Source organism: Tenacibaculum sp. MEBiC06402 (assembly GCF_049239625.1).
In the GTDB taxonomy this organism is placed as follows: domain Bacteria; phylum Bacteroidota; class Bacteroidia; order Flavobacteriales; family Flavobacteriaceae; genus Polaribacter.
This window is the reverse complement of the sequence record NZ_JBMKKT010000086.1, coordinates 1-57,671: the sequence shown is the minus strand read 5'-3', so window position 1 is coordinate 57,671 and position 57,671 is coordinate 1. Positions and strand designations below refer to the sequence as shown.

Genomic DNA, 57,671 nt, shown 5'->3' with positions numbered 1-57,671 from the left:
TTCGTGGATTTTAATAGTTTCATGATATACTTTAAACCTATAACGAGTTTTAAAAATTCCATAAAGAATTGCAAAAAACGGTAAGAAACCTGAAAGTAAACCAGATAAAGGAACTATAATTTGAGATTCTTTTTCTGTAAATAAATAATTTGTTAAGTATAGAAATGTAATAAAAATTACAAATACAATTTTAGGGATGAAAGAAGAAACGGTTAATCCAAATAGCGACGAAACTAACCAATATTTTCTCTCAGGATTTATATTATCTAGTCTAATTTTTAGCAGAATTATGGCAGTTATTAAACCTGAAGTAAAAATCCAGAAAAGAATATTTATGAGTGTTTCTAGTTTTTCAGAAACTATTAATTGTGTAATTTTCTGTAACCAATAGAAAGCAGCAATGTCAACTATTAAAATAGCGATACAAACGAGTAATATTTTAAAAAGTGAATAAGATTTCATCTTATACTTTTTTATGTAAGCGTCTTTTGTCTTTGTACGCCCAATAAATTCCTTTTACATCAGAAACCCAATTATCATATAAAAATATAAGTGTTATTTCTTCTAGAGTTTCTAGTAACCCGATGATTATCATAGTATAGAACAGACTATAGTCTGGATGGAAAAATAAGGCAGACAGAATAAAAACACTTTGTAAAATAGCTGATAATTTCGCTAGATAAGTGTGAAAAGCAGTTGCTTTACCATATTTATAATAAGCTATTATCATTTGAATGATATAGGGAATAAAGGTTATAGCAATTAGAGTTAAGTTTGTTTTGATAAAACTACTTTCAAAATAAAACAAACCGATTAAACCAACAATTAATGTTATTTGATCACCAAAAGAATCGAGTTGTGAACCTCTTGGACTTGTAATTTTTAATTTTCTGGCTATATATCCATCTATAGCGTCTGTTGAATAACTTATTAGTAATAACCAAGTGAATAATAAACGCACATCAAACCAGATTAAACCAAGTAAGAAAGGAGCGGCAAAAATGCGGTAAAAAGAAAACCAATCGGCAATGTTGAAGTTTTTGAATGTTAGCATTTTTATGATCTTAAAAATAAATTAATTCATTCTTTAGCAATTTACATTTTGAATTTATCAGACAAAATGATGAATATCATTAATGTTTATTGTATGATTTTTCCATCTTCCATTTGGATAATTCGATTAGTTTTTTCGGCAAATTCATGATCGTGAGTTACTACTAATAATGATAATCCTTCTTCCTCTTTTAGTTGTCTGAAAATATTAAACACATTCGAAGAGTTATGGCTATCTAAATTACCGGTAGGTTCATCACCTATAATTAAAGAAGGATTATTAATAAGTGCTCGCGCTATGGCTACTCTTTGTTTTTCTCCTCCAGAAATCCTAGAAGCTCGTTTTTTAGCTAAATGTTCAATATTTAACATTTTTAATTTACTCATAGCATCAAACTCAATTTCTTTTAATGTTTTTTCAGCTAGTTTTTTTGCAGGAAGCATAACATTTTCTAATACTGAAAACTCAGATAATAAATAGTGAAATTGAAATACAAAACCAATATGTTTGTTTCGTATAAATGATAAGTATTCGCTACTTTTTTGTGTGAGTAGTTCGTTGTTTAAAAATAACTCTCCTGAGTAATCGGTGTCTAGCGTAGAAAGTATATACAGTAAAGTAGATTTTCCACAACCAGATTTCCCCATTATTGAAGCAAATTCTCCTTTGTTTATCTTGAAATTGATATCCTTTAAAACATGAAAAGGTACAGGTTTTTGAAAGTGCTTGTTTATATTTTTTGCTTCTAAAACTATATCCATTTTATTGACCTCTTATGATTTTTACAGGATCTATTTTCTTAGCTTTTCTTGAAGGTAAATATCCAGCTAAAAAAGTAGAAATTAAAGCAAATGAAATTCCGATAATAAAGAACATTGGATCTAAATTAACAGGATACGTGTTTATGGTTGGTAAGGCCTCTGTTTCAAAAGGTATAGTACTTATAAACTTAGCCAGTAGATAACCACCAAGTAATCCTAATATTCCACCAACGACACCAATTATCATAGCTTGACTCATAAAAATTAGTTGAACATCTATACCAGAAAAGCCAGTTGCTTTTAATATTGCAATGTCATTCATCTTTTCATAAATAAGCATGTTTAAAATATTATAAATGCCAAACCCAGCAACAATTAAAAGCGTGATAGATACTGCGTACGTAATTAAGTTTCTGATGGAAGTACCTGTTTCAAACTGAGCGTTTGCTGTTTCTATATCTACCGCAGTTACTTGAAACTGATTTTCAATTTTTTTTGACAAAGAGACGGCTTTGCTAATGTCATGAAGTTTGATATTAATATCGGTAATATAATCTTCAGGTTTTCCAATAATTCTTTGAGCAGTTTTTAAATTAACAAAACTCTGTATATTATCTATTTCGGCAATTCCACTTTGATAAAATCCAACTATTTTCAGAGGAAATACATCACCATTTATCGTGCTAATTTGTATCCGATCTCCCACTTTTAATGACATTTTTTCTGCAATTCCCTTTCCAATTATAATTCCGTTATTGTTTTGTTGTAAACTTTGCAAAGTTCCTTTTACAACATAGTCTTCTAAGTTGAACAATTTAGCTTCTTCTAAAGGTTGAATTCCTTTTAAACTACCACCTAGTTCTATAGAACCAGCGATGTAAAATATAGTAGCTTTAACTTGAGGTATTGCACCTCGAATATTTTTTTTAGTTTTTAAATATTGAATAATAGGTAAGGCATTGTGGATTTTCTTTTGGCTTAATTTGGGTTTTATAGAATGTACAATGTTAAATGTATTTTGAGTCTCTTTGTACAAGTCTACAGGTTGCTTTTTTGAAGGCTTAATTTCGTTGTAAATATGTATATGTGGAGTTTGATTTATGATAAGATCATCTAACATAGTATTTAATCCAGTCATAAATGAAACCAAGGTAATATACGCTCCAATACCAAACATAACACCCATGGCGGCTGTAGAAGTTTGCTTAATTTTTGAAAGCAAATGGGTTTTAGCAATACTTAATATAACACTCCAGTTTAACATGTTTATTCTTTGTAGATGTATGTGTTTTCATCAATACCTGATATAACCTCAATAAATTCAATATTTTCAAGTCCAAGTTTTACGGTAACTAACCCGTTTTTTGTAAGTACTTGGTTACCTTCAGTCAGATAACTTTTTGGAATGGTTAGTACATTCTCTTTCTTTTTAATAATAATATTCGCTTCGCCCGATAAACCAGCATATAAAACTTCAGGAGCGTTTATAAATGTTGCTTCAACTTTAAAAGTTTGATTTCGTTCATCTTTTTGTGGGTAAATTTTTGAAACTTTAGCGCTAAATGTTTGTTCTTTATAAGCATCTAATTTTATAATTACATCCATATTCTCTCTAATACGAACAATATCAACTTCATCAACAAGCATTTCGATTAAAAAACGATTCGAACTTCCTATTAAAGCTAGTGGTTCTTGAATTGAAATTAGTTCACCAGGTTCTTTATAAATAGCGTACACTTTTCCTTTTATTTTGCTTTTTACAGTAAAGTCTTTAGTATTAATTTGAGAAACTCGATAGCTGTTTTCTGCCTGTTTGAGAGCCGTTTTTAATTGGTTTTCGGTTTGAGTGTATTTGTTTTTTAGTAGGTATAGGTTATTTTTTGACAATTCATATTTAAGCTTTCTAGCATCATATTCAGCATTTGAGCCAATTTTTTGTTGCCACAAGTTTTTTTGTCTGAAAAAATTAATTGAGTCATTCTTATAATTCAAATAAGCCGAAGCTATTTCGTCTTTTATGGTATTTAATATAGTGGCTTTTCCAAAATAATTTTCATGTGCTAATTGTAATGACAATTCACTGTTTTTTAAGTTGAGCTTTGGCGTATTATTTATTATTTGAATTATGTCTTGATTCCGAGCTACCTGAGTGCCTTCTTTAACTAAAACGTTCTCTATTATTCCAGAAACAGTACTATGAACATTATAAACGCTATCTGGTTGAATGGTTACCGACGAGTAAACGCATTCCACTAATTCCCTTTTTACCGGAAGCGTTTTATCTTGTTTGCTTTCGCAGGATAATAGAATATATATAACTAAGAAGAAAAGAGGATAAAGTTTCATGTTTTAGGTTAGTTTCATTTTTTTTAATGGAATAATTTTAACTGACACTCAAAATTAGAATCCACACTTCTTTGATGAAATGATATTTCTCATACCTTTTCATAACTGTTTTTTTGTTTAATTTATTGAAGTTGATATATATCATTTCGTTTTCCTTTTACTGAAATTACTTTTGGATATATCAATAACATTCAATTGGTGTTTTTTGGAAAAAACAATTTGATACATGTTTTTGAAATGGAACCTTCCGACCAAAACAAAGGGTTGTTGAATTTTACAGGTAATACTGTAGCAAGTAATTAAGAGTTTATCATTTGTTTTCTCTTTATTATCAGTAACTAAACTTTTTTAAAATGAAAAAAATCCTTCTACCAACCGATTTTTCCGAAAATTCGTGGAAAGCGATAGAATACGCATTGGCACTATTCGAAAATCAAAAATGTTTATTTCATTTCCTTCATGTTTATACACCTGTTATTTACGATGTTGGATATTTCGAAATTGGATCAGCGCAGATTGGTATGGTAGATTCCCTTAAGAAAACTGCAGAGAAGAGCATGAAAAACTTAATGGAGAAAGTAGCAACAAATTATAATAATGTAAATCATACATTTTCTTCGAGTGTGTCATTTAATACCATTACAAATGAAATTAACGAGTTATACAAAGCTAGTGTTATAGACTTTGTTGTAATGGGAACTAAAGGAGCATCAGGTTTAGAAAAAGTCCTATTTGGAACGAATGCGGTACAAGTAATAAAAAATGCTGAATGTCCGGTTTTAGCAGTTCCAAATGGTTATGTGTTTAATGATTTAAAAGAAGTTCTATTTCCTTCAGATTTTGAAGTGAATTTTCAAATAATAGATTTCCAATATTTTATTGATTTAGTAATTGGTTATAAAACCAAAATCAACTTACTCCATGTTTCAAATGATAATATGTTATCAAAGTTTCAGGAGTCAAATAAAGAAAAGTTAGAGCGTTTATTTGAAAAAACGGATGTAGAATTTACAATAAAAAAAAATCAAAGTATCACAGATGAAATTTCCAATTTTCAATCAATTAAAAAGATTGATATGTTACTTATGATAAACAATAAAAAGGATTTATTTGAAAAGCTATTTCTAAAATCAAAAGTTAAACAAATAGGTTTTCAAGTCAAGATTCCTTTCTTGGTAATTCCTTCATAAACAAGATTTTCAATAACTTAAATTAACAAAAGATGAAAAATATAGGTATTTGGCTAGATAAAAATCAAGCACACGTTGTAACTATAGAGAATAATGAAGAAACTTTTAAAACAATTCCTTCTAACATAGAGCATTTTCGTATTCATGGAGGCTCTGGAACTAAATTAAAAGGAGGTCCACAAGATGTGGTTCAGGATAGTAAATATTTAGAAAGAGAAAAGCATCAGTTTAGAAATTACTTTAACGAAATAATTCCTGAAATAAAAGAAGCAGATAGTATCGTGATTTTCGGTCCGGCAGAAGCTAAAATTAAGTTCAAAAAAGAGCTCGAAGAAAATCATAAAGCAGTTGATAAAAAGGTTGCCAAAGTAGAAACAGCTGATAGTATGACAGATAATCAGGTTGTTGCCTGGGTAAGAGATTTTTACAAATAGAGTGAATGTTTAGAATCTATGTAGCATGAAAAACCAAGCCGTAGGTATTACAAAATCATCTGGGAAAAGCATGCCATTTTCCATTCAAAAGCTTCAGAATTCATTAAGAAGAACTGGAGCAGATGAGCATACAATAACAAATATTGTACATAAGGTTCAAGAAGAACTTTATGAAGGAATATCTACGAAAGAAATATATAATAGAGCTTACGCATTGTTAAAAAAACACAAAGGTTATTTAGCAAGTAAATATAAACTGAAGAAAGCCATTTATGAACTTGGGCCAACTGGTTTTCCTTTTGAACTTTTTATTAGTAAAATTCTTCAATATTCTGGCTATAAAACTGAAGTAGGGCAAATTGTTCAGGGTAAATGCGTTTCTCATGAAATTGATGTTTTGGCTTATAAGGATACCCATGCAATTTTGATTGAGTGTAAGTTTCATGGAGAGCAAGGACTCAATAGCAATGTTAAAGTTCCGCTTTATATTCATTCTCGGTTTTTAGATGTCGAAAAAGGATGGAATTCTTCAAAAAACAAACACTTTCTTAAAGAAGGTTGGGTCGTAACCAATACACGTTTTACTGAAAATGCTATTCAATATGGAGAGTGTGCTGGGTTGTATTTGTTAAGTTGGGATTATCCTGAAAATGATGGATTGAAAGACCGCATTGACCGATTAGGTTTGTATCCAATTACAGTGTCAAGCTTACTTACAAAACGAGAGAAGCAGTTTTTGTTAAGTAGAAAAGTTGTTTTGTACAGAGAACTTTTGAAAGATTCTTTTTTTCTTGATCACCTTGGAATTTCTGAAGCAAGAAAAAATAGGATATTAAATGAAGTTAAAGAGGTATGTAATTTTTAAAAAAAGAAAATGCGAAATTCAGTAAATATCCATTTTTTAGGAGGTGTTGAAACGGTTACAGGATCAAAGTTTTTAATTGAAACGGAGGAAAAAAAGATATTAATTGATTGTGGTGTTTTCCAAGGAGTAAAGGAGTTGAGAGAAAGTAATTGGGAAAATCTTCCGATTGATGTATCCTCTATTGACATTGTGCTATTAACACATGGGCATTTAGATCATGTTGGTTATTTACCAAGATTGATAATGCAAGGTTTTAATGGAGAAATTATTGGAACTGCTCCAACGCTTGCTATTGCAGAAATCATATTAAATGATAGTGCAAAAATTCATGAAGAAAGTGCTGAACGAGCCAACAAAGAAAAATATACCAAACACGAACCTGCATTGCCTTTTTTTACCAAGAAAGAAGTAGATAAAACAATTAGTTTGTTTAAAGAAGAAGCTGAAGATACATGGATTTTAATCTCTGGTAATATTCGTTTCCGTTTTATGTATAATGGACATATAATTGGGGCGACATTTATTGAGTTAGATATTTTTAATAAGAGATTAGTTTTTTCTGGTGATATTGGAAGAATGAATGATTATTTGCTCAAGAATCCTAAAAAACCCGAATGGGCAGATTTTTTATTTATTGAAAGTACGTACGGAGATAAATTGCATCCCGAATTAGATTTCGAAGAAACTTTAGGTGAAATTATTAAAGAAGTAATTTGGGAAAAAGGGAACTTGATTATCCCAAGTTTTGCTGTTGAGCGTTTGCAAACAGTTATGTTTGTTTTATGGAAATTATACAAGAAAAACAAAATTCCAAACATTCCAATTTTTGTTGATAGTCCCATGGGAAATAATGTCTTGGAGGTATTTAGACGTTTTTCAAAATGGCATAAATTATCTGATGAAGAGTATCAGGCAATGTGTAATCATGTATATATTATTCAATCGTATAAAGAAACTTGGGAAACTATTGATGATAAGAGATCCAAAATAATAATTGCAGGTAGTGGAATGGTAACCGGAGGAAGAGTCTTGACATATCTTAGTCAATTAATAGATGAACCTTCTACAACGATTCTTTTGGTGGGTTATCAGGCTGAAGGAACTAGAGGTAGACAGCTTCAAAACGGAGCTCATGAAATTCGTTTTTTTGGGAAATATTATCCAGTTAACGCTAAAGTTAAAATTATCGAAAGTTTATCTGCACACGCAGATCAGAACGATTTACTCAATTGGATGGATAACATAAAAAATATTCCTGAAAAAGTATATTTAATTCACGGTGAAAGCACTGCACTAGATGCTTTTCGAGTGAAAATTAAAGACACATACAAATGGAATACAGTTATTCCAAAACGTAACCAAGTCGAAAGAATTATGGTTTAGTTACTAATTGGAGTTAAAAAACACCTTAGAAAGTTATTGTTGCTCCTCTAAGGTGTTTTGTTTTATATTTAATTTATTGGTTAATTAAATCAGCAGTTTCCTTTATGTTTTCTTTGAGTTGCTTCGCGATATCTTGATTACCATCTTGGTCATTTGGATTAATTTCAATCACACCATTTTGATTTCCATCCACAGCTTGCGATAAATCTATTTGGTTAAGTGAGTTAAGGAATTGTTGTATCTTAAATTCAACAGTTAAGTTCACAATTCCTTCAGTAACAGTAACACCAGTACTTCTTCCAACATCTAAATTTTCACTAGTATCATGCCAGAAAATGAATTTTTTATCATTTACAGTTCCCTCTATGTAAATAGATTTGTCATAAAGTTTGTCGGTAGTAGGTAATGTTTTGTCTTTATGAAATTTGAATCGTAATTCTTTGTAAGTTCCATCTGGAACTGCGACATCACCAATTGTTTGTTCAAGGGCAGTTCCATTAGCCATTAAATCAATATGATAAGGACCTCTAAACATAACTTCATCTGTGTCTAAGCTACTATTTGGATCATCATCATTTTTAAAAACAACATCTCTAATAGAAATTTTAAATTCTGTAAAAACAACCGTTGAGTTCTTACTATTAACTTGCGTAGTTTTGTTACTTACAGCGCTATTATTGGCAGCTACACTAAGATTAATTCTTCCATCAGTATTTTCATCGCTAGAGCAACTGAAAAATAAAGTTAGTGCACTTACAAGTAAAATAGCTTTTAGTCTTAAATAAAATTTAGTACTGTTCATGTTTAAAATTTTAGTATTCATAATAAAATTGTTTTGGGATTGTTAAAGAATATTTTAAGTATTAGTTACAGTCGCTTTTTAATTTAAAGCGATCGTCATTTTTTCTTAAATCTATTTTGTTCTCATTTGGTTTTACGTCTATTTCATGTAAAGTCCAAGAATCGTTAAAATCGCTGTAATTCGGAACATCAATTGTTACGGTAATATTATTTCCGCTTCCACTTGCAGTCCATGTTCCATTATATGTGTTGCTATTTTCTGTTATTAATATGGTACCATCATTTTGAAAAGAGAATAGAAAATCAACATATGTATCTTCAAGATCAACATCATTTCTAATAAGTTTTTCGATATTGAATTCAGTACACGTACTGAATACGTTTTCAAGTTCACTAGTAGTACATGAATTACAATCATCATCATTAAAATCATTATCATCATCTTCATCACAAGTTCCATCAGCATTTTCAATAGCATTTTCAAGTTCTTGAATTGTATTTATTTCAATAGTAGTTCCATCTGTTTGAATAAGAGCTAATGGAAAGTTTAAACTCACCGCTGTATAATCCTCTAAGTCCTCAATAAAGTCGTGGAGAGATTTGTCATCTTGTAAAGTAATTGTCTGGATTAAATCATTAGTTTCATTAAAAACTGACGCAGAAATTGGATATACAAAATCAATACACTCTATGTCATCATCTATCTCATTTTCACCCGAACAATTTTGAGTATACGTTTGTAATTCAGCTTCAGAATTCACAACAACACTTGTATAATCTGGCAAAGTAATGGTGATAGGAAAGGTGATTACAATAGTGTCATTATCATCCTCAAATAGATCAAAAATGTCTTCAATATCTTCAAAATCACTATCGTCATTAACAACTACAGTTGTTCCATTAGCACTTACCGTTAAAGGAAATTGAACACTTACGCAACTTGCATTATCTATAATGTTATCTGTTGATCCATCTTTTTTTGATGTTCTACTCATTAAATTTGCAGCTTTAGAAGCAGTAGTTAAATTATCTTCAATCGGAGGGTCAATAATGATATTATCTTCAGTTCTACACGATAGTAGAAAAGAGAAACACATTGTAAATAATAGAATATTAATAGGTTTCATAATTTTCGATTTAAAATTTTATATTTATGTTGTGTTTATATTTAGAACAATTGAGTTTTAAATTATCCCGAACTTTTTTTTAAAAAATATCTTTTGGTAAAAAAAATATACCATAACATTTGTGAGAAATTTTTGTTCGCAGACTTGTATAATAAGTATGCAAAAACCTTAAGTGATATCTTATATTATAAATACGGAGCAACTTTAAATCCTTCAGATAAAGTACAAGATGCTTTTGTTAAAATGTGGGAAAACTGCTCAAAAGTAACACCTGAGGCTGCGAAGTCTTATGTTTATACTATAGCAAACAATTTAATGTTGAATGCAGTTAAGCATGAGAAAGTGAAATTGAATTATGCCAAAGTAGAACCAAAAGAATACACCAATGAATCTCCTGAGTTTTTACTGCGAAAACAACAATTTTTAGAAAAATACGAAAGAGTCTTGTCAACTTTAAAACCCGAACAAAGAGAGGCTTTTATGTTAAACAAAGTTGAAGGGAAAACCCATAAGGAGATTGCAGAGATGTTAGGAGTTACCAAAAAAGTAGTAGAGCATCGTATTTATGCTGCATTTTCAGTTTTAAAAACAAGGCTAGAAGATTTTAAATTAAAATAATTTTCGGGATATAATGCAGTTGAGTTGTTTTAGTAATGTAAAGAGAATGGAATGAATAAAGAATCTATCATACAAAAATGGTTGAATAACGATTTGAATTCTGAAGAGCAAAAGTTTTTTGATTCTTTAGAAGATAAACCTTTGTTAGAAGAAATTTTAGCAGAGGCGAAACGATTTAAAAATCAAAACCCTTATGATGTTCTTCCGTTTGATGAAATTGAGAAAAATATTAATAGGGAAAAGAGTTCATTAAAAACAAAAATTTATTTTATTACAAAAATAGCTGCCGCTTTTCTAATTGGTTTTGTAGCCCTTCTTTACTTTATGAAAGACGATTATAAAAATTACGAAACTACTATAGCTCAAAAGGAAATAATAGCATTGCCAGATAAATCTCAAGTTACGCTAAATGGTTCTTCGAAACTTAGTTATAATCATACAAAATGGAACAAAGAGAGGTTATTAACATTAGAAGGTGAAGCTTTTTTTGATGTTGAAAAAGGAAAACGATTTGTAGTACAAACTTCTCAAGGAATAGTTAGTGTTCTTGGAACCGAATTTAATGTTGAGGTTAGAGATTCTATTTTTAATGTGGTTTGTTACGAAGGATTGGTAAGCGTTATTCATAACAACAAAGAAATTAAATTACCAGCAGGAAAGGCTTTTAGTTTTTCTGGTAAAAATGGAGTTTTACAATACCATATTGTTGAAGCACAACCTTATTGGTTACAAAATATGAGTGTTTTTGAAAAAGTAGATGTAGCAAAGGTTTTTGAAGCTATTGAAAAACAATTTCAGATAGAAATTATATATAATAAAACCGATGTCATTGTATTTACAGGGGCATTTGAAAATAATAATGTACAAAAAGCTTTAAATTCTGTAACTAAGCCACTTAATTTATCCTACGAAATACAAAATGATGGAGCAAAAGTTATTATAACCAATGCAAAAGAATAAAAAACATTTTTTTTTAAGCATTTTATTAATTACTCTCCTTTTAAATACTTCAATAAGTGGGCAAACAGGACAGGAAAAAGTTCCTCTTACTAAAGAGTTGAAAAGAATTAGTAATCAGTTTAAAGTCTTTTTTAATTATCAAAACGATCTTTTAAACGATGTTTTCGTCCGCCAGTCTTCAAACGATGATTTAAACCAAATAATCAAAAGTATTGTACAGCAAACAGGGTTAGTATTTACTAAGGAAAACGAAAGGATTTATACGATAACACTTCCAATTTTAGTTTGTGGATATGTAAAAGATAATCAAAACCTTCCCATTTCAGGTGCTACGGTGCAATCCAAAAGTGCTAATACAATTACAGATAATTCTGGGTATTTCGAAATTAAAACTTCATCTAAAAATGAAGAAATAGTAATTAGGTTTTTAGGATATGAAACTAAAAATCTTTTTGCTCTAGAGTTTAAAGCGAATATTTGCTTAAACATTGAATTAGAAGAAAAACAAGAAACAATATCTCAGATAATTATAAATAGCTATTTAACAAGAGGTATTGATAAAGAAAAAGAAGGAGCTATTACTATTGATTTTAGTAAGTTTTCAGTCTTACCAGGATTAACAGAGACAGATGCTTTACAAGCGGTACAAGCTTTACCAGGTATCCAGAGTACTGATGAAACTGTTTCCAATATTAATATTAGAGGAGGATCTAACGATCAGAATTTGATTTTATGGGATGGTATAAAAATGTATCAATCTGGACATTTTTTTGGATTAATTTCGAGTTTTAATCCAGAAATCACAAATAAGGTTACCATTATTTCTAACGGTTCTGATGCTTCATACACAGATGGTGTTTCAGGAACTTTATTGCTTCAATCAAATGAAAAAATACAAAAGAAATTTACAGGGAATTTCAGTATAAACTTACTCAATGTAAATTTATTTCTAGATGCACCTTTAGGTTCTAAGTCTTCTCTACAGATTGCAGGAAGAAGATCAACCAATGATTTGGTTAAAACACCTATTTATAATACGTATTTTGACAGGTTGATTCAACAAACCGAAGTTGAGGAAAATGTGGATGGTGTTGTTAATTCTAACCAGAGTTTTTCATTTTATGATACTTCTCTTAGATGGTTATATCAGCCATCGTCTAAAGATAAATTACGTTTCAACTTTCTTTTGATTAATAACGACTTAATTTTTGATGAAACAGCTGTCACAAATACTAGTGTAGAAGCGAAAGAGAGTAGTTTGTCTCAAAATAGTTTAGGGTTTGGTTTGAATTACAAACGTAATTGGACTTCCGATTTTTCTTCTGAACTAAATATTTACAATACCGATTACACGTTAAAATCAGTAAACTCAAATGTGCTTTCCGAGCAACAATTTATTCTAGAAAATGTTGTTTCTGAAACAGGAATTGATATAAGAGGAGATTATGTTTTTAATGATTATACATTTTCTGGAGGTTATCAGTTTGTAGAGTCAGAAATTACTAATCTAAAGGATATTGACCAACCTCGATTTTTGAGACTAAATTCAAAAGTAGTAAGAGAACATGCTTTGTTCGTACAAACATTATATGATAATAATAACGATTTAATTATAAAACCAGGAGTGCGATTTAGCTACATAGGAAAGTTTAAAAAGTTTTTTATTGAACCTAGATTTATACTTAGAAAAAAGTTGACTAAACATTTTCAGCTTGAAGTATTAGGTGAATTTAAGCATCAAAATACCTCACAAATTATAAATTTTGAAAATGATTTTTTAGGTGTTGAAAAAAGAACATGGCAATTGGCAGATAATGATAGCATTCCTGTTTTAAGAAGTAAGCAAGTTTCTATCGGAATAGAATATAAGCACAAAGGTTGGTTGGTAGATGCTACGGGTTATTATAAAGAAGTTGACGGAATTACTTCTCAAAGTCAAGGGTTTACCACCAAGTATGAGTTTGAAGAGGTAAGAGGAAATTATTCTGTATCCGGAATGGATTTTTTATTGCGAAAGCAATTCAGAAAGGTAAATACGTGGTTAAGCTATTCCTACATGTTTAATAGATATTTTTTTGATACGTTACTAGAGAAAACATTCCCTAGTAATTTTGATATTGGACATTCTTTTACGTTAGGAGCGGCTTATGAGCATAAGTATTTACGCTTGGCAACTGGTGTTAATTACAGAGTAGGAAACCCCACATCTATACCCATGGATGTGATTAACAACCAAATTAACTTCGGAGAGGCAAATAGTGCTAGACTTAATGATTATATAAGATTAGATACTTCTGTTCTTTATAAATTTGAAATAACAGATAAACTTTCGACAGAGGTAGGTGTTTCCGTTTGGAATGTGTTAGATAGAGAAAATACCATAAGTAATTTTTACCGATTGAATAATGAAAGTTTACCAGTTAAGTTTTCAAAAACTTCATTGAATAGAACAACTAATGCAATGGTTAGGTTTTCATTTTAAAACAATACAACTTTATTGTATAGTATAACTTGTTCTAGCAAACTGACTTAAACGAAAATAGCCTAAAACTTCTTCATTCGAATCATTTACATTCACGCAGTTTCCTTTTAACTGGGCAGGAGTAGTTTGAAACGGACCACCCGCTCCACCTTGTGTTCCTGACTGTTGTATTAATTGTTCGATGTAAAAATAAAACCGTTCTGAAATTCCAAATACTTTAATATCAATGTCAGTTCCTGGCACATTCTTTTCGTCAAAGTGTAAAACAAACGCTTCATTTCCATTCACAAACTCATCACGAATAGAAGATAATGATGGTACTGCTAAATTATCTTGTATGAATTCTCCCATGTAGTAATTCACTTCATCTGCAGGATCATCAAAAAGTACGCGGACTCTGTATTCATCTTCATTAAAACCTTCTTCTTGAGTAACACTATTAATTTCTGTAAAGCCTATTAATGTTTCAGTTGCTGAATATGTTTCACCATTATAAACAATGTTTAACGTGTACACAGCTCCAATTTCTGGAACAAAGTTCGTAGTGGTATACTCTCCGTTATTTTGATCTGTAAAAACAAATTGAGCTCCATCATTTTCTTTGGTAACACTCACTGTAGCTCCTGTTGCAGGAACAACTGCATTACTATCAAAATATGCCGTAGATGTACTTAATTTAATAGTTTGCTCGTTTCCGGTAGTTCCTTTTTCCCAATTAATAGAAGCTTCAACAACCAAACGTGCTCCACCATTCGGAACGTCAACATCTACTACATCAGTACAAGATGAAAAAATAGTACTGATTGCTATGAACAAGATATATATTGATTTTTTCATGATTTTAGAATTTAAAATTATAGGTTATTGATGGAGTAATTCCGAATATAGAAGTTCTTTCCGCTTCGTTTGCTCCAGTTTCATCGTTAACACCAAAACGAATAGAGGCAGCATTTCTACGAGAGTATAAGTTGTAAATACCAAAAACCCATTCGGCTTGCCACTTTCTATTTTTGTTCTTTCTAGGAGTTAAGGTTGCCGAAACATCTAAACGATTATAAGATGGTAAACGATCTGCATTTCTGGTAGAATATGTAGGTATAGACAATCCGTTATATTGAAATTGTCCATTAGGATATGTTACAGGACGTCCTGTTTGAAAAACAAAGTTCGCATTGAATGACCATTTTTCATTGAGTTCGTAATTACCAGTAACCGATAAATCGTGTGTTCTATCGAAAGGAGTGTTATACCAATCTCCATTGTTTAAACCTGGTCCGCCAGCTGCACCACCTAAAGTACGTTGTTCAGATTTTGAAAGTGTATAGGCAATCCAACCTGTTAAATCTCCCTCATTTTTACGAAGTAAAAACTCTAAACCATAGGCTCTGGCATCACCATTTAAAATTTCCCTTTCAATGGTGTTTTGAGCAATTAACTCAGCTCCATTAATGTAATCTACGCGGTTTTTAACTGTTTTATAATAAGCTTCTGTTTCAATAGAATAGGCATTGTTTTTAAAGTTTCTAAAATATCCTATTGCATATTGATCCGCAATTTGTGGTTTTAAGAATTCACCACTTGGCGCCCAAATATCTAGAGGCGTAGCAGAAGTAGTATTTGAAATTAAATGTAAATACTGCGCCATTCTATTATAACTGGTTTTGATAGATGACTTTTCGTTTACTTGGTACGACAAGGCAAAACGTGGTTCGAAATTACCAAAACTAGCAATGCTTTCTTTGTCTCCATAACTTACTTGTCCAGTTGGATCAGCACGTTCATAAATACCTAAATCAGTATTGTAGACTACAGGTAAATCATTCGCATAGGTGTTTAAAACCTGACTTCCAAATCTGTTGAAATAACTATAGCGAATCCCATACATAGTAGTTAACTTGTCTGAAATTTTATGTTCTAAACTAGCGTAGATTCCAGTTTCAACGGCAAACTTTTTATCTAAGAAATCTTCATTAATAGAAGATTCTGGAGTTAGTTTTCTAATTTCTCCTGGATTAAATTTGTAGTAAATTCCACTTACACCAAAATCAAACTTTAATTTATCATTCAAATAATAATCAACATCGTACTTTAAGTTGTAATTATCAATTCTAGACAACCAATCTAAACCAACAAATTCAAGTTGCAAATCGTAATTATATCGACTGTAAATAGCCGATAAGTTTGAAAATAACTTATCACTAAAAATGTGATTCCATCTAAGATTTCCTGATAGGTTTCCGTAAGAATTAAAAAAAGAATTGGTAAAGCTTACGTCATCATTTCCAAAGTACGCCGATAAATACAAGCGGTTTTTATCGTTTATTTGATAATTGGTTTTAAGGTTTAAATCGTAAAACCCAACTCTATTTTCATTATTAGCTAATGCCAAGAATATATTAGCGTAAGAAGCACGACCTGCAACTAAGAACGAACCTTTATCACCAAACAAAGGAGCTTCGGCTGTTAATCTACTGGAAATTAAACCAATTCCACCAGTAAGTTTAAACTCTTTGTTATTTCCATCTTTCTGACGAACGTCTAAAACCGATGAAACTCGCCCGCCAAATCTAGCAGGAATTCCACCTTTATATAATTTAACATCTTTAATGGCATCGTTGTTAAAAACAGAGAAGAACCCGAATAAATGAGAGGCATTGTATATAATTGCTTCGTCTAATAAAATTAAATTCTGATCTTCTGCACCACCACGTACATTAAAACCAGAAGCTCCTTCTCCCGCGTTCGTAACTCCAGGTAATAACTGAATCGATTTAATAACATCTACTTCTCCTAAAACAACTGGAATCTGTTTAATAGTTTGAGAACTAATTTTAGTTACACTCATTTGTGGACTTCGCAAATCTACCTTCTTACTTTCTTCAGAGGAAATAACTACTTCTTCTAAAACATTGGTGTCTTCATTTAAAGAAGCATTAAATTTTATGTTTTCCGAAAGTTGAATTTCTTTTTCAATAGAAGCATAACCAACATAGGATACTACTAAAGTATAATTTCCTTCTGGAGCGGTAAGTGAGTAAAAACCATATTCATTTGTGGTCGTTCCTAAACTGGTTCCTTTTAAAAAGACAGTAGCCCCGAATAAGGTTTCGCCATTTGCATTGTCTTTTAGTGTTCCACTAATTGTGTACTTATCTTGTGAAAAACTGAAAAGAGGAATTAAAAGTAATGCAATGATTACATAAATTCTCATAGTTGATTTATTAGGCATGAAATAAATGTTTAATGTTTGATGTGAAAACATTAAACAAAATTAGTTCTTTAGATTTTAGTATCAAAAGTCTTCATCTAATTTTTATATTAAATAAATGTGAAATATTTGTTGTTGACTATTCTTTAGATTTTGTTAGGAATGATTAAAATAAAAGGAAATGGTTCTCATAATAAGCAATCAACTTTTGTTATTTTTACACAAAAACTAGACTTTGTTAGAATTATTACAACAGAATTACGGCTATTTATTTGAGGAAGCTTTGATAAAAGAAATCGAGGAAGTAAGTACTCACAAAAAAATTGAAGCAAATAGCACGGTGATTGATATTGATAATTACATTACTTCAATGCCCTTGATTTTAAGTGGTGCCATTAAAATTTTACGGGAAGATACTGATGGAGACGAACTAGTTTTATACTACCTCGAAGTTGGAGATACTTGTGCTATGACGCTATCTTGTTGTATGGGAAGAACAAAGAGCAAAATTCGTGCCATTACAGAGACGGATGTGGAGCTTTTAATGATTCCAAAGCAGAAAATGGCAGAGTGGTTGACTAAATATAAAAGTTGGCAAGAGTTTGTATTGCAAAGTTATCATAACCGCTTGCAAGAGTTTATTGAAGCATTTGATACTATTGCTTTTTTAAAAATGGATAAGCGTTTGTATAAATATCTAAAAGACAAGGCACTGGTAAATCGTAATGAAATAATCCAAGTAACACATCAAGAAATTGCGAATGACTTGCATACTTCAAGAGTTGTAATTTCACGACTTTTAAAAGCTTTAGAAAAGGAGAAAAAAATAGAGCTTCACAGAAACAGTATAAAAATTTTAGAATTATAACATCTAAAGTAACATTCGTTACAATATAAAATAGAATGGCATCGTAATTTTACATAAAATTTCAAACGATGAAAAAAGCCGTTTTACTACTTGTATCAATTGTACTCTTTTATAGTTGTAAACAAAATACTAGTACAGATGTTGATTATTCAAAAAAGTCAACGAAAAAAGAGATGAATCAGCATGAAGGAGAGAAGCTCCTGAAACAACAATGTTATGTATGTCATAATCCAAAAGCTTCCCACGATAGTCGTATTGCTCCTCCTATGGTTGCTATAAAAGCACATTATATTGATAGTAACACTACTAAAGAAGAATTTACTGAAGAGTTCGTCAACTTTATAAAGAAACCAACTAAGGAAAAAGCAAAATTAAAAGGCGCTGTAAAACGGTTTGGAGTAATGCCGTATCAATATTACAAAGAAGATCATTTAAAGAAAATTGCAGAATATCTGTATGATTATCAAATTGAAGAACCTGATTGGTTTAAAGAACATTGGCAAGAAAAGAAAGGAATAAGCAATTACAATGAAGGGAAGAAATCTACAGCTCAAAATGCAGAAAAATCTAACGAAGAAATAGGTTTGGAGTTTGCTTTAGGAACAAAAAAAGTCTTAGGTAAAAATCTGATGGGAACGATTCAAAAAAAAGGAACATTAGCGGCCTTAGAATTTTGTAATGAAAAGGCAATTCATCTGACAGATAGTATGGCAACAAAGTACAATGCTAAAGTGAAACGCGTATCGGATAAACCAAGAAATCCTGAGAATGCGGCAAATCAGCGAGAGATAGAAATTATTGAGATGTATAAAAAAGCATTAAATGACTCGTTAGATATTAATCCAATAACTGAAACAAAAAACGAACAGATTCAATATTATTATCCAATTATCACTAATGGAATGTGTTTACAATGTCATGGAAAACCAGAAGAACAAATAAAACCAGAGATTCTAAACACGTTAAGCGAACTATATCCACAAGATAAAGCTACAGGATATACTGAAAACGAAATTAGAGGTATCTGGAGTATAACTTTTATAAAATAGCATATGAGTAATTTAACAGAAATATTAAACGGAGACACTCCTGTATTAATTGATTTTTTTGCAGAATGGTGTGGACCTTGCAAAATGATGACACCAGTGCTGAAAGACTTGAAAAATGATTTAGGCGATGAGGTAATTATTTTAAAGATTGATGTTGACAAGAACAATGCGATAGCGGCAAAATATCAGATTAAAGGAGTTCCAACATTTATGATTTTTAAACAAGGAAAAATGCTTTGGAGACAATCAGGAATGTTACAAAAGCAAGATTTAATTGAGTTAATCAATAAATTTAAATAATCTAATAACTCAGTGTATGTTTAAGAAAGGAACAAAAGCTTACAGCGTTATTAATTTTAAATGTCCAAAGTGCCAAGAAGCTGATTTTTTCACACATCGTTTTACTTTTAATCCTGTGAAAATTGGTAAAGTACACAATACTTGTCCGAAATGTGGCTTCAAACACATGATTGAGCCTTCTTTTTTCTTTGGTGCAATGTATGTAAGTTATGCACTATTTGTAGCCATTGCAGTTGCATTATTTATTATCACAAAAGTATTCATTGGTTTGTCGCTTTTACAAAGTTTTATTTCCATTATAGTTTTACTCTTATTACTAGGGCCGTTTTTAGTGAAATTATCTAGAATTATATGGAGCAATATGTTTGTTGATTATGAAGAACAGAGTTGAAATACAAACACTTAAACATCTTAATTAAATTATAAACACCTTCATTTTTTGGAGGTGTTTTTTTATATAACAGCATTGTAACATTAGTTACTGTACAGTTCTTCCTTCTCATTTAATTTTGTATCAAAATAAGAAAATAACAATGCGAGTAATAGTATTTATAAGTCTCTTTTCTTTTTTGATTGGGTTTTCTCAACAAAAATCAATGATTTCTAAGAAGGAAGTTCTACAGAAAGTTCATGAAGGAAATAGCTCTTTAAAAATTACCAATCAAGAATACTTGATGGCAAAGGCCGATTTTAATCAAAGTCGTGCAGTATTTCTACCAAACATTAGAGCTTCTCACACGGGGATTTTAACAACCAATCCGTTGATGGCTTTTGGTTCAAAGTTGAATCAAGAAATTTTAACGCAAAATGATTTTGATCCGGCTCGATTAAACGATCCAAATGAAACAAGAAATTTCGCCACAGTACTTGAAATTCAGCAACCATTAATTAACGTAGATGGTATTTATAAGCGAAAAGCTTCTAAAGTTAAAATGGAAGCCATTCAATTACAATCATCTAGGACAAAAGAGTATTTAACATTAGAAGTTAATAAAGCCTATATGCAATTGCAGTTAAGCTACAGAGGAGTTGAAGTTTTAGAAAAAGCATTAACAACTGCCGAAGCCAACAAACAATTAGCAGAAAATAGTTTTAAGCAAGGTTTTTTACAAGAATCAGATGTATTGGCTGTAGATGTTCATGTTACAGAAGTAAAAAATCAATTGCAAACTGCTAAAAGCAATGTAATGAATGCTTCTAACTACTTATCGTTTTTAATGAATGAAACAGCAGATGTTGTTTATCAACCAATAGACAGTTTAACAATTAACATTTCAAAGGAATTGTCAAAAGCTGTTTCTAATGACCGATCTGATATCAAAGCAATGGAATTATCAACCGAAGCCTATAAAAAAATGTATCAGTCTGAAAAGATGAGTTTTTTACCTCGATTAAATGCTTTTGGAAGTTATCAATTATTCGATAACAATATTTTCAATATAGATGCTAGCGGATACTTGGTAGGAGCGCAATTAAGTTGGGATATTTTTCAAGGGTCAAAGCGTTTTGCCAAGATTCAAAAAAGTAAAGCGGAATATGAAAAATCGGTGCTAGAGTATCAGCAGTACAAATCAAAAAGCGAGTTAGAATTGAATAAGGTTTTACGAATGTTACACGATGCAGAAAACAAATTAAAGTTAACTGAATTAGCAATGCAACAATCAAAAGAAGCTTTACGAATTCGTAAGAACAGGTTTCAAGAAGGTTTAGAAAAATCAACTGATTTATTAATAGCAGAAACAAAATACATTCAAAAACAATTAGAATATTATCAAACGATTTTCGAGTTTAATTATTCGAAAGCTTATGTTGAATTTTTAACGAAATAATTAAGTAGACAATGAAAAAATATATAGCTCTTATTCTGGTAACATTTGCAGTAAGTTGTGGAAAGAAGAAAGATACAACTTCAGTAAATAATGACCCAGCAATACCAGTAAAGGTTCAAAAAGTTGCACCAAACTACAACACAGCATTTATAAGTGTTAGTGGAACTGTTCAGGCTGAGGCAAGTGCCGATTTAAGTACACGTATGATGGGGTTTGTAAATGAAATGTATGTAAAAGTAGGAGATAAGGTTTCAAAAGGACAATTGTTGCTTACTATAAACAATTCAGATCTTCAAGCTAAAAAAGCACAGGTAGAAGCGAATATTATTAAAGCTGAAACTGGATTAAAAAACGCAGAGAAAGATTACAATCGTTTTAAAAACTTATTAGCTCAAAACAGTGCTTCTCAAAAAGAAGTAGATGATATGACTGCTCGTTATGAAATGGCAAAGGCAAGTTTACAAGCGGCAAAACAAATGAAAAATGAAATAAACGCTCAGTTTGTCTATACGAATATTCGTGCGCCATTTGCAGGAGAAATCACCAATACCTTTATTGATAAAGGTGCAATGGCAAATCCTGGAATGCCGTTAATTTCTGTAGAAGGAAAAGGAGGTTTTGAAGTAATAGCTAGAGTTCCTGAAAGTGAGATTTCTAAAATCAAACAGAATACTGTTGTAGAGGTTTTAGTTAAATCCATTAATAAAACAGTAAAAGGAAAGGTTAGCGAAGTAAGTTCCTCGGCAAAAAATACTGGTGGACAATATGTGGTTAAAATCAGTTTAGATAAAACAGATTCGCCAATTTTATCAGGAATGTTTGCTACGGTTCAATTTCCAGTAGAAAAATCAAACTCTGCTGAAAACAGCATACGAATTCCAAAATCGGCTATTGTTGAGCAAGGACAGTTACAAGGTGTTTACACTGTTAGTCAAAACAACAAAGCGTTATTACGTTGGTTACGTTTAGGTCGTTCATTCGATAATGAAGTAGAGGTTTTATCAGGGTTGAAAGCAGAAGAAACCTACATCATTTCAGCGGAAAGTAAATTATATAACGGCGCTAACATTTCAATTCAATAAGTAAGAAGATGAAAGAAGGTTTAGCAGGAAAAATAGCAAAAGGTTTTATCGGATCTAAGATTACCGTGTTACTAATGATTGTGTTTATGGTCATTGGAGTGTACACATCATTTTTAATTCCGAGAGAAGAGGAGCCACAAATTGATGTTCCGATGGCGGATATCTTTGTTGGTTATCCAGGAGCAAGTCCAACAGAAGTTGAATCAAGAATTGCGAAGCCATTAGAAAAAATCATTTCTAATATCAAAGGAGTTGAGTATGTGTATTCAACTTCAATGAAAGAACAAGCAATGGTAATTGTGCAGTTTTATGTTGGTGAAGATATTGAACGTTCATTTGTAAAGTTATACAATGAAATCAGTAAGCACATGGATATAATGCCTAAAGGTGTTACCATGCCTTTGGTAAAAACACGTGCAATTGACGATGTTCCGATGTTAGGTTTAACATTATGGAGTGAGAATTACGACGATTATCAGTTAAAGCAAATTGCGCAAGAAGTAACTGATGAAATTGAGAAAGTGAACGATGTTGCAATTACCAATAAAATTGGTGGTAGAAATCGTGAACTGCGTGTAGTTTTAGATAAAGATAAATTAGCAGCAAGTGGTTTAGATTTTCTTTCGGTTGCTGAAATGATAAAGGCTAGCAATCAACAAATGAGTGCTGGGACATACAATCGTAACGACCAAGAATTTTTAGTAAGTACAGGTCGTTTTCTAAAAACTACAGAAGACGTTAAAAACTTAGTAGTTGGTGTAAAGCAAAACCAACCAATCTATTTAAAACAAGTTGCTAAAATTATTGATGGAGCAGAGATTCCTAAAAACTATGTAAGTCTTGGTTTTGGACAAGCAAGTGAAAAAACAAGTACGTTTAAATCAGAATATCCAGCTGTTACGATTTCAGTAGCTAAGAGAAAAGGCGCAGATGCAATGCAGATTGCAGATGTTATTTTAGGTAAAATTCAACATTTACGAAAGAACTTAATTCCAGATGATGTTCATGTTGAAGTAACAAGAAATTATGGAGAAACTGCTTCTCAGAAAGTTTCTGAGTTGTTAATGCATTTAATCGGAGCTATTATCGCGGTAACGTTAGTAGTAATGTTAGCTATGGGCTGGCGTGGCGGATTGGTAGTTTTCTTATCAGTTCCAATTACGTTCGCTTTAACATTGTTAAGTTATTACATGCTAGATTATACGTTGAATCGAATCACCTTATTTGCTTTAGTTTTTGTTACAGGAATTGTGGTTGATGATAGTATCATAATTGCGGAAAATATGCACAGACATTTTAAAATGAAACGTTTGGCATTTAAAGAAGCAGCATTGTATGCAATTAACGAAGTAGGAAACCCAACAATATTGGCAACATTTACGGTGATTGCATCGGTATTACCTATGGCATTTGTATCTGGATTAATGGGGCCCTATATGAGTCCGATGCCAATTGGAGCTTCTATTGCAATGATTCTTTCCTTGTTTGTTGCGTTAACAATTACACCCTATTTAGGATATATTTTCTTACGTGAAAAAGATAATGGAAAAGAAGAAGCTTTTGAAGAAGATGAAACAAAAGCAATGCAAGGAACTGCAATTTACAAGTTGTATGAAAAGTTTGAGCGTCCGTTAATTGAAAGTCCGACTAAAAGATGGATTTTCTTAGGAATCACCACCTTATTATTGTTTGGGTCATTAGCAATGTTTTTTACCAAATCGGTAGCTGTAAAAATGTTACCATTCGACAATAAGAATGAGTTCCAAGTGGTAATTGATATGCCTGAAGGTACAACTTTAGAGCGAACTGCTGCAGTTACAAAAGAAATAGCTCAGTATTTGTCGACAAGAACTGATGTTGTGAATTATCAAAGTTACGTTGGTACGTCAGCGCCAATAACGTTTAACGGATTAGTTCGTCATTACGATTTACGAGGAGGAAGTAACATGGCAGATATTCAAGTGAATTTGACGGATAAACATGATAGAAGTGAACAGAGTCATGGTATCGTAAAATCAATGCGAGAAGCAATTCAGAAAATCGCAAAACCTTTTGGAGCAAATGTAAAATTAGTTGAAGTTCCACCAGGACCACCTGTATTATCAACAATCGTTGCTGAAGTTTATGGTCCGGATTATAACAAGCAAATTGAAATTGCAGAAGGAGTTCAAAAGATTTTAGGAGAAACAGAAGATGTGGTTGATATCGATTGGATGGTAGAAGATGATAAGATTGAGTACGAGTTTGTGGTAGATAAAGAAAAGGCAATGCTATACGGAGTTGCTCCACAACAAGTTGTATACACACTAAATACAGCATTGTCAAACAGAGCAGTTTCGACTTTATATAATGAAAGTGCTTCTAAACAAATAGGAATTGTACTAGCCTTAGATGAAAAGGAGAAATCAACAATCTCAGATATTTCTCAATTACAGATCAAATCGAAATTAGGAACAACAGTTTCAATTGGAGATTTAGTAGATGTCCAAGAAAAGAGCGGCGAGAAAAGTATTTATCGTAAAAATCAAAAGAGAGTTGTGTATGTAATGGCTGATATGGCAGGAGCCCTAGAAAGTCCGGCGTATGCAATTTTAGGAATGGAAGAGAAACTAAAACAAATTCCATTACCAAAAGGATATCAATTAGAAGAAAAGTATTTAGGACAACCAGAATTTGAAGATAATTATACGGTAAAGTGGGACGGAGAATGGCAAATTACGTTAGAGGTTTTTAGAGATTTAGGAATTGCATTTTTAGGAGCAATTATCATCATTTATATGTTAATCGTTGGTTGGTTCCAAAACTTTAAAGCTCCAGTAGTTATGATGGTGGCAATTCCATTATCGATGGTCGGAATTGTATTAGGGCACTGGTTAATGGGGGCTTATTTTACAGCAACATCTTTTATTGGAATGATTGCCTTGGCGGGAATTATGGTTCGAAACTCGGTATTGTTAATTGACTTTGTGAATTTAAGATTAGAAGAAGGAGTTCCGTTAGCACAAGCGGTAATTGAAGCTGGAGCCGTAAGAACTACACCAATTTTGTTAACGGCAGGAACAGTTGTTATTGGAGCATTTGTAATTCTATTTGATCCAATTTTCCAAGGTTTAGCCATTTCATTAATGGGAGGAACTATAACAGCAACAATATTAACATTATTGGTTGTGCCGTTAGTATATTATTTAATAGAACGTAAAAATTATAAATAAAATGAATATAGAAAGAATCATCAGAGCAATTGCTGGTACATTTATTTTGATAAGTATTCTACTGGCAATAAAAGTGAATATTAATTGGTTATGGTTTACAGCTTTTGTGGGAGCTAACTTATTACAATCTTCATTAACTAAATGGTGTTTAATGGAAGACATTTTAAAGAAGTTTTTCAGGGTAAAACAATGATGCTTATAGTTTAAATGTTTCCCTCAAGAAAGTACATTTTAATGTGCTTTCGATTTCCCTGGAACCGATTCAAATTTTTGAATCGGTTTCTTATTTAAGACCGAGCTTAAAATAATTATAAAAAAAGAGCAACTTTATTTGTTACTCTTTCTTTCATTATATTAGTGCTTTATAGCATAACTGGCTGCTTCACCTACTTCTTCTAAAAAATCAATTATTTTTTCAAAACTTTCTTTAATATCATTCATAATTATAATGTGTTTTTAAGTTATTATTTGTTTTGTAGTAAAGTACACATTAGAATCATGTTTTTTAGCTCATTTACTAAGAATCTTAACTCATTTTCAATTTTAACTTTATTTTTACAACCCTTAAACCGCTTAAATTTTAATCGATAAGAATGAGATCATTTTTTTCTAAATTTTTGAATAACTCTTTTATATAACTATTAATATTCTTTTGATTGTCTTTCGTATCTGTTACTTCAATTTCACTTCTCCAAAGTAATTCTCTCTCTTTTTCAGGACAAATACAGTATAACGATGTTTCTACGATATACACGGTGTAATCTTCTTCTTTTCCTTTTTCACGCAAATATTTATACTGGTTTCCATAATAGTAGTCTTCAAAAGTTTGATTGCTAGTCATAAATTGATGTACCATACTCGATGTGTAGTATCTTTTTTCGGTTCCTGTAACTTTTGTCAACAAAATTGCATCGAATTCAGCATTTAATAGCGTAGTTTCAATTTTGTTCAGTTCTTCAATGGTTTTTTTCTCCTTTGTAAATGAATCTTCAAAGAAATCAATACTTTTTACTGCTCTTACATTTTCATCTTCAAAAGCCCTGACTAAACTTTTCTCGAACTGCCCTCTTAGTTTAGAATCACCTTCTAATCCAATTATAAAAACTTTGTTTGATTCAAAAAAGCCAGTATCAGGGTTTTTATATTGATGTATCAAATGTGTTGTAGCGCAACTTGTAGTGATAAGCGCAATAACCATAATTATGAATAAATTTTTCATAGAATAACATTTAGTTAAGTATTCTTTTAAGTCCAAGAGCCAGGTTTCTCTCCATAATCGAAAAATCATTGTCAGTTTTAAATACTTCTTTCATTTGATTTGTTAATGATTGGATTTCGTCTTGTGAATAATTAAAATCATTAATAGTATTTACAATCTTTGTTATAGCTTCATAGTCATTATCATTTTTAAATTCTTCTTGCATTTTAAGATATGTATCTTCGGAAACTTTTTGCTTTATTAACTCAATTTCCTCTTCCGCTTCTTTTAAGTCAGCATTCATTGCATATATCAATAAGTACGCTTTAAATTCTTGACCATTCCAGTTTGTTTTTATTGTTGTAGAATTTTTCATAATAGTAAGTTTAGATTTAGGAGTTGTTAGAAATTTCTGTACTAAAATTACTCCAACAGCCTTGTTTTTAAAATGATATCTGTCAGTTTTCTATAAATTAACATTTGTGATAAAGAGTTTCTTAAAGAGTTTTTTACTGATATAAATCATTGTTGTAAAAAGTAGTTTATGGTAGTTTTATCCTATAGTAACGCAAACATATTAAGCAATGAAAAATATATTACTACCTATCGACTTCTCAAAAAATTCACTTGATGCTTTATTTTATACCATAAAGTTATTTAAAGATAGACCTTGCAATTTTTACATTCTCCACACATTTGAAGTGAAAACTCCACTTTTCACCAGCAGAATGAATAAGGAGAAAGGAAGACTAACGTATGAAAATAATCTAGAGTCAGTACAAGATAAATTCAATGATTTATTAATGGATATTGCAGAGATTCCAGAAGCAGAAAACCATTCGTTTGAAACATTAGCTATAACCAAACCATTAATTCAAACTATTCACAAAACAATAGAAATGAGAAATATTGATTTGGTAGTAATGGGAACAAAAGGAGCAAGTGGATTAAAAGAAGTATTATTTGGTAGTAACACAGTAAAAGTATTAAAATCAATATATCATACACCATTATTAATCGTTCCTGAGGAAGCTGATAAGTTTACATTAGATAAAATAGCATTTGCTACAGCTTTTAAAAATGGGTATAAAGAAAGTTCATTAGCTTTTCTTAGCATGCTTTGTAAACTGTTCAAGTCTGAATTAGAAATAGTTTATCTTGATGATCAAGAACCATTAACTTTAGAAGAAGCTGAAAACAAAAAGTATTTAGAGAACACTTTAGAAGGTGTTAATTTTAATTTTAAGTATGTAAATAAAACTAAATCTACAGAAAAACATATTAGAGAATATGTTGGTGGTTTAGATTTTGATCTTTTAGTTATGATTAAGTACGGACATGATGATTTTTATAATTGGACAAACGAACCGGTTATTAATAAATTAGGATATCGTACCAAGCTACCTTTTTTAATTCTACCAAATGAATAAACAATTTTAGTGTTGCTTATTATAAAAGTCAGATTAAGAACCCTAATAAATTAAAAATATGAGAGATACATGGACATTAGAAGAGCTGAAGGCATATGTACTTATTTATGCCATGAATGCCGATAAAAAAGAAACACCTGAGGAAATAGAAGTGATTAAGCGTTATATTAATCCTAAAACATTTGTAAAGATGCATAATGAGTTTAGTATTGATAAGCATCATCAAGGTATCCAAAAAATAAGTGATGCAATACAAAACCTCAATCTTACAAAAGATGAAATTCAGAATTTATTCTATGACATGGAAGAGGTTTTTAATGCTGATAAAGATTTTTCTATAGTAGAAAGAAATATTGCAATTGGATTAAAAAGGATTTTAGATTTTTAGAATAAGAACTATCTAAAATAGAAGCTAAACAATGTAAACTCTTAAATTAATTTCCTAATTATTTAGAATTAATTTGAGGGTTTTACCATAATACAAGCATTCATAAAGAAGTTATGTTTGTCAATATTTTCCAAGAAGAAATCATTTAATTCCTTTTCAGAGGTAATTTCACCTTTTAATAATTCTGGATTTACCTCATAAAATCGTAATGTATCTTTTTCAACTTCATAACCATAGAAAAGGTTATTTCCTTCTGGATTTGAAACGATGTTAATGATATTATATTCCTTAATTTTTAATGAATGCGCTTTTAGTTCTTCGTTCGTATCGAAAAGTAAACGATAGGTATAATCATCAATAGATTTTATAGTTAGTGTATCACTTTCTTGATTAATTATACAAGGTGTGGTCCAAATACCCAATAATTCGGTGTCTATTTTATCTTTTTTTGGAAGTCCAAATTTTGATTCTAATGTGCATCCTGTTAATACAAGTAATGCGAAGCCAATTTTTAAAACAGATTTAATCATTAGGTAAGTTTTTAATTTATATTAGGCAATTTCCTTCTTAAATTCAACACTTAGTTTTCCAAGTAAGATAAGTTCTGATTTGTTTTTTTGAGAAAAAGAACTTGCAATTTTTCCAGAAGTATCTAGGATTAATGCTTTTATTTCTGGTGTAAAAAAGTAAGAGTGATTCTGATAATACTCAATGAAATCTTCATAACAATCAGCGGAAGTTGCATTTTTACTATACAACCAATCAAATACAATTTCTATTTGATATACCGTATCTGTACCAAAAATGTCAAAAGTTTCATCTACTTGTAACCAATTTTCTTTAACCACCTTTTTTAAAGTCTTCACTTCTTCAGGCGCAACAATATTATCTGCCTTGGCGATAGCATAAAATATTTTGGCAATATTCTGATAAAAAGTAACATTAAGGTTCTTAGTCTTCATTTCTAAGTATTTAGTTACAAAACTATAGTAGCAAGAATGATTGATAAATGATAAAAGTCAGTTTGTCGTTTTTTTAGAAAGAACTTATCTTTACTCGAAATACTTTGATTAATGTTTTCAAAAGAAGATAAAGTTGTTTTTGATACCCTTTTTGAAGCTGTTTCCGAAGCAGTAATTGTAGTAGATGAGTTTCAGAAAATTGCGGTTGTAAATTCTTCTGCCGAAGAAATGTTTGGATATAAAAAGGAAGAATTATTGAACCAACATTTAGAAATTCTTATTCCTCAAAAATATAAACAACACCACGGAAGTCATTTTAAAAATTTTCTAGGTACAAAGGAAAAAAGACAAATGGGAACTGGTAGAGATTTATATGCCATGCATAAAGAAGGAAACGTTTTTCCGATTGAGGTAGGTTTGAACCCACTGGAAATTCAGGAGGAAAAATACATTATGGCATTGGTGGTAGATATTTCTTTAAGAAAACATCAGGAATTAGAAATTTTAGAGTTAAATACGAAGCTAGAAAATAAAGTAAAAGAGCGCACGAGAAATTTAAAAACAACTGTTGATGAATTAGAAAAAATCAACAGAGAGCTCGATGAGGAAAATAAAAAAAGAATAGAAGCCGAACAAAAGGCTAAAGTTGCTCTAAAAAAAGAAAGAGAATTAAACGAATTAAAAACTAAGTTTTTATCCCTAGTATCACATGAATTTAAAACGCCTTTGAGTGGCATTTTAACGTCTAGTATGTTATTAGCGAAATATAAACTTACTGAGCAGCAAGATAAAAGAGAAAAGCATTTATCTATTATCAACAATAAAGTTCATTACTTAAATAATATTTTGAACGATTTTCTTTCTATTGAAAAACTTGAAAAAGGTGAGGTGAATTACAATCTTTCAAGTTTTTGTGTGAAAAAAGCAATTGAAAAAACAATCGATAATTTAGGAATGTTACGTAAACAAGGACAAATTATTATTGTAGAAAGTGAGGTCGATGAAGCCATGATATATCACGATGAAAAAATCATGGAACTTACGTTGTCTAATTTACTAAGTAACGCGATAAAATATTCGCCAGAAAACGCAACAATTACCATTACCTTGTCACAAAATGAGCACGAAACTTTAATTCAGGTTATTGATAATGGATTCGGTATTCCTGAGAAAGATCAAAAAAATATTTTTCAACGTTATTTTAGAGCCGAAAATGTATTGCTTAATCAAGGAACAGGAATCGGATTGAATATTGTAAAAAGCCACCTAGAAAACTTAGGAGGAACAATTACATTTGTAAGTGAAGAAAACAAAGGTTCTGCTTTTACCATAAAATTACCAAATAAGGCCCAAATATGAAGACCATTTTATTAATTGAAGACGATGTTACATTAAGAGAAAATACCGAAGAATTATTAGAACTTTCAGGATATTATAATGTAATTACAGCAGCAAACGGAAAGTTGGGAGTAACAAAGGCAATTGAAGAAGTACCCGATATTATTGTATGTGATATCATGATGCCTGAATTGGATGGTTATGGAGTGTTAGAAAATTTATCACAAAACGAATCAACACAGTTTATTCCGTTTATTTTTTTATCTGCCAAAACAGAAAGAGGAGATATTCGAAAAGGAATGAATTTAGGTGCAGATGATTACATCACTAAACCTTTTACAGAAGAAGAATTACTGGAAGCTATTGAGAGCAGATTGGCAAAATCTTCAATTTTAAAAGAACGAAGAGAATCTGTAAAACCTGTAGAGGAAGAAGGAATAAGAAGTCTGAATGATCTGAAGAATTTCTTTGATGACAATGGAAAAGTTTTTGAGTTTAATACGGATGATATTGTGTATCAGGAAGGAGACAATTCCAACTATATTTTTTTAGTAACAAAAGGAGCCGTAAAATGTTCTAAGTTAAATGAACAAGGAAAAAACTTAACCACTTCATTATATAAAGAAGATGATTTATTTGGATATACATCTTTCTTGCAAAACCAACCATATCAAGAAACTGCTGTAGCAATCACAGATACAGAATTGGTCGGAATAAAAAAATCTGAATTAACAACAGTACTTCATAACAACCATAAAGTGGTACTAGAGTTGGTAGATTTACTTACCGATAATCTTACGGATGTTAAGGAACAATTACTAGATATGGCATATAATTCAGTTCACAAGAAAACAGCTGATACCTTACTAATGTTCGCTGAAAGAATTAACAGGAAACCTGACGATCCAATTAAAATTTCTCGTTACGATTTAGCAAGTGTTGCAGGTATAGCAACAGAAACTTTAATCAGAAGTATTTCTAAATTAAAAAAACAGGGGTTTATTGCTATTGAAGGTAGAAATATAAAGATTTTAGATCTGGAAGCTTTGAAATCTGTTGAATGATGATTTTTGTCATTTTTTAACTTATATTGTATAAATACTTTTATCATCACAAGTTTTAAGTGATTAAAAGTGTTTATTATGAAAAACATACTCTTTTTAACCGACTTTTCAGAGTCTTCAATGGAAGCAATTCATTATGTGTATAATTTGTTTTCAGCTGAAGAAAAAAACTACTTTATACTTAATGTTAGCAAAGCAGGAAGTTTATCATTATCAAAATTAATGACTAACGATAGTATTTATGACACCGTAATCCGAGATAATAAGGAAAAATTAAAGGTTATCAAGAGCACTCTTGAGAAGCAGTACAATACAAATTTTAAAGCAAGTATTCGTTTTAATAGTTTTGTAGATGCTGTTAAAGAATATGTTGCAAAACACAATATTGATTTAATCGTTTCTGGTTTTGATGGAGCAAATAGTATTGAAGAAAAAATATTCGGAAGTAATACACTTAATCTAATTCGTTCTTTAAAAACGGATACGATAATTGTTCCACAAGAAGTAACTCATACAAATCCAACCTCGGTACTATGTTTATTAGATGATCAAGATGATTTAAGCATTGTACTTAAAAATGATTTTTTAAAAGGCAAAAAACTTAGCATTATCCGTGTAATTAATAATGGTAATTATAGTGAAGCTAGTAAAGACCGTTTTTTGCTAAAAAATCTTCAAGAAATCGACTATAAAGTGATTACTAATATTCCAATGGAATATGTGAAATCTTATGAAATGCAAACAAAAAATATAGATTTATCAGTTCTTTTAGTAGAAGAATCTTCTGCTTTAGAACGCTTATTTACGGATAATTCTACTACTAAAATAAGCAAGAGCTTATTAAAACCAATTCTAATTTTACATCAATAAAAATTTTAAAATGAAAGGCATAAAAATTATTTTATCATTAGCCATAGGAGCAGCCGTTGTGTTTTCATGTAAGTCTAATCCAGTAAAAAAAGAAGAGGTTAATTCAACAACTGTGGATTCACTTGTTCAAGATGTTGAAACACCAATTATGGAAACGGAGTCCTTATATTTAAAAGGAAATGATTTAAAAGTTATTCCTATAAAGGAAGTAAAAGATGATGCTGTGGAGGCTCAAGAGTATCTTGAAAGTAGACGTTTTAGAAAAGAAACGGAAGGTTATATAATTGATTTTTGTTATCCATATTTGAAAGAAAGTATAAACCCAAAGTTCAAGCTTTTTAATCAGTATGTAATGAATGACCTTTTAAAATTACCTGAAATAGAGAAAAGTATTATTGAAAGTCAGGAATTACTATGTGATACTTCCAATGTTACCTTAAATACTGAACACAGAGTTGCCGATTATAAAGTTTTTCTTCAGAATAAAAAAGAGTTAAGTGTCTTGTTCTATTTAGAAAATCATTATACAAACACCAAAGCAACTTATTATACTTTTAAAACAGTCAACTTCGATATTGAAAAAGGAAAACTATTGAATTTTGATGACTTTTTTGCTGTTGAAGATTCTGAAGAAGTATTGGATATTGTGAATATGGAAATTAGTACTTCTATTAGAAATGGAGATATGTTTTACGAGTGTTTTACGGTGAGTAAAGAAGACTTCGAAAAAGCAAAAAACGATTTTGTTTTTAAAAATAAAAGCATCATATTTTATTTCAATGATTGCGTTATGTGTCCAGCATTTGTAGGTACATACGAGATTGAAATTCCACTAGAGCGTTTCAAACCAATATTGAAAAAAGAAATCATTGAGGAATTAGCTATTTAGTAGCTGATTTTTATCCTATAAGAACTAAAAAGCAAGATTTCCAAATCTTGCTTTTTTTATTGAAAAAACTTTTAATAAAAACGTCTAAACTGATTTATATCATTACATAAAATTCAAATAGTCCATAGCTTTGTTATAAACAAAAAAGGAAAGTATTATGGCAGATATTAATATTCAATTTATACGAATGAATACAAGTGAAAATCTAGAAGAATTCATTCTTAAGAAACTAGAAAAAATCACAAAGTTTTATCAAAACCTTATTGATATTAATGTGTACATCAAATATGAAAATAGCTCAGAAAACAAAGGAAGAATTTGTGAAGTAGAAATGAAGCAACCAGGTTTCCGTTTGTTTGCATCTGCAGATGAAAACGATTACCAAGTTGCTGTTACCAAAGCTGTAGATCAAATTAAAAGACAACTAGATAAACATAAAGCAGCTTAATTTCAATTATTCATCTTTAAAACTTACTAGAAATGAAAAACATTTTAATACCCACCGATTTTTCAAAGAATGCTACAGATGCGGCAAAATACACATTGAATTTGTTTGAAAATGAAAAATGTAAGTTTTATCATCTGCATTCTGTTGATGTTGAAGTTTCTCGACTGAATAATTTAACTCATAAGTTTACACAGTCTATAAGAGAAGAAGCTCTCATTAAATTAAATAAGTTAAAATCGTATTTCACAATTACCGATACAAAATTCAAGAATCGTCAAAAGACAATCTTAAGTTTTAGTAATCTAGTAGATGCGGTTAAGAATAATACAAAAAAGCACAACATCGATTTGGTAGTAATGGGTACTAAGGGAATGACAAGTTTACGTAAAATGTTTTTCGGAAGTAATGCAGTAAATGTGTTGAACAAAACAGAAGATTGTGCAACCTTAATTGTTCCAGATGAAATGGAGTTTAAAACCATTCATAAAATAGGTTTTCCAACAGATTTAAAATCGATTTCTCCGAAAGTTATTGAAGAAATGAAGTTTTTAGCAAAACTACATAATGCAACCATATTGATTATGCATATTATGGATGCTGAGAACCTTTCTGAAGATCAACGAGATAACTTGGAAAAATTAAAAAAGGAATTTGAAGGAGTTGATTATTACTTCCATATAATGCCTATGTACGATAAGATTGCAGAAGAAATTTTAGATTTTGTTGAAGATGCAGAGATTGATCTTTTAGCTATCACTAAAAATGAACATGGTTTTTTTGAAAAAATATTCAGAGAACCAGTAGTAGAAAAACTTGGGCACAAGATTACAATACCTTTAATGGTAGTACCTCAAGCAAGTTAGTTTTAAAAATACAGGAAAATGAGAACAGGAATTTGGTTAGATAAGCGTAATGCTTTTATCGTAAAAATAGAACAAGATGTAGAAAATTTAGTTGTTGTAAGGTCTGATGTTGACGATTTTAAAGTGTGGGGTGGTTCAGGAACTCGTTTTAAAGGAGGTCCGCAAGATGTTGTTCAAGACAGTAAATATTTAAAGAAGGAAAAACATCAATTAAAAAATTATTTTAATTCAATCCTTCACGAAATTGATGAAACAGATGAGCTGTTAATTATTGGTCCTGCTGAAGTGCCTCAATATTTTTATAAACATATAGAAACGGATAACAAAGATCTCTTTGAAAAAATTATAGCTTTAAAAAAAGAAGATAGTATGACAGAGAATCAAATTAAAGCTTATGTAAGAGACTTTTTTGTAAAAGAATTTGAAGTTTAATTCGTGTTAGTATTGCACGTAATTAGTTTTTAATAGTTGATAGTAGTAACAAACGTTGTGTTAGTGAAAGGGTTTAATCGAATTGGTTAAACCCTTTTTTTATTCTGAATTTATTTCAGAATCAAGAAATAGATTATAAAGATTACTTCATTTCATTCGTAATGACGTGATAGATGAAACCATTATTTTGAGAACCTTTATCCAGAATTTATTTTAAAGGATAGAGAATTTGCAATAGAAAATGAGTTTTAGTTCCAAATTGTCACTTCGAGTTGCTTTTATAAACCTAAAGTGAATAAAGGTTGTATCGAGAAGTATTTCAAGTTGAATGTATTTCAGAATCAATTACTATGCAATTGAGTTCAATCAGTTTAAACCGAATTAAACTTCAATTCAATTTAAAGCCTGACAAATATCATAGTTTATGATTGCAACAATTCAAATCTTTGCGCTGGTTAAATATATAATATGAAATCAACTTGTTACCATTGCGGAGACGAATGCCAACCGAAAACAACAATTACTTTTGACGAGAAAAGTTTCTGCTGTAACGGTTGTAAAACGGTTTACGAGATATTTTCATCAAACGATTTAACCTGCTATTACGATTTACAAAATAGCCCAGGAGCCACTCCAGAAGATATTAAAGGCAAATATGATTACTTAGAGAATGAAGATATTCTTGAAAAGCTACTAGAATTCAATGATGCTACTATTCAGGTGGTTAATTTATACATTCCACATATTCACTGTAGTTCTTGTATTTGGATTCTGGAGAACATGCAAAAACTGAATCCTGGCATTAAGAGTTCTCAAGTTAATTTTCCTAAAAAGAGTGTGAGAATATCCTTTGCTAAAGATGAAATTTCTCTGAAGCAAACGGTGGAGTTATTAAGTTCTATTGGTTATGAGCCTTACATTTCGTTAGAGGATTATAGTGCAGAAAATAAACAAGTAGATCGCAGCATTATTTACAAATTAGGAGTAGCGGGATTTGCTTTCGGAAACGTGATGCTAATGTCGTTTCCAGAATATTTTGAAGTAAACGAGTTTTGGCTGGAGCAATACAAACACATGTTTCGTTGGTTGATGTTCGCTTTTTCATTACCGGTAGTATTTTACGCGGCACAAGACTATTTTATCTCGGCTTATAAAGGAATTCGCTCAAAACTATTAAATATCGATATTCCAATAGCATTGGGAATCATCGTACTGTTTATTCGAAGTTCTGCGGAAATTATTTTAGATATAGGAAGTGGTTTCTTCGATAGTTTAACAGGATTGGTTTTCTTTTTATTATTAGGGAAATTCTTTCAACAAAAAACCTACAGCTATTTATCATTTGAACGCGATTACAAATCGTATTTCCCAATCGCTGTTACCAAAATTGCAGGGAATAATCAGGAAGAGAATATTCAAATTTTTGATATCCAAAAAGGAGATCGATTGTTAATCCGTAATCAAGAAATCATTCCCGTAGATAGTGTGCTAATGAGTAAACATACCGAGATCGATTATAGTTTTGTAACAGGTGAAGCTGTTCCAATAGCAAAACAATCGGGAGATAAATTATTCGCAGGTGGAAAACAGGTTTCAGGTGCCATTGAAATTGAAGCCATGCATGCGGTAGAGCAAAGTTACTTAACGCAATTATGGAGTAACGATGTGTTTAAAAAAGACAAGCTTTCATCTTACACAAGTATCACTAATAAAATTAGTAAGCACTTTACAGTAATTGTATTATCAATTGCTGTATTGGCAAGTTTATTTTGGTTTGTTACCGATGCTTCAAAAGTATTGAATGTATTTACAGCAGTATTAATCATTGCTTGTCCTTGTGCAATTGCATTGGCTGCTCCATTTACATTGGGGAATATGCTGCACATTTTCGGAAAGCAAAAATTCTATTTGAAGAACGCTTCAGTGATAGAACGCTTGGCAGAGATCAATGCGTTGGTTTTTGATAAAACAGGAACCCTAACTACCAATAAAGACACAGCAATTCGATACGAAGGAACTGAGTTGAACAATGAAGAAAAAGTTCAACTAAAATCGACTTTACGAACCTCAAATCATCCATTAAGTAGAACGATATATAATTCTCTTGCTACAGTAGAAACGATGGCTCCAAAAATGGTAAAAGAACATGTAGGAAAAGGAATTGAAGCAGTGGTAAATGATACGTTAGTAAAAGTAGGTTCAGCCCCTTTTGTGAAAAATGAAGGAAATCATAATGCTGATACTTCTGTTCACATAAGCATGCAAAACGATTATAAAGGAAAGTTTACTTTAAAAAATAGCTATCGTAAAGATGTAGACACTGTATTCAATGAATTTTCTAACTATGATCTTTCGGTGGTTTCTGGGGATAATGACGGAGAACAAAAACGATTGGAGGCATTGTTGCCAAAATACACGAAGTTAGTTTTCAATCAAAAACCTGAAGACAAATTAAAATACATTGCTTCTCTACAGGAAAAAAATAAGAAAGTTGCCATGATTGGAGATGGATTGAATGATGCTGGAGCCTTGCAACAAAGTGATGTGGGTGTTGCCATTTCGGAAGATATCAATGTGTTTTCGCCAGCTTGTGATGCCATTTTAGATGCGAAGAAGTTTCAGCAATTACCAGCTTTTGTAAAAGCATCAAAGCAAGCGATTCAAATTATTCATTATTGTTTTATTATTTCTATATTTTACAATGTTATCGGATTGTATTTTGCCGTAACCGGACAATTATCTCCTGTTATTGCGGCAATTTTAATGCCGTTAAGTTCAATTAGTATTGTAGTATTTACTACCATTGCAACGAATATTTTAGGAAGAAAAATCAAATAATGAATATGGAAATACATAAATATATCGATCATACTTTGTTAAAAGCTACAGCAACAGAATCAGAAATTATAACACTTTGCTCAGAAGCAAAACAACACAATTTTTATGCAGTATGTGTTAATGGTTCTTATGTAGAATTAGCAGCAGAAGAATTAACAGAAACCAATGTGAAAGTTGCAGCGGTTATCGGTTTTCCTTTGGGCGCAATGACAACAGAAGCAAAGGTTTTTGAAGCGAAAGATTGTATTAAAAACGGAGCATCAGAAATTGATATGGTCATTAATGTTGGAAAGTTATTAGAGGGAGCTTTTGACTATGTAGAAAACGAAATCCGATTAATCAAAGAAGGAATAGGAGAGAACATTTTGAAAGTCATTTTTGAGAACTGTTATTTAAGCAAAGAGCAAATTCAAAAGGTGAGTGAATTAGCATTGAAAGCTGGAGCTGATTTTATTAAAACATCTACAGGATTCGGAACTGGCGGAGCAACTTTTGATGATGTTCAATTGATGAAAGATGTAGTAAAAGATAAAGTACAAATTAAAGCTGCTGGAGGAATACGAGATATCGCAACAGCAAAGAAATATATTGAAATGGGAGTAACTCGATTAGGAACATCATCAGGTGTTGCGTTAGTTACTTCAGGGTTTTCAGATTCAAAAGGGTATTAACAATTCGTTAATTCGAGGTAATAAGAACCAACAAAAAAACAAATAAAAATGAGCGTACACATAGAAGCAAAAAAAGGAGATATCGCGGAAACAGTACTATTACCAGGCGATCCGATGAGAGCAAAATGGATTGCTGAAACTTTTTTAGAAAATCCAATTCGCTATAATGATGTACGCGGAATGTTAGGATTTACAGGAACCTATAATGGAAAGCGAGTTTCGGTACAAGGAACCGGAATGGGAATTCCGTCTGCGTTAATCTATGCACATGAACTCATCAATGAATACGGAGTGAAAAACTTAATTCGCGTAGGTTCAGCAGGTTCTTATCAAAAGGAAGTCAAGATTCGTGATATCGTTATTGCGATGGCGGCCTCTACAAACTCGGGATTAAATACAATTCGTTTTAACGGTGCAGATTATGCTCCAACAGCGAGTTTTGAATTGTTTCAAAAAGCAATTGAAGTTGCTAAAGAAAAAAACATACCATTAAAAGCTGGAAACATTTTAAGTTCTGATGAATTTTATGCTGATGAGTTTGAGAGTTATAAAAAGTGGGCAGATTATGGCGTGTTATGTGTTGAAATGGAAACAAACGGACTATACACAGTTGCGGCTAAACATAAAGTAAACGCGTTAAGCATTTTAACAATTTCGGATAGCTTAGTTACCAAAGAAAGAACTACCGCAGACGAACGAGAACAAACCTTTAAAGAAATGATTGAGATTGCTTTAGAATTGGCATAAACTTTACAAAGCAAAACGAAAAGAAATACCGATATGAAATCACTGATTCAAAAATATAATATTCCAGGTCCACGTTACACCAGTTATCCAACAGTTCCGTATTGGGATGCTGATACCTTTTCAAAAGAAAAATGGATAGAAAGTTTCAAACTATCTTTTCAGGAAAGTAATACGAAAGAAGGAATTAGTTTATACATTCATTTACCATTTTGTGAGAGCTTGTGTACCTTTTGTGCTTGTCATAAACACATCACCAAACGTCACGAAGTAGAAGAACCGTACATCAATACATTATTAAAAGAATGGGAGTTGTACAAAGCTCACATGAATGAAGCTCCAGTGATCAAAGAAATTCATTTAGGTGGTGGAACTCCAACATTTTTCGCAAGTAGTCAATTGCAGAAATTGATGAACGGATTATTAGAAGGAAGTATCAAACATCCTGATTTTGAATTTAGTTTTGAAGGACATCCGAACAATACAACCAGTGAACAATTACAAGCCTTGTACGATGTTGGGTTTACTCGTGTCAGTTATGGAGTACAAGATTATAATCCTCAAGTTCAAAAAGCGATTCACAGAATTCAGTCGTACGAACAAGTACAATTAGTTACGGAATGGGCTAGAGAAATAGGGTATACTTCAGTGAGTCACGATTTAATTTTTGGATTACCATTTCAAACAAAGGAAAGTATTACCGACACCATTTTAAAAACTAAAGAATTATTGCCTGATCGTATTTCTTTTTACAGTTATGCACATGTGCCTTGGGTAAAGGGAGTTGGGCAACGCGGATTCAGTGAAGAGCATTTACCGAAAGATGATGAGAAACGAGCGTTGTATGAATTAGGAAAACAATTGTTAACGGATATTGGTTATATCGAAATTGGAATGGATCATTTTGCCTTACCATCGGATTCTTTATACAAAGCTACAGAAGAGCAAACTTTACACCGTAACTTCATGGGATATACGTCGAGCAAAACGCAATTAATGATTGGCTTAGGTATGTCATCTATAAGTGATTCTTGGTACGGATTTGCTCAAAATGTAAAAACGGTAAAAGAGTATCAATCGTTGGTTGAACAAGGAGAAATTCCAGTTTTCCGAGGACATATCTTAACGGACGAAGATTTAGTTATTCGCAAGCATATTTTAAACATCATGTGTCATTTTCAAACAGATTGGAAACAAGAAAATGAGATGTTCAAAGAGTTGCCACAGTCTTTAACACTATTAGAAGAAATCGCTGCGGATGAGTTAATAGATATCAACAACAACTCCATTCAAGTACGAAAAGAAGCACGTCCCTTCATTAGAAATATCTGCATGGCTTTTGATATGCGATTGCAACGAAAACAACCGGAAACAAAGTTGTTTTCTATGACGATATAGGTTTATTCTGTCCCGAAGTTTCGGGATTTTCAGAATCAATTATGAATTCTTAATTACGATTTAATACCTCATTACGAGACTTGTGCCAAATTTAGTTTGGTAACAGAACGAAGTAATCTTTTTCTTTTGAATGGGTATTACTTCACTTCATTTTATTCTGTTTGCAAATACGTATGGATGGATATAAGGTCATACAGAGATTGAACCTTAAAACCCACCGCAAGGAACGGAAAAAATGAAAAGCTGTTTGAACACGACCAACGGAAGTGTGAGTTCTTTTCATTTCGTTTCGAGGATGAGGTTTTAAGAGAGAAAGTCGATGCAGACTAGATTTTTTTGCTTCTTTTTTCATCAATGGAAAAAAGAATGAAGAAGATGTTTTAAAAAAGATAGATTGCTTCACTCCATTCTACTCCGTTCGCAATGAATCATAATTTAAACTTCCAAAGCCCCATCCTTTCAATTCCTAATTGATTAATGAAAATTTCCCAAACATGACCGATGTCATAGTAAAAAGTATAATGGTAGAATACATTTGATCCGTAATTAAGATTCAACAACATGGGAGTGATTTATGTAATGCTTACGGCCAGTGTAATTGTAGCGATTGTGTTTTTTATCGCCTTCATTGTAAGTGTGAAAAGAGGACAGTATGATGATACCTATACACCTTCCGTAAGAATGTTGTTTGATGACGAGTTAATCACAGAGAAAACTAACAAAGAATAGATATTTAATCATTTTAATTATGGAGATGCAACAATTTTATTACGATAACAAAATCGTGAAAAAATTTATCTACGCAACCTTACTATGGGGAATAGTAGGGTTTTCAGTAGGATTACTTTTAGCGTTTATGTTCTTATTTCCCAATATTACCGATGGAATTTCCTGGTTAAGTTTTGGTCGTTTACGTCCATTACATACCAATGCGGTAATTTTTGCATTTGTAGGTAATGCTATTTATGCGGGAGTGTATTATTCGTTACAACGCTTGTTAAAAACAAGAATGGCCAGCGACTTGCTGAGTAACATTAATTTCTGGGGTTGGCAGTTGATTATTGTTGCAGCCGCTATTACTTTACCTTTAGGATATACCACTTCTAAAGAGTACGCAGAGTTAGAATGGCCAATTGATATCGCCATTGCTTTGGTATGGGTAGTATTTGGTGTAAACATGATTTGGACGATTTTAAAACGTCGTCAACGTCACTTATATGTAGCGATATGGTTCTACCTAGCAACTTTTGTTACGGTGGCAGTATTACACATTTTTAATAGTTTAGAATTGCCTGTAAGCGGATTAAAAAGTTACTCTGTATATGCGGGAGTTCAAGATGCATTAGTACAATGGTGGTACGGACATAATGCGGTAGCATTTTTCTTAACAACACCGTTTTTAGGATTGATGTATTACTTTGTTCCGAAAGCTGCTAACAGACCCGTTTACTCGTATCGTTTATCGATTATTCACTTCTGGTCGTTAATTTTTATTTACATCTGGGCAGGTCCTCACCATTTATTATATACAGCCTTACCAAACTGGGCACAAAACTTAGGTGTGGTATTCTCAATTATGCTAATCGCACCGTCATGGGGAGGAATGATCAATGGATTATTAACACTTCGTGGAACTTGGGATAAAGTACGTCAAGATCCTGTGTTGAAATTCATGGTAGTAGCCATTACAGGATACGGTATGGCAACCTTTGAAGGTCCGATGTTATCGTTAAAAAATGTAAATGCGATTGCACACTTCACCGATTGGATTATTGCACACGTTCACGTAGGAGCTTTAGCTTGGAACGGATTTATGACTTTCGGTATGATTTATTGGTTAGTACCAAAGTTATTCAAGACTAAATTATTCTCTAGAAAGTTAGCCAACTTCCATTTCTGGATTGGAACTTTAGGAATTGTAATTTATACCTTACCAATGTATGTAGCAGGATTTGTACAAGCGTTTATGTGGAAACAATTCAATCCTGATGGAACATTAACCTATGGAAACTTCCTTGAAACAGTTCAAGAAATTGTACCAATGTATTGGATTCGTGCGATCGGAGGAAGTTTATACATTGTTGGAGCGATTGTAATGTTATATAACATTGTAAAAACAGTAAAAAGAGGAGAAGAAGTAACAGATGATTTAGCAGAAGCAGCTCCGTTAACAAAAGTTTCTAAATATAGAACAAAAGGAGAAACTTGGCATACTTGGTTAGAGCGTAAGCCGATCAAATTAACCATCTACGCAACGATAGCAATTCTTATTGGAGGATTGATTCAGATTGTGCCAACCTTAATGGTCAAATCTAACATTCCATATATCGAGGAAGTAAAACCATACAGTGCTTTAGAATTAGAAGGTAGAGATATTTATATCTCAAACGGATGTGTGTCGTGTCACTCACAAATGATTCGTCCTTTTAGAAGTGAAGTAGAACGTTATGGTGAATACTCTAAGGCTGGTGAATTTGTGTACGATCATCCATTCTTATGGGGAAGTAAGCGTACTGGTCCAGATTTACATCGTATTGGAGGAAAGTACAACGATAACTGGCACTTTAACCATATGTATGATCCACAGAGTACATCACCAGGATCTATCATGCCAGCTTACCAATGGATTATCAAGAATAAGTTAGATAAATCGCAAACAGAAGCAAAAATGCGTGCGATGGTAAAACTAGGTGTTCCGTATACCGATGAAGATATTGCCAATGCGCAAAAGAGTATGGATGAGCAAGGAATGCAAATTCAGCAAAACTTATACAACGACCCTGATTTTGTTCAGAATTATGAGGACAGTAAGAAGTATGCAGAACAAAATGGATTGCCTTTCGTGGAAATGAAAGACAGAGAGATTGTAGCATTGATTGCCTATATCCAAAGATTAGGTGTAGATATTAAAGTAAAAGACGTTAAGGATAAACTTTCAAAAAAATAGAGCGATGTTAAAATTTGTAAAGAATCATTTAGAGAGTATCACAGGAATAGAGATTTATCCGATAATTTCCTTAACCATATTTTTTACCTTTTTCGTTTTGTTATTCTGGTGGGTAGCAACGGCAAAAAAAGAGTATATCAATAAAGTAAGCAATTTACCATTAGACAATTAAACCGTTAATCATGAAAAGAATTTTTCAATCGATATTATATATTGTATTTGTTTTTGTGAGCTTCTGGGCGATCATAAAAGCAGTACAGGCCTACGAAAATCCATTCAGTTTATATGAAAATCCATTGGTGTGGACATTAATAACCTTTTTAGGTTTAGTGGTTCTAGCCAAAGAATACTTTAGTGTTACGATGCAAAAAATTGCAGAGGAACTAAAAATGGAGAAAGAAGGAATTGTTCCTGAAGAAGTAGATGAATGGGCTTGGGCAAAAAAACTTTTAAAGCGCTGGACAAAATCTCGTGAAATAAGTGAGGAAGAGGAAATCATCTTAGATCATAACTATGATGGAATTAAAGAGTTAGATAATGTTTTACCACCTTGGTGGGTGTATTTATTCTATGCAACAATTGTATTTGGAGTTGTGTATTTAATCCGTTTTCATATTGCTGGAGGAGACACTCAAGAAATGGAATATGAAAAAGCCATGGCAAAAGCAAAATATGAAATGGAACAGTACAAGAAAAAAACACCAAATACTTTTGATATTGAAAGCGTAGCCTTGTTAACTGAGAGTGCTGATTTACAAAGAGGAAAAGCTGTTTTTAATCTAAACTGTGCTTCTTGTCACGTTCGTGATGGTGGAGGAGGTATTGGTCCGAACTTAACCGATGAATATTGGATTTTAGGAGGAGGATTTAAAAATGTCTTCAACACTATTTACAAAGGAGGTAGAGACGGGAAAGGAATGGTAGCTTGGAAAGGTGTATTAAAACCTCAAGATATTCAAAAGGTAGCGAGTTATGTAATCTCTTTAGAAGGAACTACTCCTGCAAAACCAAAGAAACCACAAGGAGAAATCTGGACTGGAGAGGAAGAGTAAAAATATTCGAAATAATATAAAGGAAATAGTTAACTGTAATAATTAGTTTTTTAATAGGTAACAGATGGAAACACCCGAGGGAGAACATTTCAGAGATAGTATTGGGACTATAGATAAGGAAGGTAAGCGTGCTTGGGTGTTTCCTAAAAAACCTAGTGGAAAATATTACAAGTATCGAAGCTACGTCAGCTATGTTTTATTATTCTTTTTATTTATTTCACCATTTATTAAAGTAAAAGGAAACCAGTTTTTATTGTTCAATGTAATTGAGCGTAAATTTGTAATTTTTGGTTATCCTTTTTGGCCACAAGATTTTCATTTGGTAGTAATATCAATGATTATTGGTGTTGTGTTTATCACACTTTTTACAGTGGTATTTGGTAGAGTTTTTTGCGGATGGATTTGTCCGCAAACTATTTTCCTAGAAATGGTATTCAGAAAAATTGAATATTGGATTGAAGGAGATCGTGGGAAACAAATGCGACTATCAAAACAACCTTGGAATGCAGACAAAATAAAAAAGCGCCTTTTAAAATGGTTCATATTTTTCTTCATTTCATTCTTAATTGCGAATGTTTTCTTAGCCTATATCATCGGAAGTGATAAACTGTTGTTATACATTCAAAACGGACCGTTCAATCACGTATCAACTTTTATTGCTCTACTGATTTTTACAGGTGTCTTCTATTTCGTATTCGCTTGGTTCAGAGAGCAAGTTTGTATCATCGCTTGTCCGTACGGAAGATTGCAAGGTGTATTACTCGATAATCAATCCGTTGTTGTTGCATACGATTATAAACGTGGAGAAAAAGAAAAAGGTCGAGCTAAATTCAATAAAAAAGAAGACAGAGCAGCTTCAGGTAAAGGAGATTGTATTGATTGCAAACAATGCGTACATGTGTGTCCAACCGGAATTGATATTCGAAATGGAACTCAATTAGAATGTATTAATTGTACTGCTTGTATTGATGAATGTGATACAATGATGGAAAACGTAGGATTACCTAAAGGATTAATCCGCTTTGCTAGTATCGACAATATTGAGAAAAAAAGTCCTTTCAAATTTTCAGCTCGTATGAAAGGATATGCAGCTGTACTTTTTGTTTTATTTGGAGTATTAATCGGAATGTTATTCTTAAGAAATGATGTCGAAGCAAAAATATTCAGATTACCTGGTCAGTTGTATGAACGAAAGGATAATGGAATAATCAGTAATGTATATTCTTACAAAATAATCAATAAAACAACAGAAGAGATTGGTGATATAACCTATAAATTATTATCACATGACGGAAAGATTGAAGTAGTAACACATCAATCATTTGCAGTTCCTAAGCAAGGAATGGCTGAGGGATCATTGTTTATTGAATTGCATCAATCACAATTAAAGAAAGATAAAATAAAATTAACGGTTGGAGTTTATAGTAAGGATAAACTTATCGAAACAACCACCACAAATTTCCTCGGACCGAGAAAGTTTTGGTAAACTAAAAAGCACAGAATATGAAAATTAATTGGGGTACAGGCATTGTAATAGCAATAATTTCATTCATAACATTTATTATGTTTATGGTGGTTACAATGGTGAGTGATAAAGCTTATAATCACGATTTAGTGACAGATAATTATTATCAGAAAGAATTAAAGTATCAAGACAATATTGATGCATCTAAAAATTTAAATAAGTTAAAAAATCCATTGTTGGTTCAGAAAGTATCCAAAGGAATAGAAATTATTTTCCCTAAAGATTTGTCTCCTGAAAAAATTAAAGGAAAGGTCTTTTTATATCGTCCATCAAACAAAACATTAGATAGTGAAATAGAAATCAATGCAACTCAGCATCCTTTAATAATTTCGGATGAAGTTTTGGTAAGTGGTCGTTGGGATATTGTAATCGATTTTACCTACAATAATCAAAAGTATTTTCATAAAGAGGAAATCATATACTAATGCTATATACTGCGTTCATATTAGGTTTGTTAGGAAGTTTACATTGCTTAGGAATGTGTGGGCCAATTGCATTTATGCTACCGTTGGATCGAACAAACCAAGTAAAGCAGTTCTTTCAATTAATGAGTTACCATAGTGGACGCTTATTTACCTATGGATTATTAGGTATAATCTTTGGATTACTAGGTAGAGGGTTTGAGTTGTTTGTCTTTCAACAATACTTATCCATTTTTACTGGAGTTTTAATGATTGTAATTATACTTTTTCCAAAGTTGGTGTATCAACTAAAAGCAACAAAAACATTAAACTCATACATTACCAAAGTAAAATCTGCCTTAGGAAAAGAACTCAAACAAAAAAGAAATGATACATTTTTTGCTATTGGTTTTTTAAATGGTTTTTTACCATGTGGATTAGTGTATATGGCGCTTATCGGAGCCATCGCAACGCATTCAACTTTATACGGAAGTTTATACATGATTTTATTCGGTTTAGGAACCATTCCATTAATGAGTTCAATTGTGTATGTAGGTAAATTCACCAACTTAAAATTGAATCGTTATTTCAAGAAAATAATTCCAGTTCTTGTAGTTACTATAGGAGTCCTGTTTATACTACGAGGATTAGGTTTAAATATTCCTTATATTTCTCCATCTGCGGCAGTTAGCAATCTAGTGGAAAGAAATGCTACTTGTCATTAAAAATAGTTTTTGAGCATGACAATTGTCATAGTTTTAAAGGGTTACCTAGTGTACTTTTACACTATAATCTTTTAAAGCTTAGTCAAATGAAAAAAATTATTGTACCTGTAGATTTTACTTTACATTCTGAAAATGCATTAAGAACTGCGGCCTTTTTTGCCAAAAAGTTTGAAGCTGAAATTTTGGTTGTACATATGTTAGAAATAAGTACACCCGTTATTAGTGCTTCACCATCTTATGTAAATGAACAAACTATTTTTGAACTGAAATTAGCCGAAAAGAAATTTAATAGTTTTTTAGATAAACCGTATTTAGAAGATGTAAAAGTTACACCAGTTATAAAACATTATAAGAGTTTCAGTGATCTTCATAGAACTGCAGAAGAGGAGAAAGTCGATTTAATAGTTCTATCATCGCATGGAGCAACAGGTTTTAAAGAGATGTTTCTTGGCTCAAATGCAGAAGTAGTTGTTCGTAACTCAACAGTTCCTGTGTTAGTTATTAAAGGTCTTCCAATAGATGATGTGTTTAAAAAAGCAGTTTTTGCATGCGATTTTTCTGACGATTTTATTGAACCCTTCAAAAAGACTAAAGAAATTCTAGATTTTTTTAATTGTGAAATGCAATTGGTATACGTAAATACACCAGGAGCGAAATTCAGAACAACCAAAGAAAAGAATGAGCGAATTGATAAGTTTTTAAATAAATTAGATTTAGATAGAGGTCAATTAGAAATTGCTGAGGTTGCAGATTACACCATTGAAGAAGGTATTATGGAATTCGCAAAAGTCAATGAAAGCGATTTAATTGTTATGCCTACTCATGGTAAACATGGAATTGAGCATTTCTTCGAAGGAAGTATCGCTGAAGATGTTGTAAATCATGCAAAATTACCTGTATTAACAGTTAAAATGTAATTATAGTTTAATCAATTTAAAATAGATAATATGATTAAAAATAAACCGATAACTGTTATCATGACTGATAACCCAATCACTTTAAATTCGGATGACGATTTAACAACTGCGGAAGAACTATTTAAAATTCATAATATTCGTCATATTCCAATTGTTCAGGGAAGAAAAGTAATAGGTATGTTGAGCCATACAGATCTTATGAGGGTGAGTTATAAAGATAGTATCGAAGAGTATGAAGCTGAATTTGATACTGTTTTGAATAGTGAATTTACTATAGAGCAGGTAATGACTAAAAATGTAGTTGCCGTTACAACCAGAACAACCATAAAAGAGGTAGCTGAAATTTTATCAAAAAGAGAATTTCATGCCTTACCTGTGCTCGAAAACCAGGACTTAATAGGTATCGTTACAACTACTGATTTAATAAAGTCTTTATTAAATCAGTAAGCTAATAATGTGTAATTTATATATAAGGTTTAAAATTTTGTTAAATGCGTAAAATCGATTTTTATATTTTAGTTTGTTTATTTAATTTTATAAAAAATTAAACAAAACAGGTGATCATGGATATAGTAAACGAAGCAATCGCTTTTGAGAAATCAAAAATGAAAAACATGTCCACTAGTGATAGAGTAGTGGCATCAAGAGAAGCTAAAAGATTAGTATTGGCATTAAACGAGGTTTACAAAAAAACCAAAGATTCAAAACTAATGGATATAATGAAGCAAGTTACTGCCAAGAAGAGAAAGATTGAATCAAGATTAAAAGGGAAACCTTTATTATAAATACACTCAGTAGTTTTTCAAGTTGATTTAGTTAGGTTAAACATGTTCGAATAATAAAACATTCGAACATGTTTTTATTTTTAACTTTGGCATATAAATTGATAATAATATATTGCTAACAGACGTGTTAGCTTCTTTTTCATAGCAATTTTCCCACTCAACACCTCAGTTGGGTGGGTTTTTTTATGAATAAAATTGTCATTTAGAAACTCAAACTTCCTTTTTAGAAATTCATTAATTAGTTTGCTAAATGTTACTGATATCTTTGTGCATTAACTAAATTGTTCGAAAATCCGTTTTTTAACGTAGCTTTGGTTTATGAGAATTATTGTAGCTCTTATCATAACATTGTTTGCTGAATTACTTTTAGCACAGGAGCCAATTTCTATACATCTTACGGAGAAAGAAGGATTGCCTACAAAAGAATCTTACAGTCTTTTGGAAGATGACGAAGGTTTTATTTGGCTTGCTGCAGAAAAAGGATTGTTCCGATATGATGGCTTCGAGTTTAAATTTTACTCACATCCTGAACAGGTTGGTTTATCGGTATTTTCGTTAACTAAAGATGAAGAGAATACCATTTGGTATACTAATTTGGCGAGTCAGATTTTCTGTGTAAAAAATGATGAAGTAATTCTTTTTAAAAGCCTAAAGGATTTCTTTAAAGGAAATCTCGCAAGAATTCTAGTCCATAAGAATCGTTTGTATTTATCGCAAGTAGGTAAATTAATTGTTTTAGATAAGAACACAGGGGAAATACTTTTCAAATCAAAAAAGGATAAAACCCATTTTCATAGTACTTTGATTATAAAAAATGATATTGTTTATTCATTTAACTCTAAAGGAAGACTTTTCGAGTTAGACAGCAATTTTGTTATTAAAGATCAAAATAGAAAAGTTCCGATTAGTAAAAATCGCCATAGAAGAGCCTATTTAAAATGTTTAAAAAACAATTTATTCCTAATTTCATTTAATAATGATGGAACTTCAGATAAGATTATTATAAATCCAGATCTCGATAAAAAATTTGAATTTACTCATTCAACAACGAAAGACAATTATTTCATTCAAGAAATTCAAGTTATAAACGAAGAGTTATTTATAATGACTAATAGAGGTGTATATATCTATGAAATTGAAAATGATAAGTTCATTTTTAAGAGAAAAATGCTTGATGGAGTCTCCACTACTGATGTTATTCAAGATAAAAATGACAATTTATGGATAACTACACAACACGAAGGTATTCATGTATTTCCAAATCTTGATTTTAAATCAAATTTAAAGTTAACTGAAAAAAATGGTTTGCGTAAAATGTTAAAAGGTAAACCAAACGAAATATTTTTAATAGGGAAGAAAAATGAATTCTTTCTCTACAATACAATATCTAATTCAGTAAAAAAATTAAACTACCCTGATTTTGAAGATATAAAATATGTTTTTTATAATACTTCAAGAAGTAACTATTTCATTCAAGGCTCAAGACAAGTACAGTCCTTTTCATTAGTAGATGATAAGATAAAACTTTTGAAGTCATATAATAATCTTAACGCAAAGGATCATCATTATCTAACAAATGATAGTTTATTAATAGCTACTGGTAATAAATCAATTTTATTAAATATAAACTCTGTTAACAATAACTGGGACAATTCTCATTTAATTTCTACGACGCGAACTTATAGTTGTTTTAGTGATAAAAACTCCAATAATTATTACATAAGTGGTGTAAAAGGATTGTTTCATTATGATAAAGACTTAAAACCTAAAAAAGAAATTACTTGGAAGAACCACTCAATTTATATTAGAGATATTATTAGTACCAAAGACGGCACTATTTGGTGTTTGTCTTTTAAAAATGGTTTTTACAAAATTGTTGATAATAAGATTGTTAAGCAGTATACTTCAGAAGAAGGCTTATTATCGAATATCAATAGTTTTTTTAGAGAAGATACTCGAAATAATTCGATTTGGATTGCCGGAGAAAAAGGAATTCAAGAGTTTAATTATAAAAAAGAAACATTTCAAAATTTAACGAAGAAGAATGGAATTCCTTCTTATGAATTTACGGGATTAGAAATTATTGAAGACAGATTATACGCAAGTACCTCACAAGAATTATTTTCGTTTGATACAAAAACAGTTTTTGATGCAAATAAAGTATTAAAACCGAGCCCGTATTTCAGTTTTGTAAGTATTGATAATGTTCAAGAAAATTTAGCTAAGTCGTATTCAATTCCAACCGATGGTAAAAAGGTCGAAATTGGTTTTAATACCAATGGGTTTTTATCTAGTGAAAATATTTTATATGAATACAGATTATTGGATAAATCCGATAAAAACAAAGATTGGGAAAAAGAAACATCAAAAAGTAATAAAGTAATTTTTAATAAACTCCCACAAGGAAAATATACCTTCCAGTTGAGAGCAAAAAAAGGAGATGTGTATTCTGATATTCAGGAAATACAGTTCAATGTTAAAGGAGTTTTTTATAAACAATGGTGGTTCTTTTTAGGCTTAACGATTATTATAGGATTTCTAATATGGAATTATTTTAATCGTAAAAACAATGAATTAAAAGAGAAACAAAAGCTTATTATAGACAAGCAAAGCAAGGAGTTAGAGAATATTTTTTTGAAACTAGAAAGTCTACGAAGTCAAATGAATCCTCATTTTATTTTTAATGCTTTAAACTCGATTCAAGATTACATTTTAAATAATGAGAAAAAGTTGGCAAGAACTTATTTGGTTAAATTCTCTCGATTAATACGAATGTATTTAGAGCATAGTCAAAGAGATAAAATTTCTTTAGAAGAAGAATTGGCGGCCCTAAACTTTTATTTGGAACTTGAAAAAGATCGATTTCAAGATTCATTTTCATATCAAATTATAGTTGATGAAAAATTAGATAAAGAACTAGTTGGAATTCCTACTTTTTTAATTCAACCTTACGTAGAAAATGCAATTAAACATGGATTGTTACATAAGAAAGAAAACAGAAAATTAGAAATTAAATTCTCAATCAATAATCAATCAAACATTTTACATTGCTCAATAGATGATAATGGAGTTGGTAGAGTAACGTCAAATGAAATCAATCAAAGAAAAGCATTTAAACCAGTTTCTTTTTCTTCTGAAGCAAATGCTAAACGAATTGATCTGCTAAATAAAACAAGAAAATACCCTATAAAATTAGAAATTAAAGATAAATACAATGATGCTTTAGAATCTCAAGGAACATTGGTTAATATAGATATTCCTTTAGAAAATTAAAGTGTCATAAATAAAAGTTCCCATATGAAAGCTGTTATTATAGATGATGAATTAAAAGCAAGAAGTGTTTTAAAAACATTAATAAGAGAAGAGTGTTCAAAAATTAAAGAGATAAAGGAAGCTGACGATTTACTTGGCGGAGTAAAACTTATCAGAGAGTTCCATCCAGATATTGTTTTTCTTGATATAGAAATGCCTGAGTATTCTGGATTAGAAATCTTAGATTTTTTAACCGAAGAAGAGGTAAACTTTCAAATTATTTTTACCACAGCCTATAATCATTATGCTATTGAAGCATTTAAATTGAATGCTGTCGATTATTTGTTAAAACCAATTGATAGTGATGAGTTAAAAGAAGCGATCGATAAGGCCGAAAAGTTAATTGGAAATAAAGACATTCATAAAAAATTGAACGAGCTAAAAATTAGTTTAAACGAATCTAATTTCAAGAAAATTGGATTACCTAATAGTAATGGAATTAAGTTCGTAGATTTTAATGATATCATTATGTTAGAAGCCGACGGAATGTATACAAAAGTTGCTACAACCACGGAAGATGTTTTGGTAAGTAAACCATTAAAGTTTTTCGTAGATACACTTCAAAAAATTAAGACTTTTTATCGTCCACATCGATCGTATTTGGTAAATCTGAAATATTTACGTGAGTATGTCAAGAAAGACGGAGGTTATATTATTATGGAGAATAATAAATCGGTTTCTATCTCTAAAGATAAAAAAGAAGAGTTTTTAACTATTGTACAAAGTATATAGTATAAAGCTCTTTTAATCAATATTTTAAAAATCCGCGTTATGCGGATTTTTTTATTGCTGAATTTGATATGTTCTATTCAAATGCTTGGAGTGTTTCAGAAGTTGATATGCTCATTTCGGAAAGTAAGTGCAAAAATAACAAGAGGATTCCTGCAAATTTGAGGTATCAAAAACTAACAAAAATATTACACGATGAGAAAATTTAATAAAAGGAGTTTTGTAATGCTGTCTTTAGCATTATGCACAATATTTTGCACAACTGATGTCAATGCTCAATTTTTTAAAAAGGTTAAAAAGTCCTTATCAAAAAAATCAAGTTCTAAAAAGTCAAGTTCTAAAAGTTCTTCTAGCGATAAAAGTGTTAAATCTGGAGGAGTTCAATTTGTTTCTAAAAATAAAATGAGTTCGAGATTTGCAAGTGGTTTTACGAATTTAGAAATGCGTACAGCTAAGGAAACAAATAGAGGAAAAGAATATGAAGTATATCATTTTGGAGCTGAGAATAAACTAGCTTTTAAGTTGTATCCTAGATTTGCTAAAGATGAATATAGTAGAGGTTTCGATGGTGTTTATAGTAGTCTTTTTGTTAAGGAAGGAGAAGAAGTTTTTCATATTGATGAACTAAAAGATGTTACAGATCAAAGTGGAACAAAACATTCATTTACTCCAGTTCCTTCGCCGTCAAAAAGAGTCATTAAAACACCAGATAATGTTTATCTAGTATATGCCTTTGATGGAGGGAAAAAAATTGGAGGAAAATATCCTTATTATGCATCATCAAAATCTAAAATTGTTGGCCCATTCGTAATTGCTGCACCAAGTGCTGAGAAATTTGATGAGTGGAGTGGAGAGAAAGCATTGAACTATGTGAAAGATTTTGAAAAAAGAGTGAAAATAGGATGTTTTAAATTCTTACCTAAGGAAGGTAAATTGCATTCTCCAGAGTTGGCAAAACTATGTGAAAAAGCTATCTACAAAAAGTTAAAGCAGTACAAGAATAATGCAAATCTTGAAATTAGAAAGTTAGTTATTTATTCTGATGAGTGGAAGGAGAAAATGGATAGAGTTACTGATGAAGTTACCGATAGACAGTTAATTGCATACTATGTTTACGTAAATGGAGATGATACTGATATAACAGCAGCAAAGATTAACCAAAAGAATACAGATAACGGTTTTTCTAAAGATTTGGTAATTGAAAGATTATACTCAGATAAGTTTTCTAAAGACATTCCGGTAAGTCTAGTGAACAAATATTTTAAGAAATAAAAAAGATACTATTATAGATTAATAGTGTGTAGATTATTTAGGGGATTAAGCCTTGCAAATTCATTTTGCAAGGTTTTTCTGTTTAAAAATTTTATCGAAAAGTAATCATTAATGCTATAAAAAAGAATGAGATACGATTCAGCAACTGAAAACCTACTTTCAGAAGTTGTCCATTAAATTTTTAAGAGTAATACAACATTTTTGTGCTATAAAGGACTTAAAAAACAAATCATGAAATTAAAATTACTCTTTCTATTATTACTAATTAGTAATATCACTTTTGCGCAATGGCAGGTAGAGGGTGGAGCTCAATTCACCAATGATGCTACAGATCTTGCTATTACATCTGATGCTAATGATGTTCCGTATGTTGCATACGCTGATAATACGGACGGTTTAGTACATGTTAAAAAGTTTGACGGTACAATTTGGGTTGATGTAGGCGCTAATGCAACAGGAGTTGTAATTCCAAGTTTAATGGCTATTGCAATTAATCCAGTAACAGGTCATCCATGGGTTGCTTATAGAAATAATTCTACAAGCAGACTAGATGTGATTAGGTTTGATGGAACAAATTGGGTAACAGAAGTTGCTTCTTTAACAAGTTTTGATCCACACAGTAAAACAATACTTAAGTTTTCTGCTACTGGTCAGGCTTTTGTTGGAACTTCAAAGGCTGGTTCAAGTATAACGAACAATTTATTTTACTTATACTCAAATAGAAGTGGATCTTGGGCAACTGAATTTAATAGAGATATTTTTGAGCATAGTTATGATTTAATTTCTGAAAATGATTTAGTTGTTGGTTGGGGATATAGATTCGGAAACTGGAGACCAAGAGCAACAAGATATGGATATGATGGAGGAGCATGGAATATTACTTCAAATACTTCCTATACTCCTGCAGGTGGAGCTAATGCTTACATGTTTACAATGGCAGGTACCTCAGACAAAATAGTTCATCATTATAATTACCAAGGTTCTGTTCCAACTAATAGAATCGAAATGATTGGAGGAACAAGACCTACAGGTGCTGATAGTCCAAGAAAAAGAACTTTATTCTTTGAGTATAATAATTTAGATAATAATTCTTACGCTTTATATTATAATAATAGTGAGGATTTAATTATCAATCAGTATAACCAATACTTAAATACTTGGACTGACTTAAATATTGGCTTAAACTTTACGGGTGTAGATCCGAAAGCAAAAATTACTATGAACAATACTGGAGATAAAGTTTATGTGGCATATTTAGATAATAATAAAGTGACTGTTCAGTATTACGGAGTTATTGCTCCAGCGACACAGGTCTATGTTGATATTGATGCAACTGGTAATAACGACGGTTCGTCTTGGACTGATGCATACACTAACTTACAAGATGCAATCGATAATACAAATTTACCAACTCAAATTTGGGTAGCTGAGGGAACATATTTACCAACAAGTGGTTCAGGTAATGCAAGGACTTTTAAGTTAGAAAATAAAGCGGCAGAAATTTATGGTGGTTTTAATGGAACCGAAACAGCCCTAGATCAAAGAGATTTCAGAAATAATGTAACTATTTTATCTGGTGATTTGAATGGAGATGATAACGCAAACATCAATAATAGTGAAGCGACAAGAAGTGATAACGCTTACCACGTAGTTTCATTAAAAGGTACTGGAAACGGAACTGTTATTGATGGATTTACAATTTCTGATGGAAATGCAAATGGGCCAAATGATACTAGTTGTACTACTTCAGCAACAAATCAAGATGTTGGAGGTAGAGGAGGAGCTATTATTGTGCAACCATTCAATGCTGGTCGAATAAATGCGGTAATTCAGAACTGTATTTTAGAGAATAATACAGGTTCGGAATACGCTGTTTATACGCAGTTTAATCCATGTGGACAGCAAAATATTGTTGGTGATGTTGATTTTAAAAGCTGTATTGTAAGAAATAATTATTCAGATACTCAATCTGCTTTCTTATTTGCAGGAGCACAACAATTCACACAATATGGTAGAGGTTCTGTGGTTAATAGTCTTTTCCATGGAAATGTATCAGGGTCAAGTGCTTCTTGTATGCGCTTAGTTACTAGTTCTGGTGGAAATACTACTGGTATTGATGTTGATATTATAAATACAACATTTGCTAAAAACACAGGAAACTTAGGAAATGTAATTAAAATGGATAGAGCTGGAAATACTACTATAAAAAATAGCATTATTTTCGATAATGGTTCTGTAACTCCATTTTCAATTACAACAAGTGGTTCTTCTGTGAGCAATTCTATTGTTCAAGGAGGTCAAAGTGGAGGTATGGCTTCAGACCCATTATACACAGATGCTGCAAACAATGATTTTACTTTACAAGCAGGTTCTAATGCTATCGACGGAGGTTTAACTGCAGATTTACCATCTGATATTATAGAAGATTTAGCTGGAAACACCAGAGTTTCAGGTGGAGCTGTAGATATGGGAGCATATGAGGTTGCTGTAACGCAATACACATTAACTTTAAATGCAACTGATGGATCAATTTCACCAAACCCGACAGGAGGAACCTATGATGACGGCACTTTAGTTACTTTAACGGCTACACCAGATGCAGGTTTTGAGTTCACAGGATGGAGCGGAGATGCTAGTGGAACAACGAATCCATTAAATATTACTATGGATGCTGATAAAACGGTTACTGCCAACTTCAGCCCAATTCAGAGAACATTAACGGTTAATGCAACTGACGGAAGCGTTACGGTAGCACCAAATTCTGGAACTGGAACTTACGACGATGGAAGTGTCTTAACGTTAACAGCTACACCGGATGCAGGTTTTGAGTTCACAGGATGGAGTGGAGATGCTAGTGGAACTACAAATCCGTTAAATATAACTATGGATGCTGATAAAACGGTT

General features: G+C 31.3%; 55 protein-coding genes (1 of these 55 running past the window's edge). 42 read left to right on the top strand and 13 right to left on the bottom strand.

Annotated features, from left to right (window positions below):
• From ACOSP6_RS04205 to ACOSP6_RS04185, 5 genes are all read right to left on the bottom strand, one after another.
• A protein-coding gene (locus ACOSP6_RS04205) for a metallophosphoesterase (protein ID WP_422094196.1) crosses the window boundary here: on the bottom strand, nt 1-462 show its beginning. The gene continues 753 nt to the left of window position 1, outside the view; only the first 462 of its 1,215 coding nucleotides appear in the window; its start codon is at nt 460-462; its stop codon lies beyond the left edge, outside the window.
• 1 nt (nt 463) lies between these two features.
• Nucleotides 464-1,054 (bottom strand): CDP-alcohol phosphatidyltransferase family protein, encoded by a 591-nt coding sequence (locus ACOSP6_RS04200; protein WP_422094197.1) that lies wholly within the window; start codon nt 1,052-1,054, stop codon nt 464-466.
• Nucleotides 1,055-1,140: 86 nt separating this feature from the next.
• Nucleotides 1,141-1,815 (bottom strand): ABC transporter ATP-binding protein, encoded by a 675-nt coding sequence (locus tag ACOSP6_RS04195; protein WP_422094198.1) that lies wholly within the window; start codon nt 1,813-1,815, stop codon nt 1,141-1,143.
• 1 nt (nt 1,816) lies between these two features.
• Complete coding sequence (locus ACOSP6_RS04190; protein ID WP_422094199.1) at nt 1,817-3,079, bottom strand: ABC transporter permease; 1,263 nt, start codon at nt 3,077-3,079, stop codon at nt 1,817-1,819.
• A 2-nt stretch (nt 3,080-3,081) separates the two neighbouring features.
• Complete coding sequence (locus ACOSP6_RS04185; protein ID WP_422095699.1) at nt 3,082-4,068, bottom strand: efflux RND transporter periplasmic adaptor subunit; 987 nt, start codon at nt 4,066-4,068, stop codon at nt 3,082-3,084.
• Nucleotides 4,069-4,514: 446 nt separating this feature from the next.
• On the opposite strand from ACOSP6_RS04185, the gene ACOSP6_RS04180 reads away from it, so the two are divergent.
• The 4 genes from ACOSP6_RS04180 to ACOSP6_RS04165 are packed head-to-tail and all read left to right on the top strand — an operon-like array spanning nt 4,515 to nt 8,033.
• Nucleotides 4,515-5,351: a universal stress protein gene (locus ACOSP6_RS04180; RefSeq protein ID WP_422094201.1), complete on the top strand. Its 837-nt coding sequence runs from the start codon at nt 4,515-4,517 to the stop codon at nt 5,349-5,351.
• A gap of 32 nt (nt 5,352-5,383) precedes the next feature.
• On the top strand, nt 5,384-5,785 hold the full coding sequence (locus ACOSP6_RS04175) for a hypothetical protein (RefSeq protein WP_422094202.1): 402 nt from the start codon (nt 5,384-5,386) through the stop codon (nt 5,783-5,785).
• A 25-nt stretch (nt 5,786-5,810) separates the two neighbouring features.
• Entirely contained in the window at nt 5,811-6,650 is an 840-nt protein-coding gene (locus tag ACOSP6_RS04170) for an ATP cone domain-containing protein (protein ID WP_422094203.1), read from the top strand.
• Between the two features lie 9 nt (nt 6,651-6,659).
• Entirely contained in the window at nt 6,660-8,033 is a 1,374-nt protein-coding gene (locus ACOSP6_RS04165) for an MBL fold metallo-hydrolase RNA specificity domain-containing protein (RefSeq protein WP_422094204.1), read from the top strand.
• Between the two features lie 73 nt (nt 8,034-8,106).
• On the opposite strand, the gene ACOSP6_RS04160 is transcribed toward ACOSP6_RS04165, so the two are convergent.
• Together ACOSP6_RS04160 and ACOSP6_RS04155 are read right to left on the bottom strand one after the other, a co-directional pair.
• Entirely contained in the window at nt 8,107-8,856 is a 750-nt protein-coding gene (locus ACOSP6_RS04160; protein WP_422094205.1) for a hypothetical protein, read from the bottom strand.
• A 40-nt stretch (nt 8,857-8,896) separates the two neighbouring features.
• Nucleotides 8,897-9,961: a hypothetical protein gene (locus tag ACOSP6_RS04155; protein ID WP_422094206.1), complete on the bottom strand. Its 1,065-nt coding sequence runs from the start codon at nt 9,959-9,961 to the stop codon at nt 8,897-8,899.
• 93 nt (nt 9,962-10,054) lie between these two features.
• Between ACOSP6_RS04155 and ACOSP6_RS04150 the strand changes: the two genes are divergently transcribed.
• The 3 genes from ACOSP6_RS04150 to ACOSP6_RS04140 are packed head-to-tail and all read left to right on the top strand — an operon-like array spanning nt 10,055 to nt 14,021.
• Nucleotides 10,055-10,579, top strand: coding sequence for an RNA polymerase sigma factor (locus ACOSP6_RS04150; protein WP_422094207.1), 525 nt, complete (start codon nt 10,055-10,057; stop codon nt 10,577-10,579).
• Between the two features lie 51 nt (nt 10,580-10,630).
• Nucleotides 10,631-11,539 (top strand): FecR family protein, encoded by a 909-nt coding sequence (locus ACOSP6_RS04145; protein WP_422094208.1) that lies wholly within the window; start codon nt 10,631-10,633, stop codon nt 11,537-11,539.
• Nucleotides 11,526-14,021, top strand: a complete 2,496-nt coding sequence (locus ACOSP6_RS04140) for a TonB-dependent receptor (RefSeq protein ID WP_422094209.1) — start codon at nt 11,526-11,528, stop codon at nt 14,019-14,021. The genes ACOSP6_RS04145 and ACOSP6_RS04140 overlap by 14 nt, the downstream gene beginning before the upstream one ends.
• 12 nt (nt 14,022-14,033) lie before the next feature.
• Here ACOSP6_RS04140 and ACOSP6_RS04135 read toward each other — a convergent pair whose 3' ends face one another.
• Both ACOSP6_RS04135 and ACOSP6_RS04130 read right to left on the bottom strand, forming a co-directional pair.
• Nucleotides 14,034-14,858, bottom strand: coding sequence for a DUF4249 domain-containing protein (locus tag ACOSP6_RS04135; RefSeq protein ID WP_422094210.1), 825 nt, complete (start codon nt 14,856-14,858; stop codon nt 14,034-14,036).
• Between the two features lie 4 nt (nt 14,859-14,862).
• Complete coding sequence (locus ACOSP6_RS04130) at nt 14,863-17,250, bottom strand: TonB-dependent receptor (protein WP_422094211.1); 2,388 nt, start codon at nt 17,248-17,250, stop codon at nt 14,863-14,865.
• 214 nt (nt 17,251-17,464) lie between these two features.
• On the opposite strand from ACOSP6_RS04130, the gene ACOSP6_RS04125 reads away from it, so the two are divergent.
• The 8 genes from ACOSP6_RS04125 (at nt 17,465) to ACOSP6_RS04090 (ending at nt 25,762) form a co-directional block, all read left to right on the top strand.
• Complete coding sequence (locus tag ACOSP6_RS04125; RefSeq protein WP_422094212.1) at nt 17,465-18,097, top strand: Crp/Fnr family transcriptional regulator; 633 nt, start codon at nt 17,465-17,467, stop codon at nt 18,095-18,097.
• Between the two features lie 68 nt (nt 18,098-18,165).
• A complete protein-coding gene (locus ACOSP6_RS04120; RefSeq protein ID WP_422094213.1) occupies nt 18,166-19,146 on the top strand; it encodes a Tll0287-like domain-containing protein in 981 nt (326 codons plus the stop codon).
• Between the two features lie 3 nt (nt 19,147-19,149).
• Nucleotides 19,150-19,446, top strand: a complete 297-nt coding sequence (gene trxA, locus ACOSP6_RS04115; RefSeq protein WP_422094214.1) for a thioredoxin — start codon at nt 19,150-19,152, stop codon at nt 19,444-19,446.
• Between the two features lie 16 nt (nt 19,447-19,462).
• Nucleotides 19,463-19,837, top strand: coding sequence for a DUF983 domain-containing protein (locus tag ACOSP6_RS04110; RefSeq protein WP_422094215.1), 375 nt, complete (start codon nt 19,463-19,465; stop codon nt 19,835-19,837).
• A gap of 142 nt (nt 19,838-19,979) precedes the next feature.
• Entirely contained in the window at nt 19,980-21,275 is a 1,296-nt protein-coding gene (locus ACOSP6_RS04105) for a TolC family protein (RefSeq protein WP_422094216.1), read from the top strand.
• 11 nt (nt 21,276-21,286) lie between these two features.
• Nucleotides 21,287-22,357: an efflux RND transporter periplasmic adaptor subunit gene (locus tag ACOSP6_RS04100; RefSeq protein WP_422094217.1), complete on the top strand. Its 1,071-nt coding sequence runs from the start codon at nt 21,287-21,289 to the stop codon at nt 22,355-22,357.
• 8 nt (nt 22,358-22,365) lie between these two features.
• Nucleotides 22,366-25,569, top strand: a complete 3,204-nt coding sequence (locus ACOSP6_RS04095) for an efflux RND transporter permease subunit (protein WP_422094218.1) — start codon at nt 22,366-22,368, stop codon at nt 25,567-25,569.
• Nucleotide 25,570: 1 nt separating this feature from the next.
• Complete coding sequence (locus ACOSP6_RS04090; RefSeq protein ID WP_422094219.1) at nt 25,571-25,762, top strand: YgaP family membrane protein; 192 nt, start codon at nt 25,571-25,573, stop codon at nt 25,760-25,762.
• Nucleotides 25,763-26,149: 387 nt separating this feature from the next.
• On the opposite strand, the gene ACOSP6_RS04085 is transcribed toward ACOSP6_RS04090, so the two are convergent.
• Together ACOSP6_RS04085 and ACOSP6_RS04080 are read right to left on the bottom strand one after the other, a co-directional pair.
• On the bottom strand, nt 26,150-26,788 hold the full coding sequence (locus ACOSP6_RS04085; RefSeq protein WP_422094220.1) for a hypothetical protein: 639 nt from the start codon (nt 26,786-26,788) through the stop codon (nt 26,150-26,152).
• Between the two features lie 10 nt (nt 26,789-26,798).
• Nucleotides 26,799-27,143: a hypothetical protein gene (locus tag ACOSP6_RS04080; RefSeq protein WP_422094221.1), complete on the bottom strand. Its 345-nt coding sequence runs from the start codon at nt 27,141-27,143 to the stop codon at nt 26,799-26,801.
• A 208-nt stretch (nt 27,144-27,351) separates the two neighbouring features.
• On the opposite strand from ACOSP6_RS04080, the gene ACOSP6_RS04075 reads away from it, so the two are divergent.
• Nucleotides 27,352-28,197 (top strand): universal stress protein, encoded by an 846-nt coding sequence (locus ACOSP6_RS04075; RefSeq protein ID WP_422094222.1) that lies wholly within the window; start codon nt 27,352-27,354, stop codon nt 28,195-28,197.
• Nucleotides 28,198-28,255: 58 nt separating this feature from the next.
• Entirely contained in the window at nt 28,256-28,585 is a 330-nt protein-coding gene (locus tag ACOSP6_RS04070; protein ID WP_422094223.1) for a hypothetical protein, read from the top strand.
• A gap of 68 nt (nt 28,586-28,653) precedes the next feature.
• On the opposite strand, the gene ACOSP6_RS04065 is transcribed toward ACOSP6_RS04070, so the two are convergent.
• Nucleotides 28,654-29,115: a hypothetical protein gene (locus ACOSP6_RS04065; RefSeq protein ID WP_422094224.1), complete on the bottom strand. Its 462-nt coding sequence runs from the start codon at nt 29,113-29,115 to the stop codon at nt 28,654-28,656.
• A 21-nt stretch (nt 29,116-29,136) separates the two neighbouring features.
• A complete protein-coding gene (locus ACOSP6_RS04060) occupies nt 29,137-29,547 on the bottom strand; it encodes a hypothetical protein (RefSeq protein ID WP_422094225.1) in 411 nt (136 codons plus the stop codon).
• Nucleotides 29,548-29,658: 111 nt separating this feature from the next.
• On the opposite strand from ACOSP6_RS04060, the gene ACOSP6_RS04055 reads away from it, so the two are divergent.
• The 25 genes from ACOSP6_RS04055 to ACOSP6_RS03935 all read left to right on the top strand — a co-directional run.
• Nucleotides 29,659-30,906: a PAS domain-containing sensor histidine kinase gene (locus ACOSP6_RS04055; protein ID WP_422094226.1), complete on the top strand. Its 1,248-nt coding sequence runs from the start codon at nt 29,659-29,661 to the stop codon at nt 30,904-30,906.
• The gene (locus ACOSP6_RS04050; RefSeq protein WP_422094227.1) at nt 30,903-31,949 is read left to right on the top strand and encodes a response regulator; all 1,047 of its coding nucleotides are present in this window, start codon (nt 30,903-30,905) and stop codon (nt 31,947-31,949) included. Before ACOSP6_RS04055 ends, ACOSP6_RS04050 begins: the two co-directional genes overlap by 4 nt.
• A 78-nt stretch (nt 31,950-32,027) precedes the next feature.
• Nucleotides 32,028-32,819: a universal stress protein gene (locus ACOSP6_RS04045; protein WP_422094228.1), complete on the top strand. Its 792-nt coding sequence runs from the start codon at nt 32,028-32,030 to the stop codon at nt 32,817-32,819.
• Between the two features lie 10 nt (nt 32,820-32,829).
• A complete protein-coding gene (locus ACOSP6_RS04040; RefSeq protein ID WP_422094229.1) occupies nt 32,830-33,708 on the top strand; it encodes an RsiV family protein in 879 nt (292 codons plus the stop codon).
• Between the two features lie 157 nt (nt 33,709-33,865).
• Nucleotides 33,866-34,156, top strand: coding sequence for a ribosome hibernation-promoting factor, HPF/YfiA family (gene hpf / locus ACOSP6_RS04035; protein ID WP_422094230.1), 291 nt, complete (start codon nt 33,866-33,868; stop codon nt 34,154-34,156).
• A gap of 32 nt (nt 34,157-34,188) precedes the next feature.
• Entirely contained in the window at nt 34,189-35,019 is an 831-nt protein-coding gene (locus tag ACOSP6_RS04030; protein WP_422094231.1) for a universal stress protein, read from the top strand.
• 18 nt (nt 35,020-35,037) lie between these two features.
• Nucleotides 35,038-35,451: a hypothetical protein gene (locus ACOSP6_RS04025; protein WP_422094232.1), complete on the top strand. Its 414-nt coding sequence runs from the start codon at nt 35,038-35,040 to the stop codon at nt 35,449-35,451.
• A gap of 468 nt (nt 35,452-35,919) precedes the next feature.
• On the top strand, nt 35,920-38,289 hold the full coding sequence (locus ACOSP6_RS04020) for a heavy metal translocating P-type ATPase (protein ID WP_422094233.1): 2,370 nt from the start codon (nt 35,920-35,922) through the stop codon (nt 38,287-38,289).
• A 5-nt stretch (nt 38,290-38,294) separates the two neighbouring features.
• Nucleotides 38,295-38,960 carry a deoxyribose-phosphate aldolase gene (deoC, locus tag ACOSP6_RS04015; RefSeq protein WP_422094234.1) on the top strand — a complete coding sequence of 222 codons (666 nt, stop codon included), beginning with the start codon at nt 38,295-38,297 and terminating at the stop codon, nt 38,958-38,960.
• 48 nt (nt 38,961-39,008) lie between these two features.
• Nucleotides 39,009-39,707 carry a purine-nucleoside phosphorylase gene (deoD, locus tag ACOSP6_RS04010; RefSeq protein ID WP_422094235.1) on the top strand — a complete coding sequence of 233 codons (699 nt, stop codon included), beginning with the start codon at nt 39,009-39,011 and terminating at the stop codon, nt 39,705-39,707.
• Nucleotides 39,708-39,740: 33 nt separating this feature from the next.
• Nucleotides 39,741-41,102 (top strand): oxygen-independent coproporphyrinogen III oxidase, encoded by a 1,362-nt coding sequence (hemN, locus tag ACOSP6_RS04005; RefSeq protein WP_422094236.1) that lies wholly within the window; start codon nt 39,741-39,743, stop codon nt 41,100-41,102.
• A gap of 561 nt (nt 41,103-41,663) precedes the next feature.
• Complete coding sequence (ccoS, locus tag ACOSP6_RS04000) at nt 41,664-41,831, top strand: cbb3-type cytochrome oxidase assembly protein CcoS (RefSeq protein ID WP_348712683.1); 168 nt, start codon at nt 41,664-41,666, stop codon at nt 41,829-41,831.
• 19 nt (nt 41,832-41,850) lie between these two features.
• On the top strand, nt 41,851-44,049 hold the full coding sequence (gene ccoN, locus ACOSP6_RS03995; protein WP_422094237.1) for a cytochrome-c oxidase, cbb3-type subunit I: 2,199 nt from the start codon (nt 41,851-41,853) through the stop codon (nt 44,047-44,049).
• Between the two features lie 4 nt (nt 44,050-44,053).
• Nucleotides 44,054-44,221, top strand: coding sequence for a CcoQ/FixQ family Cbb3-type cytochrome c oxidase assembly chaperone (locus ACOSP6_RS03990; RefSeq protein ID WP_132794592.1), 168 nt, complete (start codon nt 44,054-44,056; stop codon nt 44,219-44,221).
• 10 nt (nt 44,222-44,231) lie between these two features.
• Nucleotides 44,232-45,101 carry a cbb3-type cytochrome c oxidase N-terminal domain-containing protein gene (locus tag ACOSP6_RS03985; RefSeq protein ID WP_422094238.1) on the top strand — a complete coding sequence of 290 codons (870 nt, stop codon included), beginning with the start codon at nt 44,232-44,234 and terminating at the stop codon, nt 45,099-45,101.
• Between the two features lie 64 nt (nt 45,102-45,165).
• Nucleotides 45,166-46,587 carry a cytochrome c oxidase accessory protein CcoG gene (ccoG, locus tag ACOSP6_RS03980; RefSeq protein WP_422094239.1) on the top strand — a complete coding sequence of 474 codons (1,422 nt, stop codon included), beginning with the start codon at nt 45,166-45,168 and terminating at the stop codon, nt 46,585-46,587.
• Nucleotides 46,588-46,604: 17 nt separating this feature from the next.
• Nucleotides 46,605-47,051 carry a FixH family protein gene (locus ACOSP6_RS03975; RefSeq protein WP_422094240.1) on the top strand — a complete coding sequence of 149 codons (447 nt, stop codon included), beginning with the start codon at nt 46,605-46,607 and terminating at the stop codon, nt 47,049-47,051.
• On the top strand, nt 47,051-47,752 hold the full coding sequence (locus tag ACOSP6_RS03970) for a sulfite exporter TauE/SafE family protein (RefSeq protein ID WP_422094241.1): 702 nt from the start codon (nt 47,051-47,053) through the stop codon (nt 47,750-47,752). Before ACOSP6_RS03975 ends, ACOSP6_RS03970 begins: the two co-directional genes overlap by 1 nt.
• 86 nt (nt 47,753-47,838) lie before the next feature.
• Entirely contained in the window at nt 47,839-48,669 is an 831-nt protein-coding gene (locus ACOSP6_RS03965; protein ID WP_422094242.1) for a universal stress protein, read from the top strand.
• A gap of 60 nt (nt 48,670-48,729) precedes the next feature.
• Nucleotides 48,730-49,116: a CBS domain-containing protein gene (locus ACOSP6_RS03960; RefSeq protein ID WP_422094243.1), complete on the top strand. Its 387-nt coding sequence runs from the start codon at nt 48,730-48,732 to the stop codon at nt 49,114-49,116.
• Nucleotides 49,117-49,232: 116 nt separating this feature from the next.
• On the top strand, nt 49,233-49,454 hold the full coding sequence (locus ACOSP6_RS03955) for a hypothetical protein (protein WP_422094244.1): 222 nt from the start codon (nt 49,233-49,235) through the stop codon (nt 49,452-49,454).
• Between the two features lie 318 nt (nt 49,455-49,772).
• Complete coding sequence (locus tag ACOSP6_RS03950) at nt 49,773-52,727, top strand: histidine kinase (RefSeq protein WP_422094245.1); 2,955 nt, start codon at nt 49,773-49,775, stop codon at nt 52,725-52,727.
• Between the two features lie 24 nt (nt 52,728-52,751).
• Nucleotides 52,752-53,498, top strand: a complete 747-nt coding sequence (locus ACOSP6_RS03945) for a LytR/AlgR family response regulator transcription factor (protein ID WP_422094246.1) — start codon at nt 52,752-52,754, stop codon at nt 53,496-53,498.
• A 192-nt stretch (nt 53,499-53,690) separates the two neighbouring features.
• Complete coding sequence (locus ACOSP6_RS03940) at nt 53,691-54,767, top strand: hypothetical protein (RefSeq protein ID WP_422094247.1); 1,077 nt, start codon at nt 53,691-53,693, stop codon at nt 54,765-54,767.
• A gap of 231 nt (nt 54,768-54,998) precedes the next feature.
• Nucleotides 54,999-57,671: InlB B-repeat-containing protein (locus ACOSP6_RS03935; RefSeq protein WP_422095698.1), on the top strand; the 2,673-nt coding region annotated here is incomplete at its 3' end.

Coding starts and splice junctions, on each gene's coding strand:
- ACOSP6_RS04200 (WP_422094197.1), bottom strand. CDS start 1,054: ATGCTAACATTCAAAAACTTCAACATTGCCGATTGGTTTTCTTTTTAC.
- ACOSP6_RS04195 (WP_422094198.1), bottom strand. CDS start 1,815: ATGGATATAGTTTTAGAAGCAAAAAATATAAACAAGCACTTTCAAAAA.
- ACOSP6_RS04190 (WP_422094199.1), bottom strand. CDS start 3,079: ATGTTAAACTGGAGTGTTATATTAAGTATTGCTAAAACCCATTTGCTT.
- ACOSP6_RS04180 (WP_422094201.1), top strand. CDS start 4,515: ATGAAAAAAATCCTTCTACCAACCGATTTTTCCGAAAATTCGTGGAAA.
- ACOSP6_RS04175 (WP_422094202.1), top strand. CDS start 5,384: ATGAAAAATATAGGTATTTGGCTAGATAAAAATCAAGCACACGTTGTA.
- ACOSP6_RS04170 (WP_422094203.1), top strand. CDS start 5,811: ATGAAAAACCAAGCCGTAGGTATTACAAAATCATCTGGGAAAAGCATG.
- ACOSP6_RS04165 (WP_422094204.1), top strand. CDS start 6,660: ATGCGAAATTCAGTAAATATCCATTTTTTAGGAGGTGTTGAAACGGTT.
- ACOSP6_RS04160 (WP_422094205.1), bottom strand. CDS start 8,856: ATGAATACTAAAATTTTAAACATGAACAGTACTAAATTTTATTTAAGA.
- ACOSP6_RS04155 (WP_422094206.1), bottom strand. CDS start 9,961: ATGAAACCTATTAATATTCTATTATTTACAATGTGTTTCTCTTTTCTA.
- ACOSP6_RS04145 (WP_422094208.1), top strand. CDS start 10,631: ATGAATAAAGAATCTATCATACAAAAATGGTTGAATAACGATTTGAAT.
- ACOSP6_RS04140 (WP_422094209.1), top strand. CDS start 11,526: ATGCAAAAGAATAAAAAACATTTTTTTTTAAGCATTTTATTAATTACT.
- ACOSP6_RS04135 (WP_422094210.1), bottom strand. CDS start 14,858: ATGAAAAAATCAATATATATCTTGTTCATAGCAATCAGTACTATTTTT.
- ACOSP6_RS04130 (WP_422094211.1), bottom strand. CDS start 17,250: ATGCCTAATAAATCAACTATGAGAATTTATGTAATCATTGCATTACTT.
- ACOSP6_RS04120 (WP_422094213.1), top strand. CDS start 18,166: ATGAAAAAAGCCGTTTTACTACTTGTATCAATTGTACTCTTTTATAGT.
- trxA (WP_422094214.1), top strand. CDS start 19,150: ATGAGTAATTTAACAGAAATATTAAACGGAGACACTCCTGTATTAATT.
- ACOSP6_RS04110 (WP_422094215.1), top strand. CDS start 19,463: ATGTTTAAGAAAGGAACAAAAGCTTACAGCGTTATTAATTTTAAATGT.
- ACOSP6_RS04105 (WP_422094216.1), top strand. CDS start 19,980: ATGCGAGTAATAGTATTTATAAGTCTCTTTTCTTTTTTGATTGGGTTT.
- ACOSP6_RS04100 (WP_422094217.1), top strand. CDS start 21,287: ATGAAAAAATATATAGCTCTTATTCTGGTAACATTTGCAGTAAGTTGT.
- ACOSP6_RS04095 (WP_422094218.1), top strand. CDS start 22,366: ATGAAAGAAGGTTTAGCAGGAAAAATAGCAAAAGGTTTTATCGGATCT.
- ACOSP6_RS04090 (WP_422094219.1), top strand. CDS start 25,571: ATGAATATAGAAAGAATCATCAGAGCAATTGCTGGTACATTTATTTTG.
- ACOSP6_RS04085 (WP_422094220.1), bottom strand. CDS start 26,788: ATGAAAAATTTATTCATAATTATGGTTATTGCGCTTATCACTACAAGT.
- ACOSP6_RS04080 (WP_422094221.1), bottom strand. CDS start 27,143: ATGAAAAATTCTACAACAATAAAAACAAACTGGAATGGTCAAGAATTT.
- ACOSP6_RS04075 (WP_422094222.1), top strand. CDS start 27,352: ATGAAAAATATATTACTACCTATCGACTTCTCAAAAAATTCACTTGAT.
- ACOSP6_RS04070 (WP_422094223.1), top strand. CDS start 28,256: ATGAGAGATACATGGACATTAGAAGAGCTGAAGGCATATGTACTTATT.
- ACOSP6_RS04065 (WP_422094224.1), bottom strand. CDS start 29,115: ATGATTAAATCTGTTTTAAAAATTGGCTTCGCATTACTTGTATTAACA.
- ACOSP6_RS04060 (WP_422094225.1), bottom strand. CDS start 29,547: ATGAAGACTAAGAACCTTAATGTTACTTTTTATCAGAATATTGCCAAA.
- ACOSP6_RS04055 (WP_422094226.1), top strand. CDS start 29,659: ATGTTTTCAAAAGAAGATAAAGTTGTTTTTGATACCCTTTTTGAAGCT.
- ACOSP6_RS04050 (WP_422094227.1), top strand. CDS start 30,903: ATGAAGACCATTTTATTAATTGAAGACGATGTTACATTAAGAGAAAAT.
- ACOSP6_RS04045 (WP_422094228.1), top strand. CDS start 32,028: ATGAAAAACATACTCTTTTTAACCGACTTTTCAGAGTCTTCAATGGAA.
- ACOSP6_RS04040 (WP_422094229.1), top strand. CDS start 32,830: ATGAAAGGCATAAAAATTATTTTATCATTAGCCATAGGAGCAGCCGTT.
- hpf (WP_422094230.1), top strand. CDS start 33,866: ATGGCAGATATTAATATTCAATTTATACGAATGAATACAAGTGAAAAT.
- ACOSP6_RS04030 (WP_422094231.1), top strand. CDS start 34,189: ATGAAAAACATTTTAATACCCACCGATTTTTCAAAGAATGCTACAGAT.
- ACOSP6_RS04025 (WP_422094232.1), top strand. CDS start 35,038: ATGAGAACAGGAATTTGGTTAGATAAGCGTAATGCTTTTATCGTAAAA.
- ACOSP6_RS04020 (WP_422094233.1), top strand. CDS start 35,920: ATGAAATCAACTTGTTACCATTGCGGAGACGAATGCCAACCGAAAACA.
- deoC (WP_422094234.1), top strand. CDS start 38,295: ATGGAAATACATAAATATATCGATCATACTTTGTTAAAAGCTACAGCA.
- deoD (WP_422094235.1), top strand. CDS start 39,009: ATGAGCGTACACATAGAAGCAAAAAAAGGAGATATCGCGGAAACAGTA.
- hemN (WP_422094236.1), top strand. CDS start 39,741: ATGAAATCACTGATTCAAAAATATAATATTCCAGGTCCACGTTACACC.
- ccoS (WP_348712683.1), top strand. CDS start 41,664: ATGGGAGTGATTTATGTAATGCTTACGGCCAGTGTAATTGTAGCGATT.
- ccoN (WP_422094237.1), top strand. CDS start 41,851: ATGGAGATGCAACAATTTTATTACGATAACAAAATCGTGAAAAAATTT.
- ACOSP6_RS03990 (WP_132794592.1), top strand. CDS start 44,054: ATGTTAAAATTTGTAAAGAATCATTTAGAGAGTATCACAGGAATAGAG.
- ACOSP6_RS03985 (WP_422094238.1), top strand. CDS start 44,232: ATGAAAAGAATTTTTCAATCGATATTATATATTGTATTTGTTTTTGTG.
- ccoG (WP_422094239.1), top strand. CDS start 45,166: ATGGAAACACCCGAGGGAGAACATTTCAGAGATAGTATTGGGACTATA.
- ACOSP6_RS03975 (WP_422094240.1), top strand. CDS start 46,605: ATGAAAATTAATTGGGGTACAGGCATTGTAATAGCAATAATTTCATTC.
- ACOSP6_RS03970 (WP_422094241.1), top strand. CDS start 47,051: ATGCTATATACTGCGTTCATATTAGGTTTGTTAGGAAGTTTACATTGC.
- ACOSP6_RS03965 (WP_422094242.1), top strand. CDS start 47,839: ATGAAAAAAATTATTGTACCTGTAGATTTTACTTTACATTCTGAAAAT.
- ACOSP6_RS03960 (WP_422094243.1), top strand. CDS start 48,730: ATGACTGATAACCCAATCACTTTAAATTCGGATGACGATTTAACAACT.
- ACOSP6_RS03955 (WP_422094244.1), top strand. CDS start 49,233: ATGGATATAGTAAACGAAGCAATCGCTTTTGAGAAATCAAAAATGAAA.
- ACOSP6_RS03950 (WP_422094245.1), top strand. CDS start 49,773: ATGAGAATTATTGTAGCTCTTATCATAACATTGTTTGCTGAATTACTT.
- ACOSP6_RS03945 (WP_422094246.1), top strand. CDS start 52,752: ATGAAAGCTGTTATTATAGATGATGAATTAAAAGCAAGAAGTGTTTTA.
- ACOSP6_RS03940 (WP_422094247.1), top strand. CDS start 53,691: ATGAGAAAATTTAATAAAAGGAGTTTTGTAATGCTGTCTTTAGCATTA.